Annotated in this window: 51 protein-coding genes and 2 pseudogenes (2 of these 53 only partly in view); 27 read left to right on the top strand and 26 right to left on the bottom strand. The window is 69.8% G+C overall.

The window, feature by feature from the left end; all coding sequences use genetic code 11:
• A protein-coding gene (locus KRH_RS11410; RefSeq protein WP_012399379.1) for a hypothetical protein crosses the window boundary here: on the bottom strand, positions 1-212 show its 5' portion. It extends 25 nt beyond the left edge of the window; 212 of the gene's 237 nt are visible here — the first part of the coding sequence; its start codon is at positions 210-212; its stop codon lies beyond the left edge, outside the window.
• Positions 213-371: 159 nt separating this feature from the next.
• Between KRH_RS11410 and KRH_RS11405 the strand changes: the two genes are divergently transcribed.
• The 4 genes and pseudogenes from KRH_RS11405 to KRH_RS12730 all read left to right on the top strand — a co-directional run bounded on the left by KRH_RS11405 (position 372) and on the right by KRH_RS12730 (position 3,642).
• A complete protein-coding gene (locus KRH_RS11405; protein ID WP_012399378.1) occupies positions 372-1,361 on the top strand; it encodes an NAD-dependent epimerase in 990 nt (329 codons plus the stop codon).
• Positions 1,358-1,840 carry a hypothetical protein gene (locus KRH_RS11400; protein WP_012399377.1) on the top strand — a complete coding sequence of 161 codons (483 nt, stop codon included), beginning with the start codon at positions 1,358-1,360 and terminating at the stop codon, positions 1,838-1,840. The genes KRH_RS11405 and KRH_RS11400 overlap by 4 nt, the downstream gene beginning before the upstream one ends.
• A gap of 347 nt (positions 1,841-2,187) precedes the next feature.
• Positions 2,188-3,096: pseudogene (locus tag KRH_RS12735) on the top strand (YeeE/YedE family protein); the annotation flags it as partial.
• 312 nt (positions 3,097-3,408) lie between these two features.
• Complete coding sequence (locus KRH_RS12730; RefSeq protein WP_226905974.1) at positions 3,409-3,642, top strand: sulfurtransferase TusA family protein; 234 nt, start codon at positions 3,409-3,411, stop codon at positions 3,640-3,642.
• A gap of 178 nt (positions 3,643-3,820) precedes the next feature.
• Here the strand turns inward: KRH_RS12730 and KRH_RS11390 are convergent, their stop codons facing one another.
• On the bottom strand, positions 3,821-5,386 hold the full coding sequence (locus KRH_RS11390) for an MFS transporter (RefSeq protein ID WP_012399375.1): 1,566 nt from the start codon (positions 5,384-5,386) through the stop codon (positions 3,821-3,823).
• Between the two features lie 138 nt (positions 5,387-5,524).
• On the opposite strand from KRH_RS11390, the gene KRH_RS11385 reads away from it, so the two are divergent.
• The 3 genes from KRH_RS11385 to KRH_RS11375 are packed head-to-tail and all read left to right on the top strand — an operon-like array spanning position 5,525 to position 7,580.
• Positions 5,525-6,751: an inorganic phosphate transporter gene (locus KRH_RS11385; RefSeq protein ID WP_012399374.1), complete on the top strand. Its 1,227-nt coding sequence runs from the start codon at positions 5,525-5,527 to the stop codon at positions 6,749-6,751.
• An 8-nt stretch (positions 6,752-6,759) separates the two neighbouring features.
• Positions 6,760-7,020 carry a hypothetical protein gene (locus KRH_RS11380; protein WP_226905803.1) on the top strand — a complete coding sequence of 87 codons (261 nt, stop codon included), beginning with the start codon at positions 6,760-6,762 and terminating at the stop codon, positions 7,018-7,020.
• Positions 7,017-7,580, top strand: coding sequence for a DUF3349 domain-containing protein (locus KRH_RS11375; protein ID WP_012399372.1), 564 nt, complete (start codon positions 7,017-7,019; stop codon positions 7,578-7,580). Before KRH_RS11380 ends, KRH_RS11375 begins: the two co-directional genes overlap by 4 nt.
• A 182-nt stretch (positions 7,581-7,762) precedes the next feature.
• Here the strand turns inward: KRH_RS11375 and KRH_RS11370 are convergent, their stop codons facing one another.
• Positions 7,763-11,023 carry a DEAD/DEAH box helicase gene (locus KRH_RS11370; RefSeq protein ID WP_012399371.1) on the bottom strand — a complete coding sequence of 1,087 codons (3,261 nt, stop codon included), beginning with the start codon at positions 11,021-11,023 and terminating at the stop codon, positions 7,763-7,765.
• Positions 11,024-11,089: 66 nt separating this feature from the next.
• A complete protein-coding gene (locus tag KRH_RS11365) occupies positions 11,090-13,528 on the bottom strand; it encodes a DUF262 domain-containing protein (protein ID WP_012399370.1) in 2,439 nt (812 codons plus the stop codon).
• Between the two features lie 93 nt (positions 13,529-13,621).
• On the opposite strand from KRH_RS11365, the gene KRH_RS11360 reads away from it, so the two are divergent.
• Positions 13,622-14,500 carry an alpha/beta fold hydrolase gene (locus KRH_RS11360; protein WP_012399369.1) on the top strand — a complete coding sequence of 293 codons (879 nt, stop codon included), beginning with the start codon at positions 13,622-13,624 and terminating at the stop codon, positions 14,498-14,500.
• A gap of 124 nt (positions 14,501-14,624) precedes the next feature.
• On the opposite strand, the gene fmdA is transcribed toward KRH_RS11360, so the two are convergent.
• The 6 genes from fmdA to KRH_RS11330 all read right to left on the bottom strand — a co-directional run bounded on the left by fmdA (position 14,625) and on the right by KRH_RS11330 (position 22,425).
• Positions 14,625-15,881, bottom strand: coding sequence for a formamidase (gene fmdA, locus KRH_RS11355; RefSeq protein WP_012399368.1), 1,257 nt, complete (start codon positions 15,879-15,881; stop codon positions 14,625-14,627).
• Between the two features lie 58 nt (positions 15,882-15,939).
• Positions 15,940-16,233 carry an FmdB family zinc ribbon protein gene (locus KRH_RS11350; protein ID WP_012399367.1) on the bottom strand — a complete coding sequence of 98 codons (294 nt, stop codon included), beginning with the start codon at positions 16,231-16,233 and terminating at the stop codon, positions 15,940-15,942.
• Positions 16,234-16,455: 222 nt separating this feature from the next.
• Positions 16,456-18,018: a histidine ammonia-lyase gene (hutH, locus tag KRH_RS11345; protein WP_041297449.1), complete on the bottom strand. Its 1,563-nt coding sequence runs from the start codon at positions 18,016-18,018 to the stop codon at positions 16,456-16,458.
• A gap of 83 nt (positions 18,019-18,101) precedes the next feature.
• Positions 18,102-19,421 (bottom strand): YjiH family protein, encoded by a 1,320-nt coding sequence (locus KRH_RS11340; RefSeq protein ID WP_012399365.1) that lies wholly within the window; start codon positions 19,419-19,421, stop codon positions 18,102-18,104.
• Between the two features lie 113 nt (positions 19,422-19,534).
• Positions 19,535-20,710, bottom strand: coding sequence for an imidazolonepropionase (gene hutI, locus KRH_RS11335; protein ID WP_012399364.1), 1,176 nt, complete (start codon positions 20,708-20,710; stop codon positions 19,535-19,537).
• Positions 20,707-22,425 carry a urocanate hydratase gene (locus KRH_RS11330; protein WP_012399363.1) on the bottom strand — a complete coding sequence of 573 codons (1,719 nt, stop codon included), beginning with the start codon at positions 22,423-22,425 and terminating at the stop codon, positions 20,707-20,709. Before KRH_RS11330 ends, hutI begins: the two co-directional genes overlap by 4 nt.
• A gap of 286 nt (positions 22,426-22,711) precedes the next feature.
• On the opposite strand from KRH_RS11330, the gene KRH_RS11325 reads away from it, so the two are divergent.
• A complete protein-coding gene (locus KRH_RS11325) occupies positions 22,712-22,981 on the top strand; it encodes a hypothetical protein (protein ID WP_172599350.1) in 270 nt (89 codons plus the stop codon).
• Between the two features lie 139 nt (positions 22,982-23,120).
• Here the strand turns inward: KRH_RS11325 and KRH_RS11320 are convergent, their stop codons facing one another.
• Positions 23,121-23,906 carry an IclR family transcriptional regulator gene (locus tag KRH_RS11320; RefSeq protein WP_012399361.1) on the bottom strand — a complete coding sequence of 262 codons (786 nt, stop codon included), beginning with the start codon at positions 23,904-23,906 and terminating at the stop codon, positions 23,121-23,123.
• A gap of 234 nt (positions 23,907-24,140) precedes the next feature.
• On the opposite strand from KRH_RS11320, the gene hutG reads away from it, so the two are divergent.
• Together hutG and KRH_RS11310 are read left to right on the top strand one after the other, a co-directional pair.
• Positions 24,141-25,301: a formimidoylglutamase gene (gene hutG / locus KRH_RS11315; protein ID WP_012399360.1), complete on the top strand. Its 1,161-nt coding sequence runs from the start codon at positions 24,141-24,143 to the stop codon at positions 25,299-25,301.
• On the top strand, positions 25,298-26,752 hold the full coding sequence (locus KRH_RS11310) for an amino acid permease (RefSeq protein WP_012399359.1): 1,455 nt from the start codon (positions 25,298-25,300) through the stop codon (positions 26,750-26,752). Before hutG ends, KRH_RS11310 begins: the two co-directional genes overlap by 4 nt.
• A gap of 235 nt (positions 26,753-26,987) precedes the next feature.
• Here KRH_RS11310 and KRH_RS11305 read toward each other — a convergent pair whose 3' ends face one another.
• Positions 26,988-27,734, bottom strand: a complete 747-nt coding sequence (locus KRH_RS11305; RefSeq protein ID WP_226905805.1) for a TetR/AcrR family transcriptional regulator — start codon at positions 27,732-27,734, stop codon at positions 26,988-26,990.
• 89 nt (positions 27,735-27,823) lie between these two features.
• Here KRH_RS11305 and KRH_RS11300 point away from each other — a divergent pair, with 89 nt between their 5' ends.
• Positions 27,824-29,581 carry an oleate hydratase gene (locus KRH_RS11300; protein ID WP_012399357.1) on the top strand — a complete coding sequence of 586 codons (1,758 nt, stop codon included), beginning with the start codon at positions 27,824-27,826 and terminating at the stop codon, positions 29,579-29,581.
• A 48-nt stretch (positions 29,582-29,629) separates the two neighbouring features.
• On the opposite strand, the gene KRH_RS11295 is transcribed toward KRH_RS11300, so the two are convergent.
• On the bottom strand, positions 29,630-30,061 hold the full coding sequence (locus tag KRH_RS11295) for a MarR family winged helix-turn-helix transcriptional regulator (protein WP_012399356.1): 432 nt from the start codon (positions 30,059-30,061) through the stop codon (positions 29,630-29,632).
• Positions 30,062-30,274: 213 nt separating this feature from the next.
• Here KRH_RS11295 and KRH_RS11290 point away from each other — a divergent pair, with 213 nt between their 5' ends.
• From KRH_RS11290 to KRH_RS11855, 4 genes are all read left to right on the top strand, one after another.
• Positions 30,275-31,609, top strand: a complete 1,335-nt coding sequence (locus KRH_RS11290; RefSeq protein WP_012399355.1) for an aromatic amino acid transport family protein — start codon at positions 30,275-30,277, stop codon at positions 31,607-31,609.
• 203 nt (positions 31,610-31,812) lie between these two features.
• Positions 31,813-33,138 carry a cryptochrome/photolyase family protein gene (locus KRH_RS11285; RefSeq protein ID WP_012399354.1) on the top strand — a complete coding sequence of 442 codons (1,326 nt, stop codon included), beginning with the start codon at positions 31,813-31,815 and terminating at the stop codon, positions 33,136-33,138.
• A gap of 121 nt (positions 33,139-33,259) precedes the next feature.
• Positions 33,260-33,460 carry a hypothetical protein gene (locus tag KRH_RS11860; protein WP_012399353.1) on the top strand — a complete coding sequence of 67 codons (201 nt, stop codon included), beginning with the start codon at positions 33,260-33,262 and terminating at the stop codon, positions 33,458-33,460.
• Positions 33,461-33,469: 9 nt separating this feature from the next.
• Positions 33,470-33,808 (top strand): hypothetical protein, encoded by a 339-nt coding sequence (locus KRH_RS11855; protein ID WP_012399352.1) that lies wholly within the window; start codon positions 33,470-33,472, stop codon positions 33,806-33,808.
• Positions 33,809-33,870: 62 nt separating this feature from the next.
• On the opposite strand, the gene KRH_RS11275 is transcribed toward KRH_RS11855, so the two are convergent.
• From KRH_RS11275 to KRH_RS11250, 6 genes are all read right to left on the bottom strand, one after another.
• Positions 33,871-34,104, bottom strand: a complete 234-nt coding sequence (locus tag KRH_RS11275) for a type II toxin-antitoxin system RelB family antitoxin (protein ID WP_012399351.1) — start codon at positions 34,102-34,104, stop codon at positions 33,871-33,873.
• A gap of 56 nt (positions 34,105-34,160) precedes the next feature.
• Positions 34,161-34,889 carry a GNAT family N-acetyltransferase gene (locus KRH_RS11270; protein WP_012399350.1) on the bottom strand — a complete coding sequence of 243 codons (729 nt, stop codon included), beginning with the start codon at positions 34,887-34,889 and terminating at the stop codon, positions 34,161-34,163.
• A gap of 230 nt (positions 34,890-35,119) precedes the next feature.
• The gene (locus KRH_RS11265; protein ID WP_041297448.1) at positions 35,120-35,551 is read right to left on the bottom strand and encodes a helix-turn-helix domain-containing protein; all 432 of its coding nucleotides are present in this window, start codon (positions 35,549-35,551) and stop codon (positions 35,120-35,122) included.
• An 83-nt stretch (positions 35,552-35,634) separates the two neighbouring features.
• Complete coding sequence (locus tag KRH_RS11260; RefSeq protein WP_012399348.1) at positions 35,635-37,257, bottom strand: AMP-binding protein; 1,623 nt, start codon at positions 37,255-37,257, stop codon at positions 35,635-35,637.
• Positions 37,258-37,335: 78 nt separating this feature from the next.
• Positions 37,336-38,505: an acyl-CoA dehydrogenase family protein gene (locus KRH_RS11255; RefSeq protein WP_012399347.1), complete on the bottom strand. Its 1,170-nt coding sequence runs from the start codon at positions 38,503-38,505 to the stop codon at positions 37,336-37,338.
• Positions 38,506-38,509: 4 nt separating this feature from the next.
• On the bottom strand, positions 38,510-39,121 hold the full coding sequence (locus KRH_RS11250; protein ID WP_012399346.1) for a TetR/AcrR family transcriptional regulator: 612 nt from the start codon (positions 39,119-39,121) through the stop codon (positions 38,510-38,512).
• A gap of 126 nt (positions 39,122-39,247) precedes the next feature.
• Here KRH_RS11250 and KRH_RS11245 point away from each other — a divergent pair, with 126 nt between their 5' ends.
• From KRH_RS11245 to KRH_RS11210, 8 genes and pseudogenes are all read left to right on the top strand, one after another.
• The gene (locus tag KRH_RS11245; protein ID WP_041297447.1) at positions 39,248-40,855 is read left to right on the top strand and encodes a carboxyl transferase domain-containing protein; all 1,608 of its coding nucleotides are present in this window, start codon (positions 39,248-39,250) and stop codon (positions 40,853-40,855) included.
• An 11-nt stretch (positions 40,856-40,866) separates the two neighbouring features.
• Entirely contained in the window at positions 40,867-42,936 is a 2,070-nt protein-coding gene (locus KRH_RS11240) for a biotin carboxylase N-terminal domain-containing protein (protein WP_012399344.1), read from the top strand.
• A 151-nt stretch (positions 42,937-43,087) separates the two neighbouring features.
• Positions 43,088-44,251 carry an acyl-CoA dehydrogenase family protein gene (locus KRH_RS11235; protein WP_041297776.1) on the top strand — a complete coding sequence of 388 codons (1,164 nt, stop codon included), beginning with the start codon at positions 43,088-43,090 and terminating at the stop codon, positions 44,249-44,251.
• A gap of 80 nt (positions 44,252-44,331) precedes the next feature.
• Positions 44,332-44,796, top strand: a pseudogene (locus KRH_RS11230) (MaoC family dehydratase); the annotation flags it as partial.
• 149 nt (positions 44,797-44,945) lie between these two features.
• Positions 44,946-45,836, top strand: coding sequence for an HpcH/HpaI aldolase/citrate lyase family protein (locus KRH_RS11225; protein ID WP_012399341.1), 891 nt, complete (start codon positions 44,946-44,948; stop codon positions 45,834-45,836).
• On the top strand, positions 45,836-46,642 hold the full coding sequence (locus KRH_RS11220; protein ID WP_012399340.1) for an electron transfer flavoprotein subunit beta/FixA family protein: 807 nt from the start codon (positions 45,836-45,838) through the stop codon (positions 46,640-46,642). The genes KRH_RS11225 and KRH_RS11220 overlap by 1 nt, the downstream gene beginning before the upstream one ends.
• Positions 46,643-46,775: 133 nt before the next feature.
• Positions 46,776-47,720, top strand: coding sequence for an electron transfer flavoprotein subunit alpha/FixB family protein (locus tag KRH_RS11215; protein ID WP_012399339.1), 945 nt, complete (start codon positions 46,776-46,778; stop codon positions 47,718-47,720).
• 226 nt (positions 47,721-47,946) lie between these two features.
• On the top strand, positions 47,947-48,201 hold the full coding sequence (locus KRH_RS11210) for a hypothetical protein (RefSeq protein WP_041297446.1): 255 nt from the start codon (positions 47,947-47,949) through the stop codon (positions 48,199-48,201).
• Positions 48,202-48,312: 111 nt separating this feature from the next.
• Here KRH_RS11210 and KRH_RS11205 read toward each other — a convergent pair whose 3' ends face one another.
• From KRH_RS11205 to KRH_RS11200, 4 genes are all read right to left on the bottom strand, one after another.
• Positions 48,313-48,993 carry a hypothetical protein gene (locus KRH_RS11205; protein WP_041297445.1) on the bottom strand — a complete coding sequence of 227 codons (681 nt, stop codon included), beginning with the start codon at positions 48,991-48,993 and terminating at the stop codon, positions 48,313-48,315.
• Between the two features lie 140 nt (positions 48,994-49,133).
• Entirely contained in the window at positions 49,134-49,442 is a 309-nt protein-coding gene (locus tag KRH_RS12145) for a type II toxin-antitoxin system death-on-curing family toxin (protein ID WP_419757506.1), read from the bottom strand.
• A 72-nt stretch (positions 49,443-49,514) separates the two neighbouring features.
• The gene (locus KRH_RS12805; protein WP_257745006.1) at positions 49,515-49,637 is read right to left on the bottom strand and encodes a hypothetical protein; all 123 of its coding nucleotides are present in this window, start codon (positions 49,635-49,637) and stop codon (positions 49,515-49,517) included.
• A gap of 107 nt (positions 49,638-49,744) precedes the next feature.
• The gene (locus KRH_RS11200; RefSeq protein WP_012399335.1) at positions 49,745-50,659 is read right to left on the bottom strand and encodes a sulfite exporter TauE/SafE family protein; all 915 of its coding nucleotides are present in this window, start codon (positions 50,657-50,659) and stop codon (positions 49,745-49,747) included.
• Between the two features lie 260 nt (positions 50,660-50,919).
• Here KRH_RS11200 and KRH_RS12420 point away from each other — a divergent pair, with 260 nt between their 5' ends.
• Positions 50,920-51,087, top strand: coding sequence for a hypothetical protein (locus KRH_RS12420; RefSeq protein WP_012399334.1), 168 nt, complete (start codon positions 50,920-50,922; stop codon positions 51,085-51,087).
• 124 nt (positions 51,088-51,211) lie between these two features.
• On the opposite strand, the gene KRH_RS11850 is transcribed toward KRH_RS12420, so the two are convergent.
• The 3 genes from KRH_RS11850 to KRH_RS11185 all read right to left on the bottom strand — a co-directional run bounded on the left by KRH_RS11850 (position 51,212) and on the right by KRH_RS11185 (position 55,139).
• Positions 51,212-51,448, bottom strand: coding sequence for a CDGSH iron-sulfur domain-containing protein (locus KRH_RS11850; RefSeq protein ID WP_167528090.1), 237 nt, complete (start codon positions 51,446-51,448; stop codon positions 51,212-51,214).
• Between the two features lie 185 nt (positions 51,449-51,633).
• Positions 51,634-52,695 carry an iron-containing redox enzyme family protein gene (locus tag KRH_RS11190; protein ID WP_012399332.1) on the bottom strand — a complete coding sequence of 354 codons (1,062 nt, stop codon included), beginning with the start codon at positions 52,693-52,695 and terminating at the stop codon, positions 51,634-51,636.
• A 224-nt stretch (positions 52,696-52,919) separates the two neighbouring features.
• Positions 52,920-55,139 (bottom strand): catalase, encoded by a 2,220-nt coding sequence (locus KRH_RS11185; protein WP_012399331.1) that lies wholly within the window; start codon positions 55,137-55,139, stop codon positions 52,920-52,922.
• 183 nt (positions 55,140-55,322) lie between these two features.
• On the opposite strand from KRH_RS11185, the gene KRH_RS11180 reads away from it, so the two are divergent.
• A complete protein-coding gene (locus KRH_RS11180; protein WP_012399330.1) occupies positions 55,323-55,910 on the top strand; it encodes a GNAT family N-acetyltransferase in 588 nt (195 codons plus the stop codon).
• A 66-nt stretch (positions 55,911-55,976) separates the two neighbouring features.
• Positions 55,977-56,396, top strand: the start of a protein-coding gene (locus tag KRH_RS11175; RefSeq protein ID WP_012399329.1) for a VanW family protein. Its footprint extends 501 nt past the window's final position; only the first 420 of its 921 coding nucleotides appear in the window; the start codon lies at positions 55,977-55,979; its stop codon lies beyond the right edge, outside the window.

Here is a 56,396-nt window from a genome sequence, read left to right as displayed (position 1 = left end):
TGCTCGTACTGGGCGAGAGCCAGGCCCACGCTCATGAAGGTGGGCGCCCAGTGGCCCACGAAGATGCCCCAGCGGTCCGACTGGGCCTTGGAGTCGTCGCTCTTGAGACGCGAGATTCCCCACGACACGAAGGACAAGGCGATCGAGCCCATGCCCGCAGCGTAGGCGTACTCGGAGCGGATGCCGACATCGTGCAGAGTCTTCATGATCATGGTGCGATCTCCATTCAGGCCCGGAGGGCCGACGAGGTGATGCGAGGCTTGGGATTTCTCAGCGTAGCCCGTTCCCGGAGCGGTGATAAGTGGGGTGACGACATTTTGTTCGACACCCTGCGGTGTGGTCCGCGCGGAGCCGCGTGGCAGGGTGGGGGCATGACTGGGACGAAATCACGACGCGTTCTGCTGGCCGGTTGCGGGGACGTGGGAACCGCGCTGGGCCTGCGACTGGTGGAGCGGGGGTGGGCGGCCACGGGCGTGCGCCGCCACTCGGACCGGCTGCCCGCGCCGCTCACCGGCCTCTCGCTGGACCTCACCGAGCCCGGGGACACGCTGCTTCCTGCGGTCGACGCGGTGGTGGTGACCCTCACGTCGGACGGCCACGACGTCGCCGGCTACGAGCACACCTACCTGGGCGGCCTGCGTGGGCTGCGGCGCGCGCTCGGGGAGCAGGAGCCGCTCGTGGTCCTGGTGTCCTCCACGGGCGTGCTGGGCGGTGGCGACGGCGAACGCGTCACCGAGGACACCCCGCCCGATCCGCAGCGGCCCACCGCCCACGTGCTGCTCGCGGCGGAGGAGCTGGCGGCGGAGCTGTTCCCGGACCGCGTGATCGTGCGGCCCGCGGGCATCTACGGTCCGGGGCGCACGTCCATGGTCGAGCGCGTGCGCCGCGGGGCGCCCCTGGCCCACCGGCGGGTGACCAACCGCATCCACCGGGACGACCTCGTGACGGTCCTGGCCACGCTGCTGGAGCGCGGCACCGTGGCGGGCGAGCGGGCGTTGACCACCGGTGGGGGCGGTGCTGCAGAGAGTGAGCGAACGGACGTCCCGCAGAACGGGACGGTCGCGGGGGGAGGCGGCCCGGCGGCGTCGTCGGCTGCTTCCCGGCTCCCGCGGCTGCTGCACGCCGTGGACCACGACGCCGCTCTGCTGGGTGACGTGGCCGCGCACCTCGCGCACCGGCTGGGTGTGCCCGTGCCCCCGGACGACTCCGGGCCGGGGGAGGGGCCGCTCGGGAAGGTCGTGGACGGGGAGCTGGTGCACGCCCTGGTGCCCCGCGAGGAGTGGCGGTACCCCACGTTCCGGGAGGGGTACGACGCGCTGCTGGCGGACGGGCCCGCGGACTCGTGGGTGGGGCGAGGATGAGCGAGGACGTCCACTGGTTCCTGCCGATCAACCCCGCCGCCCACGCGGAGCACATGCCCGCGGACTGGCGCACCCGGGAGGACGCCACCGAGGTGTGGCAGGCCATCGGGCGTTCGCAGCCCATCGACCGCTGGTGCCTGCGCACGGGCTTCCGCACCATGAAGGCGGGAGACGTGATCTGGGCATACCTGTCCAAACGGCAGGAGCTGTGCGCGGTGGGGAGGGTGCGGCGGACGGCGTTCGAGGTGGACGGTGTGGAGGTCGACCCCGCGGAGGTCCGAGGCGACAACGAGGGCGGCTGGTACGTCTACGTGGACTGGGACGAGTCTCGCACGGCGGAGTTGTGCCGCTGCCCGATCCCCAGAGCGGTGTTCGGGCAGGTGCCGATGTCGGTGGGGCGGGTGGGGGAGGCGCTCAAGGCGGTGTTGAGCAGGGGCCTCTCATCATGGCCGACAAAACCTCAGTTTTGCTCCGGGTGATCGGCTTGAGTCATCTCCCCCGATCAGCTGGGTGGCACAGTTGTTGGCACACGCCCCGGACCACGCGGGCGCGGTGGGCCCGCCGGTGCATCTGATCCCAAAATGCGTGTCCGCGGGGATCACGACGCCGTTGTGGTCGCCGGGAGCCTGCTCGGGGGTGGTGCGGGGGTGGACTGCATACCTCAGTCTGGAACATTGACTCGGGCAGCAAACTTGGGCCCACTGTTGCGCCGTGTGACACCTCCCTGGACCTCGGCGCCCGAGCGTAGTTCAGTAGTGGTCCTTCCCCCGTCAACCATTTCTGACACGTGCGCTCTCCCGGGCGCACAGGAACCAGGTACACACTCATGATCCTTTCCGGACTCGTCCTCGGTGCCGTGCTCGGCATCGTGATGCAGCGCGGGCGCTTCTGCGTGACGGGCATGCTGCGGGATATCTTCCTGCAGCGCTCGTGGCGCACGTTCACGGCTCTGCTCGTGGTGATCACGGTGCACGCCGTGGGGCTCGCTGCGCTCACCACCCTCGGGGTGATCTCCCCCGACTACCCCTCGTTCATGCCGTTGGCCGTGGTCGTGGGCGGGTTCATGTTCGGGGTGGGCATCATCCTGGCCGGCGGGTGCGCCTCCGGCACGTGGTACCGCTCCGGCGAGGGCCTCGTGGGCTCGTGGATCGCGCTGGCCATGTACGCGCTGTCCGCGTCCGCCATGAAGACCGGCGTGCTCAAGGACTTCAACTCCGGCATGAAGCAGTGGGACACCGGGCTCACCACCATCCCCAGTGCCCTGGGCGTCTCCCCGTGGCTGTTCGTGATCGTCCTGGCCGCGGTCACCGGTGTGATGGTGCGCCACTTCCTCAACCGCGAGAAGAACACCGTGAATCCCGCACGGCTGAACGGCCGTCCCGCATGGAAGAAGCCCCTGCACGTCTACACCGCCGGCGCGCTCGTGGGTCTGATCGGCGTCATCGCGTGGCCGCTGTCCGCCGCAACCGGCCGCAATGACGGGTTGGGCATCACCACTCCCACCGCCAACCTGCTGAACTTCCTGGTCACCGGAGCGGACGGGAAGCTGGACTGGGGCGTGATGCTCGTGCTCGGCATCCTGGTGGGCTCGTTCATCGCCGCCAAGTCCACGGGTGAGTTCCGCGTGCGCGTCCCGGACGCCACCACCACGGTGCGCTCCATCGCGGGCGGCCTGCTCATGGGTGTGGGCGCGGCCCTGGCCGGTGGCTGCACCGTGGGCAACGGCATGGTCCAGACCAGCCTGTTCACGTTCCAGGGCTGGATCGCGCTGCTGTTCATCGCCCTGGGCGTGGCCGTGGCCACGAAGATCTGGCTCAAGCCCACCGTCACGCAGCCCGCCACCGGCGAAGACGGCACCTACTCCACCGCCCAGAGCCTGGACCACACGGTGGACGCCACCGCACCGGACGACAACTCGATCGACGCCGCCCCCACCGCGGGCGCTCCCCGCACCGCGGGTGCGAACGTGTTCTCGGGCTTCGCCGCGGCACCCACCGCGCTCATGGTCAAGGACCCGGCAGGTGCACCGTCGAAGAAGCTCACGGGCCTGGGCGACGGCTACTACGCTCTGGACTCGCTCGGTGCCGTGTGCCCGTTCCCGCTGATCGAGGCCAAGGACGTCATGCAGACCCTGCAGACCGGCGACCACCTGGTGATCGACTTCGACTGCACCCAGGCCACCGAGGCCATCCCGCAGTGGGCAGCCACGGACGGCCACGAGGTCACCGACTTCGTGGAGAAGGGCGACGCCAGCTGGCAGATCACCCTGAAGAAGGGCTGACCCGGCAGGCATCCCGGTTCACGACGCCGCCGCGCCACCTCTGCGCCCCACGCTCCCGCCTGCCGGGGGCCGGGGCTGGGAGGGCGCGGCGGCGTCGTCGTACCACCGGGAGAGTGCGGAGCGCGGCCCCCCGGGGGGGGTGAGCGCTCCGGCGTCGTCGTGGTGTGCGCGCCGTGACTCAGGCGCGGGAGTCCTGCCGGGCGCGGTGGCGCATGTCCCGCAGGGCCACGGCCAGGGCGACGAGCACCACGAGCACCACAACGCCCAGTCCCGCCGCGATGCCCACGGACCAGCCCTGGTCGGCGATCACTCCGTACGCCACCGCGGTGATCATGGCGATGCCCACGGCGGTGCCCACGCGCTGGCCGGTCTGCATCACACCACCGGCGCTGCCCGCGTACTCGAGCGGCACCTCCGCGAGCGTGAGTGTCTGGTTGGGGCTCACCACGGCGCCCTGGCCGAAACCCACGAAGCCCAGGGTGAGCACGAGCCACCACTCGCTGATGTGCCATGAGTCGTGCAGCAGGATCACCGCCATGCTCAGCAGCAGGCCCACGACCACGCTGAGCATGCCGAGCACCACGATCTTGCGGCCCATCCGGTTCACGCGGCTGCCGGCAAGGTTGGAGGCCACCGCGCTCGCGAGGGCGTTGAGCAGGCCCACGCAACCGGCGGCCAGCGCGGTGTGGCCGAGCCCCTTCTGCATGTAGAGGGTGACAAGCACCCACACGCTCGTGATGCCCAGGAAGTACAGCGAGATCAGCAGGGTGCCGTTGAGGAAACTGCTGACCCTGAAGATGTTCAGGTCCACCATGGGCTGGTGCCCAGAGGCCTTGAAGTGCTTCTCCCACGCGATCCACAGGGCCAGGAACATGGCGGCGACCGCGAGCAGGGCCCACACCCACGGGCTCGTGCCGGGGGAGCCGGCCTCGATGAACGGAAGCAGGGTGGCGAGCAGCGCGATGCCCAGGAGCACCGCACCCGTGGGGTCCATCTCCCGCAGGGCGTGGCGGATGGTGGTGCCCTCGGGCCCGCGCAGCAGCGGGCGGGGGAACCACAGGAACGCGAGCACAAGCGCGACGACGCCCACGGGGACGTTCACCACGAACAGCCACCGCCACCCCTCGGACGCGCCGCCCGTCTGGATCAGCAGACCTCCCAGGACCGGGCCGATGGCCACGGAGACACCCACGGCGCTGCCCAGCATGCCGAACGCCTTCCCGCGCTCCGCTCCCTTGAAGTACTGCTGGATCATGGCCACGCCCTGAGGGTTGAGCAGCCCGGAGCCCACCCCCTGCACGAAGCGCGCCACGATCAGCATGGTGGGATCCGGGGCCAGGCCCGCGGCGATCGAGGACAGCGTGAAGATGGCCACCCCGAGCATCCACAGGAACCCGCGCCCGAACACGTCCCCGGCGCGGCCACCCGCCACCAGCACCACCCCGAAGGTCAGCGCGTAGCCGGAGAGGATCCACTGCAGCTGGGACTCGGAGGCGCCCAGCCCCTCCTGGATGGAGGGCAGCCCCACGTTGATGATGCTCACAGCCACCAGGGACATGAAGATGGCCACGAGCAGCACCGCCAGGATCCGCCACCGCCGCGGATCCGTGCCGTGGGCGTAGCCCCGGTGGGTCTGGGGATCCGGACGCGGGCTGAGGATGGGCAGCTCGCCGGTTCCCGTGGCCGGGGAGCGCTCGTGCCAGGTCTCGCCGGAGCCCGGTCCGTGGTGGGAGTCAGAGGTCATGGGGAGAGTATGCTCTCGGGTTCAGACGCGCCCAACGCTCCTGTTCGTGTGCATGAACTGGTTGCCCGTCGCATGCTCCTCGGGGCCGTCCTGGGGGCGAGTTTGGTGTGCGGCGCCCGGGGCCGTCATCCTGGGACCATGACAGCTGAACTGGTGATCCTGGGCCTGGTGGTCGTGACCGCTCTGGCCTTCGACTTCACCAACGGATTCCACGACACCGGCAACGCGATGGCCACCTCCATCGCCACCGGGGCGCTCACGCCCCGCACCGCGGTGGCCCTGTCCGCGGTGCTGAACCTGGTGGGCGCGTTCCTGTCGGTGGAAGTGGCCACCACGGTCACCAAGGACGTGCTGCTCATCCAGACCAAGGACGGCGGACTCGTCTCCGGGCTGGACCCCACCATTGCCCTGACCCTCATCTTCTCCGGGCTGATCGGGGGCATCCTCTGGAACCTTGCCACGTGGCTGTTCGGGTTGCCCTCCAGCTCCTCCCACGCGCTGTTCGGCGGGCTGATTGGGGCCGGGCTCGCCTCCCTGGGCGTGGCCGGCGTGAACTGGGCCGGTGTGGTCCAGAAGATCCTCGTCCCGGCCGCGCTGGCGCCGTTCATCGCCGGGTGCGTGGCCGCCGTGGGCACCGCCCTGGTCTACCTCATCGGCCGCGCGGCGTCCCAGGCGCACCGGGACCGGGGGTTCCGCTGGGGACAGGTGGGAACGGCGTCGCTGGTGTCCCTGGCCCACGGCACCGGTGACGCGCAGAAGACCATGGGCGTGATTGCCCTGGCGCTGATCGCCCACGGCAGCCTCAGCGTCCAGGGAATCGAGAGCAGCGGGCTGCCGGTGTGGATCATCGTGAGCTGCGCGGTGGCCATCGCCCTGGGCACGTACCTGGGCGGCTGGCGCGTGATCCGCACGCTCGGCAAGGGCCTTGTGGAGATCGAACCGCCGCAGGGCATGGCGGCCGAGGCGTCCTCGGCGGCCATCATCCTGACCTCCAGCCACTTCGGCATGGCGCTGTCCACCACGCACGTGGCCACCGGTTCCATCCTGGGTTCGGGCGTGGGCAAGCCCGGCGCGCGCGTGCGGTGGGGTGTGGCCGGGCGCATGGTCGTGGGGTGGCTGCTCACCCTGCCCGCCGCGGCCGTGGTGGGCGCGGTGTGCTTCATCATCGCTCGGGCCGTGGGCGGGCTGTCCGGCGCCGTGGTGATCTTCCTGCTGCTGGTGGTGGCCTCCGCCGTGATCTTCGCGCGGTCCCGGCACCAGAAGGTGGACCGCCACAACGTGAACGCTGACTGGGACGAGGACACGCACTCCGTGGTCCCCGCCGACTCCGACCGCGCCGACGCCCCGGAGGTGGCCCGCTCATGATTGTCGAGATGGCCCGATCTGTCCTCGCCGTGCTGCTCGCCGGGCTGTGCTTCGGGGCGGGACTGCCCGCGCTGTTCACGGTGGGCATCACCCTGTGGAGCCGGGCCACCCCCGAGCCCGGCCCGGACGGCGTTGCCCGCCGCAAACCCTTGGCGCTCGCCGGGGCGGTACTCTGCTTTGCGATCGTGCTCGCTGCCGTGGTGATCGGGGTCCTGTGGATCACCCGCAAGAGCTTGGACCACTACCTAGGGATCTCGGTGTTCGGATGATGACCTTCGATGCGGCACTCGACCACATTCGCGCCGCCTACCCCCACGGTGTTCCCCCGGAGCAGCACGTGGCGCTCGCGGAGCTGCTGGCCCGCACGGTGGGCCCTCACCGCACCGAGCGGCTGCTCGAGACCCTGGACATCCCGGCGGGAGACCTCCTGGGGCCCGCCGCGGCCTCCGCGGAACAGCTGGGCGACGTCGCCGCGGAGCTCGCGCGCGCCGGGTGGCCTCTCGCGGGTGCGAGCCAGGACGAACCACCCCGGCAGCCGGGCTACGTGGCCCGGGTGATGAACTGGTTGCGCGCCGACTACCCCAACGGGGTGCCCGCCCAGGACTACCTGCCCGTGCTCGCGGTGCTGCGCCCGCAGCTCAACGACGAGGACATGGCCGCGATCGCAGACCAGCTCGCCCACGACGCCCGCGAGCAGGGGGTGGCGCCCTCCGAGGCGGACGCCCGCGCCGCCATCCAGCGCGCCACGGAGGACGAGCCCAAGCCCGAGGAGCTCGCACGCATCCGCGCGATGCTCGAGGCCCACGGCTGGCCGTTCGAGGGGGAGTAGGGGCGGCTCCGCGGGTGGGGACCGAGCCGAACTGCGGAGGGCGGGTTCTACCCTGCGGCGGTGCCCCGCAACAGGCGCCTGACGCGTCAGGGGAAGTTCTGCCACCGACAGCGCGCCTTTCGGTGGCAGAAGCTCTCCTCGGACGCGGTGGCCTTGGCCCTCCTCCGGGACCGTTCAGATGCTCACTTCAGGGCATCGGACAGGTCCGAGAAGTATCGGTGACCGGACCACTCCGAACGGTCACCAATGACGTACAGCCGGCGCCTGGCGCGGCTGGCCGCGACGTTCACCAGATTCACGGTTGACGCCGCCCAGGCCTTGGCCCCCGGGCTTGCGGGATCTCCTCCCAGAACCAGGATGACGACATCCGCCTCTCGGCCCTGAGCCGTGTGGATCGTGCCCGCCTGCAGACCGGGATACTTCTTGCGGTCCACGAGCTGCCGCAGATGGTTCGACACATCACGGAACGGGGATATGGCAATCACTCGTGACGGGTCCACGCCCTTCTCGTCCAGATACTCAAGCGCCTTCTCCAGCCGCTTGACCTGCCCCATCTGCAGGTGTGTTCCGGGGGTGGTCGCGGGCTCATCCGCCCAGTAGCTCCACGCGACTGCCGGCCCCGTCCCCGTGTCCTCGAAGGGGTCGACGGCTGCGTCCTTGGCGCGGGGCTTTGGAACCCCGTTCACCATGATCCCGTTGTAGGCAATGCGGTTGCACAGGGAGAACATGGGGTCGTCGCAGCGCCGGTGCACCTTGAGCGGGGCGCTGACCCACACGTCCTGCTCGCCCTGCGGAAGAACGGTGCCGTAGGGAGAGATTCGGTCGGCAAGGGTCTGAACGGAGGCGCGGGGCGGTATCCACGTCGCAGAGACGCCGTACGCCGCAGCGATGTCTCGCCGCGATTTCGGGGGAATCGTGACCACCGGCTGCAGCTGCAGGGGATCGCCGACCGCGAGAACGCGCTGTGCGCGCCAGATGGCTCCCACCGCGAACTGGGGACATGCCTGTCCTGCCTCGTCGATGAGGAGCCACCCGAATGCTTCGGGGCCTACGTCACCGAACATTCGCCCCAGCGACGCAAAGGTTGATGACACCAGCGGCACCACCAGGAAGAACAGCTGCCATGCGGTGCGCAGTTTCTCCCGCTCCAGTTTCCGCGGGTGGTCTCCCGCCACCACTTCGCAAGCTGCTCTCAGTCCCTGTCTCATGGTGGTGGCAGTGGCGGCCATGAAGTCCTGGTGCAGCTGCAGGGCAGCGAGGAAGAGATCGGAATGCGCCTTGCTGAGATCGTGGTCGAGCCACGGGGCGTGCAACTCCCGGTCCTCGACGGACGCGTGGGCATCCGGGTGGTGCTTGCCGTATCTCGTGCGGTCCTGGGCGCACTGGGCCTCGAGGGAACGCCTGCGCGACGTCTTCATTGCCAGATCCCGTTCAGCTGTCTCCGCCTCCTGCCGGACACTGGCCAGATGGCGCTGGACGCGGTCGATTTCGGCCACGTGGGACGCGGACCGTTGCCGGGCGGTCTCCAGTGCCGTGCTCAGCGGGCTCAGGTGCGTTCGCCACTCACGTGGCGCGGCGCCCAGGGTGAAGATGGTTTCCAGGATGCCTGGCTTCTCGCCCATGTGCTGCTGGTAGGCGGCGGCCGCGGTGTCCAGCTCGTTCTGCAGGTCACCGGCTCTCAGGACCTGCGCGCGATGGATCTCGCGCGCCCGGCCTTCTTCCGCCCGGAGAGTGCGCAGGTGTTCTTCCCGGCGGGCGATCTTACGCACCAGTAACTGGACTTCTTCCCGTCGTCCTTCAGCGGCCTGGCGCTGCCCCATCAGGTTCTCCACGCGCTCCAGCGCACGCTGGAACACTGCTTGGGCTTCTCCCCAGGTGCGCTTCGGCCGGGTGCCCTCGGCCCAGTGCTTGAGAATGGTGTCGAGACCCTCCCTCTCCACCCGGGGCGAGGTCCTCCCGCCGCTGTGGGACGGAGCGCCGTCGGACCCGGTGGATCGGTCCCGCGACGCTTTTTCGTCGAACCAGAGAGCGCTCTGGAAAGCCATGCGGTTGGACTTCTTGCCCAGTCTGGCTGCCACCAGTCCCCAGCCTGGAGTGTCCGCCTCGTCGGCTGCTGATTTTCCGGCGGCCGCCCGCAGAGTCGCCGTCGCAATGTCCTTGAAGTAGTCGGCAGACTTCTCCCACGGCGAAGAAATCGCATCCGCAGAAGGGATTTCGACCGCCACGTTCTCCACAGCGGCGTTGTTCGCCGATGCCACGACCATCTCGAACCCCGTGAGCTCGGGAATGAGCTGCGGCACCGATCTGCTGTACCCGGACGCCGACGTCCAGCGGTGCATTGATCCGGTGAAGGCACGGGACGGATCGTTGAGAGCTGCGAGTCGGCGGGCTCGTTCCACCACGTTGCCCGCCAGCACATCCCGTAGCATCGTGGTCTTGCCGGTGCCCGGCGGGCCGTTGACGCCCATGACGCCGAGGTTCTGGCGCAGGTCGTTGAGGGCGCGGTTCACCGCGAACTGCTGGCTCAGGGCAAGCGGGTGCTCGGGGTTCGAAGGCCAGCGGCCCAAGGGCAGCTGGTCCACACGGGTCCGGGCATCGACTGCCTCGGGGTGCTGGATGACGTCCACTCGTCCAGCGGACGTCTCCTTCCCGTCCTCGGTCAGGTACTCAAGTAGGGCGGTTCCGCTGCGTCCCGCTGCCGCTGCCTGCCGTACGGTGCCCAGATCCTGCAGGTAGAAGCTGTTGAGGAAGTCCATGTCGCTGACGCTGACGCTGTCGTGCGGGCGTACGGCGACCACTCGACTTTCGATGACGATCTGGTGGGTGGCGAGATCCTCGCGGCCCTGGACGCCGGCGCCGGCGTGTGCGGCCCGCAGAATGTCGTTCAGATACGCCTCGCCCAGCCGGGGAACCTCGTGCGAGTTCTCCTGCTCCAGACGACGGCCCCCCAGCTCGTCGAGGGCTTCCACGAAGGATTCCTGCGCCGCCTCAAAACCGGACATCCACGACGGATCCCGCGGGCCCGGGTGGAGGAGGCGGCCCACCGCCCAGAGACAGGACGAGAGCGTGGCGGTGTCCCCGATCAGCTTTCCGTCGTGGCCCACCAGAACCCCCGCGCAGGCGCTCCGACCGCCGGGGCGCTCGTCGTAGGCGTCCGGATCGTCCGCGAACACCCAGTGCATGACCTCGTAGGTGTCCTCCACCTTGTAAACACCGAGATAGACCGTATGCCGCCACTCCCGCGGGGTATTTCCCATAGGTCGAGGCTCGGGCAGTGAATCCCACGGGAGGGGCGCATCGGATGTCCAGGCCACGACCTGCCGGTCCTCGGGCCGTGTTGACCGGGGCGTCAGTTTGGGGAGCGGCTGCGGACTGAACAGCTCCAGCATCCACCAGTAGTCCAGAATGCGCTGCTGCGCGGGACTCATCTGAGACATCGCCATTTCCCCATCCTGCCTCAGCCGGTGGCCACTTCTGGGGCGCGCCTCGGAAGGAGACGGTCCGAGATCTCAGGTGCTGGGACTCGTTTCCCGCAGGCGCCCCACCCACAGGGACAGGGTGCCCCCCACGGCTGCCTCGGCCAGGGCATCCGGATCCACGTGCTCCGTCTCGTCCACCTTGGAGGAGATGAGGGCAATGGTTTCCTCCGCAGTCGCGGCGGCGCGTCGTTCCGGATCGGCGCAGAACTTCCGCACGCTGGTCCCCAGGGTCTTGAGTGGCTGCTCGTCCCGAAACGGGTGGAAGGACTGCATGAACTCCTCCACCGTTTCCTGCACCAGGGGGTCGTCCGTGGCCATGCCCTCGAGCTCAACGAGGCGGGGCAGGAACTTCACGATTTCCAGGTAGGGGAAGTTCTCGCCCTCGGCAGTTTCTGCGGTTTCCTGTCCCCGCTCCGCGGTCTCGTCCGAACGCAGGGTGATGATCAGCTCTTCGGGGTCCAGCTCCAGGTGGGAAAAAACCCTGCGCATCAGGGAGACCTTTGTCCAGGTGCTCGACGATGCGTTCCAGCCGATGCTGTCGTCCAGGCGGTACACGCCGTTCTCGTCCGGGTCGTAGGCCGCGCCTACGCGGAACCAGTCGGAGGTCCGGGCCCACTGGAGGAACTCGTCCCGGTGCTCAACCAGAAGGATCGTGAATACCCGGGTCGTCAGGTCCCGCCAGTTGGCCACCGTGGCGTGGTGCTCGTTCCACGTGAAGGACACAGCAGCCCTGCCCGTGAAGTTGGTGTCCGTTCCCAGTGCTTCCGTGGGCAGCTGCGGTCGGGCCGGTTCGAAGTCGCTCTCGGGATAGATCCAGTAGGTGAGCGCATCTGCGCAGAGACGGCGGGTCCGTGCCGCCAGCTGGTCCTCGCCCCAGTGTTCGGCGCTGCGCATCTCCAGGTTCAACCGGAACGGGGACTCCATGAATCCGTGCTTCATGGTGCGTTTCGTGGAGTACGAAGAGTTCGAGTAGGAGGAGTTGTACCCGGTCACGGTCAGGTTGCCGAGCCGGTTCAACCACTGCTCGTGGATGCGCTGGGCCTCATCACCCAGTTCGTCGTGCCATGCCTGCGTGAGCGTCTGCGGCATGACGTGCTCAATGGTGAGAGACCCGTCCTCAATGCCGTTGGCGATGTCTCTGGTGTCGTTGGAATCCAGGTTCTCCAAGCACTCGAACAGGTACTTCCGACGCTCGCCCTTGAAGTTGTACAGGTTCTTCACCTCAAGACTGCTGATGAACTCAGCGTCATCGGGGAAGGCTCCGGAGCCGGAGCGCTTCCGCAGCGAGTACCCCAGGACTTCGGCGAAGGAACGGTTTTCGGGGCGGATGCGCTTCACGTCCCTGTAGACCGTGGCAAACACCTTGTTCAGCGCATTCGTCGGAACTTCTGCAATGTAGCGACGGAAAATATACGACTCCACGGTGCGGATGCACTCGGCAAGATCGAGGTCCGTGATCTCGCCGGTCTCCCGCGACTCGAAGAGGGGCATGAGCAGGGGGAGCACGACATCGGTCTTCAAGAGGTTGAGCCGGCGAAGACGCAGGTCGATCTTTGAGCTTCCGGTGGTGGCGGTGCGGATCTGGCGGTAGTAGGTGGAGTACTTCCGGACCCCGTCCAGCAGCTCAGCGCCTCGAAGCCCCGTCTCGGTGATGTACTTCTTGAAGGACTCGTAAACCTGGTCCTGGCGGGGGATGCGCGAGGTGCGAGTCACCAGGTACCAGCGCAGGAATGCCCCGGTGTCATAGCCGACGTTGACCTCAATACGGTTCCAGTAGTCGGTGTAGACGCGTTCCTGCTCGTGGACGTCCAGGCCCATCAGAACCAGGTTCCGCACCTTGTCCGCTTCGCTCAGAGCCAGCCCCGTGGAGTTGAGCGATTCGAAGATGCGCTGTGCATCGTCGTGCTGCTCCAGGTCCAGATGCATGACCTCGAGGCGCTCTACCGCGGCCCACAGGTCGTCCCCATCGATGGGCAGTCGGGGGATCTGATCCTTGAAGAAACGGTAGTTGGCGGTCACCGAGGACGTGTCGATGTGATCCGAGTCAGACCTGAACAGCAAGGCGTAGGCGTCCGCATCATGCTTGACGGGCTTGAGCTTGAACCGGGGTGTGTCCTGCTGCTCGTTGAGCAGCAGGAAGCTGGTGCGAATCCTGTGGGCGAGTCCTGGATCGCGCGACTCGAGGGTGCCCTCGTCCAGGAGGTCCGCAAGGGCCAGCATGAGCAGACTGACCGTGGTGAGTCGTTGCTGACCGTCGATCACCACCCACCGCCATGAACCCTCCGGCTGGCCCACCACGGCCCCGAAGAAATGCTTGGGCCGGCCTTGCTGGATGACGTTGACGAGGTCTTCCAGCAGCTGCTGGCACTGTTTCAGCCCCCAGTCGTAGTTGCGCTGGTACACGGGGATCACCAGCTGCCGCTCCTGCATCCCGTACACCTTGAGAACTTCAGTCACCTGTCCGCGCATGGGGCAAGTTTACGAGTCGCGGGAGCAGGCGCTTGGGGCGCCTCCCAGGGGCCTGAAGCGCCCGGCGGTCCCCGGGGCGCGCACAATGGCCCCATGTTCGAGAACTTCGAGACCCACCGCATCCCGGTCCCCGGGGCGACCATCCACGTGCGGACCGGCGGGCGGGGCGAGCCGCTCCTGCTGCTGCACGGCTTCCCGCAGACCCACGCCATGTGGCACCGCCTGGGTCCGGCCCTCGCGCGGGACCACCGCATGGTCGTCGCGGACCTGCGCGGCTACGGAGAATCCACCGCAGACAGTGAGGACTTCAGCTTCCGGGCCATGGCCGCGGACATGGTGGCCGTGATGCGCCACCTGGGCCACGAGTCCTTCCACGTGGTGGCCCACGACCGCGGCGCCCGCACCGCCCACCGCATGACTCTGGACGCCCCGGACGCCGTGCGCTCCGTGGCGCTGCTGGACATCCTCCCCACCCCCACCGTGTGGGAGCTCATGGACGACTGGCTGGCCATCCGGTACTACCACTGGCTGTTCCTGGCCCAGCCAGCACCCATGCCGCAGGGGCTCATCAGCGCCGGGCCCCTCACGTTCCTGCACGCGGCCCTCGGGGGACTCAGTGGCACTCCCGGTTCCCTGGACACGTTCGACCCCGAGGCGCTCGCTGCCTACGAGGCCGCCGCCCAGAACCCGTCGGTGGTGGCCGCGTGGTGCGCGGACTACGCCGCGGCCGCCGGGGTGGACCGGGAGCACGATGACGCCGACCGCGGCACCTCCCGCAACCTCCCCGCCCTGCTGCTCTGGGGCGACGACGGCGTGGTGGGTGCCCAGACGGATCCGCTGGAGGCGTGGCGGCCGTGGCTGCCGCGGATCACCGGTCGGGCGGTTCCCACCGGGCACTTCATGGTGGAAGAGCGCCCGGACGAGGTGCTGGCGGAGATCCAGGAGCACCTGGCGGCCGCTGCACAAAACTGAGGGGGTCTCCCATTAGACATACGAGTGCACTTCCACCGGCGGGAAACTTAGGTTCCCGAGGCGGAACTGCACTCACCTGCGAGAGGCAACCCAGCGGCGTCGTCCGCGCGGGGCCGTGGCGGAATCAGCCTGGGTTCATCGCACGCGGGGCGCCCATGCCCGGGTCCACCTGCATGGGGCCGCTGGCGGAGGGACGGATGTCCACGTCGAAGATCTCCGTGGGCAGGTACACCGTGGCGCACGAGTTGGGGATGTCCACCACCCCGGAGAAGCGGCCCTCGATGGGCGCGGCGCCCAGCAGCAGGTACGCCTGCTCCTTGGACCAGCCGAACTTGGCGAGGTAGTCGATCGCGTGCAGGATCGCGCGCTGGTAGGACAGGTGCGAGTCCAGGTAACGCTGCTCGCCGTCGAGCGTCACGGACGTGCCCGAGAACGCCAGCCACTCCGAGTACACGGGACCGTTGCGCCCGGGCATGAAGATGGCGTTCTCGCTTACGCCGTAGGTGTCCATGCCGCCCTTGATCACGTCCACGTGGATGTCGATGAAACCGCCCATCTCGATGCCGCCGCAGAACGTGATCTCACCGTCCCCCTGGGAGAAGTGCAGGTCCCCCATGGAGAGGTTCGCCCCGGACACGTACACCGGGTAGAACACGCGCGAGCCCTTGGTGAAGTTCTTGATGTCCTGGTTGCCGCCGTTCTCGCGCGGGGGAGCCGTGCGGGCGCCCTCGCCGGCCACGCGGTCGAAGTCTGCGCCGGTCAGCGAACCCAGGATCGCGGCGTCGGGTTCGGGTGGCAGAGCCAGCGGGGGCACGCGCTGCGGATCGGTGGCGATCAGATCGCCCTCGCGCTTGTTCCACGTTTTCAGCAGCTCGGAGGACGGCGCGGTGCCCATGAGACCGGGGTGGACCATGCCCGTGAACTTCACGCCGGGGATGTGCCGGGACGTGCACTCGCCGCCGCGGAAGTCCCACACGGCCTTGTAGGCGTCCGGGAACTGGTCCACCAGGAAGCTGCCGCCGTTCTTCTGCGCGAAGATCCCCGTGTAGCCCCAGCCCTGACCGGCCAGCGGGCCCTCCTCCTGCGGGATGGGACCCACGTCCAGGATGTCCACGATCAGCAGGTCGCCGGGCTCCGCGCCCTCGATCCGGAACGGCCCGGACAGTGCGTGCACCCGGTTCAGCGGGGCGTCCCGGATGTCGTCCGCGGAGTCGTCGTTCTTGATGGCGCCGTCGAACCACTCGCGGCAGTCGATGCGGTAGCTCTCGCCGCGCTTGAGCGTGGCGACGGGCGGGATCTCCGGGTGCCAGCGGTTGTGACCGGTCAGCTTCTGCTCGGTGAAGGGCTTGGTGGAGTCCAGCGGGAAAATCACTTCTGGCATGGTCCGTGACCTTTCTGGAGAGCCCCGCGGGCGGTTCCCGCGCGGCAGTGCGGGGAAGCTACGGCCGCGGCAGCTTCGCGTGCCGGGGGTCCCGGGTCACGGCAGGGGCCGCTCCGGGGGCGCCGGGCTGGCGGGGCAGGGATCGGACGACGTCGGGCGCGTCAGCCGTGCGGGCGGCGTCGTCGATCGCGCGTGCCCGGGGAGAGTTCGCGCGGGACAGGCCCACCGCGGAGAACACGCGCCGTGCGTCCGCGCCGCACGCGGGGCAGACCTGGGAGCGCGGCACCTGCGCCATGGCGTGGTGGGCGTCGAACGGCCCGCAGGCCTCGCACCGGAACTCGTAGACGGGCATGGACGCTCCCTTCAGGCGTGTGAGCCACGATACAACCCGGTCTGCGGAGGGGACAGGCCCGACCGCTCGGGGTGGGTGGCGCGACGCGCAGGGAGAGGTTCTGCCCCCGGAAATGCACTTTCCGGGGGCAGAACCTCTCCTCACACGCCCCGCCCCTCGCGAACTGGCCGTGCTCGGAGGAGGCACGCGGGCGACGTCGTGCCCCGCCTCCGCGCGCGCCGGTCAGTTCAGCGGGCCCACCGCGGACTCGACCGTGCGCACCAGGCGCCCCGAGGCCACGTACTCCTCGGCCGCCTCGATCTCCGGTGCCATGAAGCGGTCCTCGCCGGGCGCGCCCACGCGGCCGTCCAGGTCCGCAATGACCGCCGACGCCGCCGCGCCCGGTTCCAGGGGCGCGCGCAGGGCAATCGCGCGCGTGGAGGTCAGCAGCTCGATGGCGAGCACGCGGCGCAGGTTCAGCACGGCCTGGCGCAGCTTGCGGGCGGCGTGCCAGCCCATGGACACGTGGTCCTCCTGCATCGCGGAGCTGGGGATCGAGTCCACGGACGCCGGCGCGGCCAGGCGCTTCATGTCCGAGACCAGCCCGGCCTGGGTGTACTGCGCGATCATCAGCCCGGAGTCCGTGCCCGGGTCCTCCGCGAGGAACGGGGGCAGGCCGTGGGAACGGGCAGGGTCGAGCATGCGGTCGGTGCGCCGCTCGGACATCGACGCGAGGTCCGCGATGGGGATGGCCAGGAAGTCCAGCACGTAGGCCACAGGGGCGCCGTGGAAGTTGCCGTTGGAGCTCACGGTGCCGTCGTCCAGGACCACGGGGTTGTCCACGGCGGCGGCGAGCTCCTGCTGCGCGACGGTCAGCGCGTAGCGGGCGGTGTCCCGGCTGCCGCCCGCCACCTGGGGGGCGCAGCGCAGGGAGTAGGCGTCCTGCACGCGGTCGTCGCCCACGCGGTGGGAGGCCACGATGCCGGAGCCCTCCAGCACCTTGAGCATGTTCGCGGCGGCATACTTCTGGCCCGGGTGGGGGCGCAGCGGCTCGTGCAGCTCGGGGACGAACACGCGGTCCGTGCCCAGCAGACCCTCCACGGAGAACGCGGCGGTGATGTCTGCGGCGGTGAGCAGGTTCTGCAGGTCCGCCAGCGCCATGATGAGCTGGCCCAGCATGCCGTCCGTGCCGTTGATCAGCGCCAGGCCCTCCTTCTCGGCGAGGGTCACGGGCTCGATCCCGGCCTCGGCGAGCAGCTCGGGCACGGGACGCTCGGTGCCGTCGGGTCCGACGGCGCGGCCCTCGCCCATGAGCACGAGCGCGCAGTGGGCGAGCGGGGCCAGGTCACCCGAGCAGCCCAGCGAGCCGAACTCGTGCACCACCGGGGTGATGCCCGCGTTGAGCACGGCGAGCATGGTCTCCAGGGTCTCCACGCGGATGCCCGTGTGCCCGGAGGCCAGGGTCTTGGCGCGCAGGAACATCAGCGCCCGCACCACCTCCCGCTCCACGGTGGGCCCGGTGCCCGCGGCGTGGGAGCGCACCAGGGACTTCTGCAGCCGCGTGCGCTTCTCCAGCGGGATGTGCTTGTTGGCCAGCGCCCCGAAGCCCGTGGAGATCCCGTACGCGGGCACGTCCGACGCCGCCAGCTCGTCGATGTGGCGGCGCACCTTGGCCACGCGCTCGCGGGCCTCGTCGGTCAGCTCCACGCGGGCGTCGTGGCGGGCGACGGCGATGACGTCACCCACCGTCACGCCGGAGGATCCCAGCTGCACGGTGGTGGGGAGGTCGGTGTCGAAGAGGGTCATGGGGAAGGGTCCTTCCGGTCGGGAGTGGTTCGGGAGAAGTGGGTCAGGGCGGTGCAGTGCACGTGCGCCGGGGGTGCTACGCGCTAGGTGAGCAGCCGCACCAGCGGGGTGGCGATGAGGATGGTGAGCGCCACGCGCTCGAACCAGATGACCACCAGCGAGCGGATGGAGACCGGGATCTCGGTGGCCAGGATGGACGGCACGAGAGCGGAGAAGAAGATGATCGCGGAGACGCAGACAATCGCGATCACCAGGCGCAGGACGAGCGAGTCCTGCCCGGCCACCAGGGTGGCGGGGAGGAACATCTCCGCGATGCCCGTGGCCGACGCCTTGCCCGCCAGCAGCGGCTCCGGCAGGCCCACGACCCACGCGAACGGCACGAAGAGGTACCCCAGCCAGTCGAAGATCGGGGTGTAGCGGGCCAGCACCAGTCCGATCAGACCGATCGAGAGGATCGACGGGAGGATGGACATGGCCATGCGCAGGCCGTCCCGGAGGTTGTCCCACACGTTGCGGCCCAGGCTGGGGGCGGCGTGCAGGGCCCCGCGCGCCTCGGCCCACGCGTGGTGGAAGCGACGGCCGGTGACCAGCTTCTCCGGCTGGTGCTCCACGCCGGGGTAGGGGTCGTCCGGGATGCGGCTCAGCGGCGGGATCCGCACGGTGATGGCGGTGACCAGGAAGGTGACCACCAGGGCCAGCCAGAAGTAGAGCAGCCAGTGGTCCATGAGGTCCAGGGCCTTGGCCACGATCACCATGAAGCTCGCGGACACCGTGGAGAAGCCCGTGGCAATGACGGCGGCTTCCCGCGCCGTGTAGCGGCCCTCCCGGTAGACGCGGTCGGTGAGCAGCAGCGCCAGGGAGTAGCTGCCCACGAAGGACGCCACGGCGTCGATGGCCGAGCGGCCCGGGGTGCGCCACACCGGGCGCATGACCGGCTGCAGGAACACCCCGATGAACTCCATGAGCCCGTACCCGATGAGCAGTGCCAGGAACACGGCGCCGATGGGCACGATCAGCCCCACCGGGATCACCAGGGAGTTGAAGAGGAACGGGCCCATGTCCTTGGCCATGAGCCAGTCCGGGCCCACGCTGAACACCAGGGCGCAGCCGACCACCAGACCCAGGATGTTCAGGAAGGCGAACACCATCTTCACCGGGGATGCCCGCCAGGAACCCGTGACGAACGGGAACACCGTGCCCGCCAGAATCACTGCCAGCGCGTAGTACGGCACGGCGGCACCCACGTTCTCCCGGAGCCACGTGACGATGTGGTCCAACGGGATGGTGCTCTTGCCGCCGATGGTGACGGGCACGAAGAACATGAAGATGCCGATGGCGCTGTAGAGCACGAAGCGCAGCACATCGGCGCGGTTGGTGCGCGCGGGTTCCTGGAGCGTGCTCATTTCACATCCTCGTGACGGGTGAATCGTGGGTGGTGGTCGTGTGCCGCGGAGTGCGGCAGTGCCGGGCGGGGTTCGATCCGGGAGGCCCCGCGGCACACCGCAGGGCCTCCCGCTCAGATCTCCCGGCGGCCCGCCCGCCACACGCCCCACGTGAGGGGCATGCCGGGGCGGTAGGCCAGGTGCACGGCCTGCGGGGCGTCCAGCACGTGCAGGTCCGCGCGCGTTCCCACGGCGAGGTGGCCCACGGCGGGCCGGCCCGGGGTGGAGACGTCACGACGCAGCGCCTTCGCACCGCCGAGCGTGGCCGCACGGATGGCCTCGTCCACCGTGAGCTTCATCTGCAGCACCGCGGTGGCCACGCAGAAGTTCATGGACGTGGTGTAGCTGGTGCCGGGGTTGCAGTTGGACGCGATCGCCGCGGTGGCTCCCGCGTCCAGCAGCTCACGGGCCGGGGCCAGCGGGGCACGGGTGGACAGGTCGCACGCCGGCAGCACGGTGGCCACGGTGTCCGAGCCGGCCAGCGCCGCCACGTCCTCGTCCGAGAGGAAGTTGCAGTGGTCCACGGATGCCGCCCCCAGCTCCACGGCGAGGGACACACCCTCACCGGGACCGATCTGGTTGCCGTGCACCCGCAGCCCGAGCCCCGCGTCCCGGCAGGCCTCGAGCACGCGGCGGGACTGCTCCGGGTTGAACGCCCCGCGCTCGCAGAACACGTCCGCCCACTGCACGTACGGGGTCACGGCCTCGAGCATGGGCCCGCACACCGTCTCCACGTACTCGTCCGCGTCCACGCCCTCGGGCACCAGGTGGGCGCCCAGGAACGTGACCTCGTCCGCGGCGCCCGCAGCGATCTTCGCCGCGCGCAGCTCCTGCTCGACGTCCAGGCCGTAGCCCGTCTTCGTCTCCAGGTAGGTGGTGCCACCGGCCACGGCATCCCGCACGCGCCCGGCCACGAGCCCGCGCAGGGTCTCGTCACTGGCTTCCCGGGTGGCGTTCGTGGTCACGCCGATGCCACCCGCCGCGTATGCCTCACCGGCCATACGCGCGGCGAATTCCTCACCACGGTCCCCGGCGAACACCAGGTGCGTGTGCGAGTCCACCCAGCCGGGCAGCGCCGCGCGCCCCTCCACGTCCACGGCGCGGTCCGCAGCGGGGGCCTCGGAGGCGCGGCCCATCCACGCGATCAGCCCGTTCTCGACGACGACGGCCGCGTCCCTGAGCACGGAGTCCGCACCCCGGGCGGGGTCCACGGTGTGCAGCTCGCCGATGCCGGTGATGAGCTCGCTCACTGGTCCGCCTGGCGGGTGGCCGCGAGGTCGTTGTGCATGGGGATGTTGACGCCGCGCTCGTCCGCGACCTCGACGGCGCGCTCGTAGCCGGCGTCCGCGTGGCGGATCACGCCCATGCCGGGATCGTTGGTGAGCAGGCGCTCGAGCTTCTCGGCCGCGAGATCCGTGCCGTCCGCCACGGAGACCTGGCCTGCGTGGATCGACCGGCCGATGCCCACGCCGCCGCCGTGGTGGATGGACACCCAGGTGGCGCCCGAGGACGCGGCGGTCAGCGCGTTGAGCAGGGGCCAGTCCGCGATGGCGTCCGAGCCGTCCTTCATGGACTCGGTCTCGCGGTAGGGCGAGGCCACCGAACCGGAGTCCAGGTGGTCGCGGCCGATCACGATGGGCGCAGAGACCTTGCCCTCGGCCACGAGCTGGTTGAACAGCAGCCCGGCCCTGTGGCGCTCGCCGTAGCCCAGCCAGCAGATGCGCGCGGGCAGGCCCTCGAACTCCACGTGCTCCTGCGCGGCGTCGATCCACTCGTGCAGGTGCGTGTTGTCCGGGAAGAGCTCCTTGATCGCGTTGTCCGTGACCTCGATGTCCTTGGGGTCGCCGGAGAGTGCCACCCAGCGGAACGGGCCGAGGCCCTCGCAGAACAGCGGGCGGATGTATGCCGGGACGAAGCCCGGGAACTCGAACGCGCGGGTGTAGCCGGCGTGGCGGGCTTCGTCGCGGATGGAGTTGCCGTAGTCGAAGACCTCGGCGCCCTCGTCCTGGAACTCGACCATCGCCTGCACCTGCGCGGCCATGGCCTCGCGGGCCTTCTTGGTGAAGCCGATCGGATCCGCCTTGGCCTCGGCGTCCCACTGCTCCACGGTGAACTCGGTGGGCAGGTAGGACAGGGGATCGTGCGCGGAGGTCTGGTCGGTCACGACGTCCACGGAGATCTCGCCCGCGCGGTGGCGGCGCAGCAGCTCCGGGAACACGTCCGCGGCGTTGCCCACGTACCCCACGGACAGCGCGCGGCGCTTGTTCTTGGCGGCCATGACCTTGGCGAGGGCGGTGTCCAGGTCCGTCTCCACCTCGTCCAGGTAGCGCTTGGACTGGCGGCGCTTCAGGCGCGTCTCGTCCACGTCCACGACGAGGCACGCGCCGCCGTTCAGCGTCACGGCGAGCGGCTGGGCGCCGCCCATGCCGCCGCAGCCGCCGGTGATGGTCAGGGTGCCGGCCAGGGTGGGCTCGGGGATGCGGCCCTCCTCGTGCATCTTGCGGGCGACGGCGTAGAACGTCTCGTAGGTGCCCTGCAGGATGCCCTGCGTGGCTATGTAGATCCAGGACCCGGCGGTCATCTGGCCGTACATCATGAGGCCCTCGTCCTCGAGCTTGCGGAACTCGGGCCAGGTGGCCCAGTCGCCCACCAGGTTGGAGTTGGCGATCAGCACGCGCGGGGCCCACTGGTGGGTGCGGAACACGCCCACCGGCTTGCCGGACTGGACCAGCAGGGTCTCGTCGTCCTCCAGCTCCTTGAGGGTCTTCACGATGGCGTCGAACGCCTCCCAGCTGCGAGCCGCGCGGCCGGTGCCGCCGTAGACCACCAGGTCGTCAGGACGCTCGGCGACCTCGGGGTCCAGGTTGTTCATGAGCATGCGCAGGGGCGCTTCGGTCTGCCAGCTCTTGGCGCTGATCTCGGTGCCGCGCGGTGCGCGGACGGGGCGGGCGTTGGGCAGTGTCATGAATGGTCCTCCTGGTGCGGGTCGGTCCGGGGCGGATAAGGCTGCGGACGGGGAATGAGTCCATGGGACCACGGACGGTGACGGGGGTCACGGGTTCCGGAGGGGGTTGTGTCTGGGATGCCAGACAGAGGCGCGGGGCAAAACCCTTGTAGCTCTACTGCAATGCAAGATGACTTGTAAGTGTGGATGAGCCGATCATCGCGCCATCAGCGTTGAAGCACGGAATCGCGGAGGCTGACATTCTCCACGCCATGCCTGCCCGTCGGAAATATCTGAGGTGCTGACCATGCCCCGAACTGTGGAGGAGATCCTCGCGCACGCCGATGAGCTGGCCGCGCGCTTCGAGCAGTACGAGCAGTGGCCTGAGGACGAGCTGGACGTGGATGCAATCACGGCTCTGCGCGAGGCCGTTGCGGAACAGTCTGTTGCGGAACGTCATGTCATCGACGCCGTGCGCACGGCTCGCCACGCGGGCATGTCATGGGCTGCAATCGACACTTTCGTCGGAACGACCGGTGAGGCCGCTCGGCAGCGGTACACCCGGCTCGTGGCGTAATGGTGGGGTCCGCGTCAACGACGTCGCGTCTTCCTGCAGGTGTAGGAGGGCCTGACGTTGTTGACAGGGGTCGGGGCCGACTGAAACAGCAGGGGCCCCTCGGTGACGGATCTAAGCCCGGCGCGGGACGCCTTGACTTTCAGGCCCCAACCCCCGGCACCGCCCCGTGCAAGCGCCGAGTCAGCGCCTCCGCCGTCCGCCGCACGTGCCCCACCAGCTCTGCCCGCCGCTCGTCGTCGATCTTGTGCCCTAGGAACGTGAGCGCCACCCCCGCCACCGGCAGTCCCCGATGGTCGTGGGCCGCGACCGCCACGGACGCGAAGTTCGGCGTCACGTCACCCTCCTCCACGGCCCAGCCGCGCTCCCGGGTCCGCGAAAGCTCGGCGCGCAGCTGCCCTGGCGTCGTGATCGCCGTGCTCTCCCACCGGGACGCGAACGACGCCCGGTCCGGGTACAGCGCCCGCACCTGTGCGGCGGGCAGGCCCGCGAGCATCGACCGCCCGCTCGCCGTGAGGTGCGCCGGGATGCGCACACCCACGTTCGTCACCAGCGACGGCTTGTACGGCGCCCGCTCCTCCACCACGTAGACCACGTCCCGCCCGTGCATCACCGCCAGGTGCGCGTTCTCGCCCACCGCGTCCACGAGTGCGCGCAGCAGCGGCTCACCCAGCCGCGCCATCGGATCCTGCCGCGTGTACGCCGAGGACAGCTCGAACGCCGCGATCCCCAGCCCGTACAGCCGCTCCTCGGGCAGGTGCACCACGAACCCCTGCTCCGTCATCACCGCCAGCAGGTGGTACACGCTGGACCGCGGCAGCTCCAGCGCCGTCGCAATCGACGACGCCGCCACCGGCCCCTTCCGAGAGGCCAGGAACCGCAGGATCCGCAGCGTGCTCTGGGCGGCAGGCACCTTGGGTCCCGGCATGGCATCTCCTCCGTTGAGCAGCGGTGGGCGACGACGCCGCGCGGCCACCGCGCGTGCCCCCGGTCCGGTGTGTCGTACGATCTGCGTGTCTGGAATACCAGACGATATCTGGTGTGCGCCCTCGTCGCCGTGCCCCGTGGTGGGATTGGCTGGGGGCAGCGTAATTCAGATCACACTCGCGGGCTCCCGGCACCGTGCCACGCTGGGGGCAGGCACCGCAGGAAAGGGCGTTCCATGAATCCCACCCGGATCATTCCACCGGACGACTCCGTCTGGAGCGGACGAACGGACGGGGGCACCCCCGAGCACCTGCGCTGGCACCAGAAGGTGCGCCCAGAATCAGGCGACCAGGGCAGCGCCACCGAGGCCGCCGCCGTCGAGCTCATCGGCTTCTCCTGCGACGAGGGCGTGCGCCGCAACAAGGGCCGCGTGGGCGCCTCCGAGGGTCCGGACGCCCTGCGCGGTGCACTCGCCCCTCTGGCGATGCATGCCAACTTCGGCATCCACGACGCCGGCACCGTGGTGGTCCCGGACCGCGACCTGGAGGACGGCCAAGACACCCTGGGGCAGCACGTCGCACGCCTCCTGGACACCGGCAACCCCGTGATCGTCCTGGGTGGCGGCCACGACACCGCGTGGGGCAGCTACCTGGGCCGCACCCGCAGTGAGCGCCTGCGGGACAAGCGCGTGGGCGTGCTGAACCTGGACGCCCACTTCGACCTGCGCCAGGCGGACGAGCCCTCCTCCGGCACCCCGTTCCTGCAGATGGCCCGCGCGGACCAGGAGGCGGGCCGCACGTTCGACTACACCGTGCTGGGCATCAGCGAGCCCAACAACACCGGCGTCCTGTTCCGCACCGCGGACGAGCTGGGCGTGGATTACCTCACGGACGAGCAGTGCCAGCCGAGCCACCTCGACGCCGTCCTGGAGGTCGTGGACCGTCTCGTCAAGCGTGTGGACGCCATCCACCTGAGCATCGACCTGGACGTCCTGCCCGCCGCCGTGGCGCCCGGCGTGAGCGCCCCGGCCGGATACGGTGTTCCCCTGGAGACCATCCAGGCCGTGTGCCACCGCGTGGCCCGCAGCGGCAAACTGGTGCTCGTGGACGTGGTGGAGCTGCTGCCGCGGATGGACGTGGACGGTCGCACCGCCCGCGCCGCCGCGCGCCTCATCACCACCCTGGCCCACGACGCCCTGAGCACGACGACACCGCGCCCGGCCTCCGCGGGCACGTCCCCGCACGCGGGAGGCGCCGCCGCGACGTCGTCCTCCCCGCGCGCCGGGGGCGCCGCCGCGACGTCGTCCCCCGGGGCGGCGACCACCGCATCAACCGCCCGCCCCGCACCGACCCCACCCACCGGCCTCGCCGGGAACACCACGGGAGATCACCGATGAGCAGTTCCACCCCGCAGCAACCCGCTCCACAGGGGTCCCCGCAGGAGAACCACACCCTGTCCCGCGGTCTGAGCATGCGCCACATCCAGTTCATCGCGCTGGGCTCGGCGATCGGCACCGGGCTGTTCTACGGCTCGGCCACCGCCATCCAGGCGGCCGGGCCGTCCGTGATCCTCGCGTACCTGATCGCCGGAGCGGTGGTCTACATGGTCATGCGCGCCCTCGGCGAGATGGCCGTGCGCCACCCCGTCCCCGGTTCGTTCGGCCAGTACGCCGCGCGCTACCTGGGCCCGTTCGCGGGCTTCGTTACGGGCTGGACGTTCGTGTTCGAGATGATCGTGGTGGCCATTGCGGACGTCACCGCGTTCGGCGTGTACATGGGCTTCTGGTTCCCGGACACGCCCCGCTGGATCTGGGTGGCCGCGGTGATCCTGTTCATCGCCGCCATCAACACGCGCAACGTGAAGATCTTCGGTGAGCTCGAGTTCTGGCTGACCATCATCAAGGTGGGTGCCATCCTGGCGATGATCGTGGGCGGCATCGTGCTCATGGTGATCGGCGTCTCCTACGCCCCCGGCGAGCCCGTGGGCGTGCAGAACCTGGTGGACCACGGCGGCTTCCTGCCCAACGGCGTGGGTGGCCTGCTGGCCGCACTGTCCGTGGTGGTCTTCGCGTTCGGCGGCATCGAGACCATCGGCATCACCGCCGGTGAAGCCGGTGATCCGGCCCGCTCCATCCCCAAGGCCGTCAACGCCGTGCCCGCCCGCATCCTGCTGTTCTACGTGGGCACCATGGTGGTGCTGATGTCCCTGGTGCCGTGGACCGAGATCACCGGCGAGGCCAGCCCGTTCGTGCAGATCTTCTCCGCCCTGGGTATTCCCGCTGCGGCATCCATCCTCAACGTGGTGGTCATCGTCGCCGCCATCTCCGCGATCAACGCCGACACCTTCGGCGCGGGCCGCATGCTCTTCGGCCTCGCGGAGCAGGGCCAGGCGCCCCGGGCCTTCACCAAGGTCTCCCGCAACGGCGTCCCGTGGCTCACCGTGGTGGTCATGGGCATCGCCCTGGGCATCGGCGCGGTCCTCAACGCTGTGATCCCCGAGGACGTGTTCCTCATCATCGCCTCGATTGCCACGTTCGCCACCGTGTGGGTGTGGCTCATGATCCTGCTCTCGCACATCGCCATGAGGCGGGAGATCGAGCGCAAGAACCGCCCCGAGTCCGAGTTCAAGGTCCCGTTCTGGCCCGTGGCCTCGTGGGCCGCGACCGTCGGCATCCTGTTCGTGATCGTGCTGCTCGGCTGGTTCCCGGACACCCGCGTGGCGCTGATCGTGGGCGTCGTGTGGCTCGTGCTCCTGGGCGTGGGCTACGCGCTGTTCGTCCGGGGCAGCGGCCGCCACCGCCCGCCGCTGGACGACCACACCGCGCTGATCACCCTGCCCCGCAGCTGATCCCCGCCTGCTGAGAGCCCCGGCCCGTTCGCGAGCCGGGGCTTTCCCATGCCCGGACGACGACGCCGCACGGCCGGGTCCGCGCGCTCCGTCACGCGCCGCGCAGGTCACGGGTTCGTCCCCGCTGACGCCGGGCGGCCCTGCCCATGGCGCGCTGGAGGCGCTCCGTGATTCCCGGATGGGCCGCCCGGGGTTGTCAAGAGGCGGGGGCGCAGCGGCGTGGTGCCTCGGCGGGCTACCGGGCGGTCGCCGGGGACGCGGGGACAGCGGCGTCGTGCGCGGGAGGAAGTGCACTGTCCACGCCCGCGGCCACGAGGGCGACGATCTCCCGCATTCGCTCGAGCACCAGGCGCAGCTCGGCGCGGCCCTGGCGGGCGCGGTTGAGCTCCGCGAGCCCGCTGGTCACGATCATCCGTGCGCCCACGTCCAGAGGTGTAGTGCCGGCGTGCGCGGCGGAACGGCAGCCCGCGAGCATCCGCGCGATGTGGTTCTCGAGCTTCTCCACCAGCACCAGCACCTCGCGGCGGTGAGGGAGGTCCTCGCCGAAGAGAATCTCGCGTGCGATCCACACGGTGGTCTCCGGCCAGTGCACGGCCATGTCGAAGACCGGGGCGAGTGAGTCCATGATGGCGTCCACCACCGCAGCGGGGGAGCGGTGGCCGGGGTCGGGGGTGGCGTCCAGGATGTCGTTGACGTGGTCCGCCCAGATGTTCTCGGTGACCATCATCAGCAGCTCCGCCTTGGTGGCGGCGTACTGGAACACGGTGCCCGCGGCCACGTCCGCGCGGGAGGCGACCTCGCTCATGGACATCTGCGCGTAGCCCTTCTCGCTCATGAGCGAGCGGGCGGCGGCCAGGATGCGGGCGCGCTTCTTCGCCTTGGCGATCTCGCGGCGCCCGGGGCCGCGCGGGCTCACGCGGGAGGCCACGTGCTCCAGGGGGCGTGTTCTGCCGCGGGGCGTCAGGTTCTGAATTTTCTCCACCAGATAATTGTATTGCACTCAAAATTGAGTAGGCTCAATTATGAACGCAGGGAGCGCCAAGGTGACGCCCCCGCGGAAGGAGGAACGACATGCAGTTCACAGCAGGCAACTACGAGGCCTTCATGCGGCCCCGCCCGGCGGAGCACGCGCAGGACACCCGCGCGTGGATCGTGGGATCCGGTCTCGCCGGACTCGCGGCGGCGGTGTTCCTGGTCCGGGACGCCGGCGTGCCCGGCGAGAACGTGACTGTGGTGGAGAAGGGCCGGCTGCCCGGCGGTGCCCTGGATGGGCTGGACGTGCCCGAGAAGGGGTTCGTGATCCGCGGCGGGCGTGAGCTCGAGAACCACATGGAGTGCCTGTGGGACATGATGCGCTCCGTGCCGTCCCTGGAGATCGAGGGCGCGTCCGTGCTGGACGAGTTCGCGTGGCTCAACCGGGACGACCCCAACTACTCCCTGCGCCGCGCCACCGTGAAGCAGGGCCAGGACGCGGGCCACGAAGGCAAGTTCGACCTCCCGCAGCGCGCCCAGAAGGACCTCCTGCACATCTTCCTGGCCACGCGCGAGGAGATGGAGGGCAAGAAGATCCAGGACGTGATGAGCAAGGAGTTCCTGGCCTCCCCGTTCTGGATGTACTGGCGCACCATGTTCGCGTTCGAGGAGTGGCACTCCGCGCTGGAGTTCAAGCTCTACCTTCACCGCTTCGTGCACCACATCGGCGGGCTGCCGGACTTCTCTGCGCTGAAGTTCTCCAAGTACAACCAGTACGAGTCCTTCGTGCTGCCCCTGATTTCCTACCTCACCGAGCGCGGCGTCACCTTCCAGTACGACACCGACGTCCGCGACATCGACTTCTCCCACCGCAACGGCGAGATCCGCGCCACCGCGATCCACTGGGTGCGCGAGGGCGCCACCGAGACCCAGGAGCTCGGTGAGCACGACCTCGTGTTCACCACCATCGGCTCCCTCGTGGACAACTCGAACGACGGCGACCACGCCACCCCCGCGGAGCTCGACCGCGGCCCCGCCTCGGCCTGGGACCTGTGGAAGCGGATCGCCGCCAAGGACCCCTCCTTCGGGCGCCCCGAGGTGTTCTGCTCCTCGATCGACGAGACCAAGTGGGAGTCCGCCACCGTCACCACCCTGGACGAGCGGATTCCCGAGTACATCCGCAAGATCGCGCAGCGGGACCCGTTCAGCGGCCGCGTGGTCACGGGCGGGATCGTCACGGCGGAGGACTCCTCGTGGCTGCTCAGCTGGACCGTGAACCGCCAGCCGCACTTCAAGAAGCAGCCGAAGGACCAGATCGTGGTGTGGGTCTACTCGCTGTTCGTGGACACCCCCGGCGACTTCGTGAAGAAGACCATGGCCGAGTGCACGGGCGAGGAGATCACCCAGGAGTGGCTCTACCACATGGGCGTTCCCGTGGAGGAGATCCCGGAGCTCGCTGCCACCGGCGCCAAGACGGTGCCCGTGATGATGCCGTACGTGACCAGCTTCTTCATGCCCCGCCACGCGGGCGACCGCCCCCAGGTGGTGCCCGAGGGCGCCCGCAACTTCGCGTTCATCGGCCAGTTCGCCGAGACCGGCCGCGACTGCATCTTCACCACCGAGTACTCGGTGCGCACCGGCATGGAGGCCGTGTACCAGCTCATGGGGGTGGAGCGCGGCGTTCCCGAGACGTGGGGCAGCACCTATGACGTGCGGGTGCTGCTGGAGGGCCTCACCCGGCTGCGGGACGGCGAGAAGGTCCGGATCCCCGGGCCGGAACCGCTGCGCAAGCGGCTGCGTCGTCGGCTGGAGGACGGCGAGGTGGGCGAGCTGCTCGAGGAGTACGGCGTGCTGTGATCCTCAGCGCCTGCTGAGCGGACCCTGCACGGGTGCACCCGGAAGCCGTCACAGCACGTGGCACAGCTTCTGGGCCAGCCTGTGCAGGGTCTTCCTGTCCCTGGGGGACATGTCCAGCTCGTCCAGCAGCTCGCGCTGCATCCCCGCGGCCGGTTCCTGCAGGGCACGCCCGGCGTCCGTGAGGGAGATGACCACGGAGCGTTCGTCCTGCTCGCTGCGGCGGCGGGTCACGAAGCCCGCCGCCTCCACGCGGCGCAGCAGTGGGGAGAGGGTGCCGCTGTCCAGGGCGAGGGTCTCGCCCAGCTGGCGGACCGAGCGGTGGTCCTGCTCCCATAGCACAAGCATCACCAGGTACTGCGGGTAGGTCAGCCCGATGGCCTTGAGAGGTTCACGGTACGCGCTGGTCACCTTGCGCGAGGCGGTGTACAGCGCGAAGCACAGCTGCGTGTCCAGGCGGAACTCGGGATCCATGCCCACCATGGTACGGGAGGCGCATTTCCGGGATGACGTGCGGTGACGCTCGGGGCGCGCGGACTGAAGGCGTGCCCACCACGCGGGGCGGGGGTCAGGGGGCGCGCCCGTCACGGCCGGGGTTGTTGAACAACGGGGGCGAGTCGCGTATAACTATGGCCCGGCTCACAGGGTGTCCGCATCCTTCCGCTCTTCCCTTTCCCCAACAGCACGGAGACCCCGGTGCCGGAACACGACCACGACCGCACGTCCACGCCCGCCGGGGGATCCTCGGTCGCCACCGCCACCGCCACCGCCGCGCGGCCCCACTCGGGGAGCCCCGCCCCGGGCCACGCCAACCGCCGGTTCGAGACCAACTGGGCGATCTCCCTCTTCGGCACCGCCGTGGGCGCGGGGGTGCTGTTCCTGCCCATCAACGCGGGCCTGGGCGGTCTGTGGCCGCTGCTGATCGTCACGGTGCTGATCGGGCCCATGACGTACCTCTCCCACCGGGCGCTGTCCCGCTTCGTGTGCGCGTCCCCCGTGCCGGACGAGGACATCACCGGCGTGGCCCGCAAGGCCTTCGGCGAGGGCCTGGGCCGGCTGATCACCATCGTCTACTTCCTGGCGATCTACCCGATCGTGCTGATCTACGGCGTGGGCATCACCAACACCGTGGACAGCCTGCTGGTCAACCAGTTCCACCTGGCCTCTCCGCCGCGCTGGCTGCTCTCGGGCGTGCTGGTGGCGCTGCTGATGCTCGTGATGTTCACGGGGCAGCGGATCATGCTGATCGTCACCCAGTGGCTCGTGTACCCGCTGATCCTCATCCTGCTGGGCGTGACCCTGTTCCTGATCCCCACGTGGGACTTCAGTGCGTTCCGGGGCGTGCCCTCCGCCGGGGACTTCCTGATGTCCGTGTGGATGATCATCCCGGTGCTCGTGTTCGCGTTCAACCACTCACCCGCCATCTCGCAGTTCTCCGTGGCCATGAAGCACGGGTACGGGGACCGCGCGAGCGAGCGCGCCTCCGTGGTGCTCAAGCGCTCCACCCTGCTGCTGGTCATCTTCACCATGGGCTTCGTGTGGTCCTGCGTGCTGTCCCTGGGTCCCACCGGGCTGCGGGGCGCCAAGGACCAGAACCTGCCCGTGCTGTCCTACCTGGCCAACGAGAACGGCAGCCCGTTCATCGCCTACCTGGGCCCGGCGGTGGCACTCGCCGCGATCGCCTCCTCGTTCTTCGGCCACTACATGGGCGCGGCGGAGGGTGCCGTGGGCATTGTGCGCTCCACCGTGGACCCCAAAGGCACGAAGATCAGCGACAGGGCCCTCAAGACCGCTGTGGCCGTGTTCATCTTCGTGACCACGTGGCTCGTGGCCATCCTGAACCCCAGCATCCTCTCGCTCATCGAGTCCCTCGCGGGGCCGGTGATCGCCGTGATCCTCTATCTCATGCCCATGTACGCGATCCGCAAGCTGCCGGCGCTGGAGCCCTACCGGGGCAGGATCTCCAACGTGTTCGTCACCGTGGCCGGTCTCGTGGCGGTCAGCGGCATCATCTACGGCCTGATCTCCTGACGCCCCACGTCACGGCCGGAGGACGACGCCGCTGGGCCGGGTCCGCGCCCGGCCGCCGGTGCCGTGGTGCAGACCGCTGCGGGCCCCCCTCCCGGGTCCGGTGCGGTCCCGCTGTGTAGATTGGCCGTGACCGAGGCCGCGACCCCCGCTGCTGCGCAGCGGGGGTCGTTGCACACCACCGACCGAACGGGTGAGGAGCCCAGATGACCACCGTGGTGCTGTTCCGCGACGACCTCCGGGTCACCGACCACCCCGCCCTGCACGAGGCCGTCTCCCACGGGGAGCCCGTGGTGTGCCTCTACGTCCTGGACGAGGAGTCCGAGGGGGTCCGCCCGCTCGGCGGTGCGGCCAAGTGGTGGCTGCACCACTCCCTGACCTCGCTCGCCTCGGATCTGTCGGAGCTGGGGGTGCCCCTCACGCTGCGGCGCGGTCCGGCAGGGAAGGTGGTGCCCCACGTCGTGCGCGAGACCGGCGCGGACCGGCTGCTGTGGAACCGCCGCTACGGCGGGCCGGAGCGCGCGGTGGATGCCGGGCTCAAGGAGTGGGCCGGGGAGAACGGTGTGGAGGCCCACTCGTATGCCGGATCGCTCATGTTCGAGCCGTGGACCGTCTCCACCCAGAACGGGGATCCGTACCGGGTGTTCACGCCGTTCTGGCGGGCGTGCACCAGCGGGCCGCCGCCCCGGGAACCGTACCCGGCGCCGTCGTCGATCGACCACGCGGACCCGGCACCGGCCTCCGAGGACCTGGTCGACTGGGAGCTGCTGCCCACGCACCCGGACTGGTCCGGGGGCCTGGCGCGCACGTGGACCGTGGGGGAGCGGGCGGCGCACGAACGGCTGGACGAGTTCCTGGACGAGCGGTTGCCCCGCTACACCCAGGACCGGGACGTGCCCGCCAGGCCCGCCACGTCCGGGCTGTCCCCGCACCTGCGCTGGGGCGAGATCAGCCCGTACACCGTGTGGCACACCGCCCTGGAGCGTGCGGAGAACCCCGGGAAGTTCCTCACCGAAGTGGGGTGGCGCGAGTTCTCCTGGTACAACCTCTACGTCCACCCGGACATGGCCACCGAGAACATCAACCCGAAGTTCGACGCCTTCCCGTGGCCGCCGCTGGACGAGGACGTGCTCGCGGCGTGGCAGATGGGGCGCACCGGGATCCCCCTGGTGGACGCCGGGATGCACGAGCTGTGGGAGACCGGCGCCATGCAGAACCGGGTGCGCATGGTCGTGGCGTCCCTGCTGGCCAAGAACCTGCTGATCGACTGGCGCCTGGGCGAACAGTGGTTCTGGGACACCCTGGTGGACGCGGACCCCGCGAGCAACCCGCACAACTGGCAGTGGGTGGCCGGCTGCGGCACGGACGCCGCGCCCTACTTCCGGATCTTCAACGCGGAGACGCAGCAGAAGAAGTTCGACCCCGACTTCGTCTACGTGGACCGCTGGAACGGGCGGCAGGAGGGCGTGGAGCCCATCGTGGACCTCAAGGAGTCCCGGGCGCACGCGCTGGAGCTGTTCAAGAGCCTGTGAGGGGCGGCCGCGGGGCCGAGCATGTGGCGGGAACGAGCCCCGACGAGGGCCGCCCGCGCGCCGGCCCCGGGTGGCCCCGCGCCGAGCGGCGTCGTGGGCCAGAGCAGACCGCGCGGCGTCGTTGACCGGGACGGACCCGGCGTCGAACATCGCGGCGGCGGCGCACGAGCAGGGCGTGGGCCGGATCGTGTGCCTGTCCATCGCCGGCGCCGAGGACCCGCGCGTGAACTCCGGGTACGGCTACTACAAGGGCAAGGCCGTGCAGCAGAGCATCTACCAGCAGTCCCCGGTCCCGTCCGTCACGGTGCGCTCCACCCAGTAATTCGACTTCGTGCCCGCGACCGTGGGCATGGTCAGCCGGGGCCTGGTGGCGCTCGCACCCACCATGCTCATGGCGCCCGCCCTGCGTGAGGAGGTCGCGGACGTCGTGGCCGACGCCGCCACCGCACCGCGCGAGGCCCGTCACGAGATCCTCGCCGTCCGCGGCCCGGAGATGGACACCATCGCGAACTTCGCCCGCCGCATCCTCGCCGCGGGTGGGGACCTGGGCGGCCAGCGCCCGCCCACGATCAAGGAGGCGCCCTACCTGGGGCGCGGCATCGCCAATGGAGGGCTGATCCCGCGGGACGCGTTCGTCACGGCCACACGGTTCGAGGACTGGCTGGGCTGATCGCCGGTGCCAGGTCGGGGTGGTCGATCTTCCTCAGGGCTCGCAACGACGTTCCGGGGAACTCAAGCGCCCAGGTCAAGAATGTCCTCCACCTCGGCCAGCGAGTGGGTGCGTTCACGGCCGGCGCGCACATTCTGTGCGCCTTCCAGGATCTCGTAGTCGCGGACCAGCTGGTCGATGTGTGTTTCCACGGCCTCGCGCAGGTAGTAGGACTTCGAGCGCCCGGTGCGGGCCGCCGAGCGCTCCAGCTTGGCCCCGATTTCGTGGGACAGATTCACGGAGGCGGTCACGGTCATGGCGTCACCCCCCTTTCAGGGGTGGATTGACTACAGGTAGTCAGTTTCACCCGCCGTCAGGATGGGGCGGCATGGGGCGGCATGGGGTGGTGCGCACCATCGCACGGGCGCTCGACCCCGAAAAACCGGCGCAGGGCCTCCGTGCCCTCGCAGGTCACCGGTGTCTCCGGGCGCACGTACGTCCCCGGGGTGACGACGACGCGCTGCTCCTCCACGCCCATGGAGCCGTCGCGGGTGTTCTGGGCAATGCGGGCCCTGCCGTTGTCCATGTAGCCGGTCTTGCGGCTCACTGCGGCGGAGGCGTGGTTGCCCACCACGTACTCCGAGTGGCACGCGAGGGCGTCCAACTCGTCGAACGCGAACCCCACGGCCATCTGGCGCATGAGAGTGCCCATGCCCTGCCCGTGGTGCGCGCGCCCGAGCCACGAGCCCGAACTGACCGAGCGTGCCACGGGGAAATCCCGTGCCGTGAGGTCCTGCACCCCCACCAGCCCGCCCCGGGACCGGACGGCCAGCGCCAGGTTCCAGTGCTGCGGTGCGAACGTGGAGCGCTGAGTCCACCACCAGGACAGCGATGTGGTCGGGAAGCCGTCGGGTGTCCCCGGCGCGAACGGTTCCTCGTGCCAGGCGCGTAGAAACGGCATGGGCAGACCCGCCACGGAGATCCCGCCCTGGACGAGTTCCACCAGCTCCGGGAAGTCCTCGTCCCGCAGCACGCGCAGCTCCAGGTCCCCGCACGTGATGCGCAGTCCGAACGGAGGAAAGATCTCCTCGAGTGTCAGCATGTCCACTCCTCTCACGGCATACGGGCGATCTGGGAGAGCGTCCGTCGCACTCTCCTCGCGAACTGGGGGCAACCGGCACGAGAGAATGCCTCGCCCAGCTGCACATGGTTTGCCCTGGCACCCCAGTAGCTCAGCTGTTTGCGCACCATGGGAATCAGACAGGCGGGGTGCGAAAGGTGTTCCCGGCGAAGGACGCGGACACCGCCCATGGGGCCGCGCACCGCGAGCCGCTAATCTGCGAAAAATTCGAAGTCGTTCTCAGCATCCACCTCCCGCAGCTCCTGACATGCGGCACGCCGTGCCATTTCGCGCTGCTGGCGCAGCTGAAGCACGTCAGCACGCCGGAACCGCGCATGGGATCCGACCTTGAACGATTCGATCTGCCCCTCCCGGGCCCACCGCAGGAGTGTGGGGCGGGAGACGCCCAGGAGATTGGCGGCCACGGTGCTCGTCAGCTCCTCGGGCGTCTGGGCGATGTCCACCGAGCCGTGTTCCGCGATGGCGGACAGGGCGCGGAGAAGTGTTCTCTGCACCTCCGCCGGGAGAGCCACGTCGTTGCCTGCAGCATCGCGAAGAACCAGGCTTGCGCCGTGCTGTGCCGGGGCCTGCGCCTCCCGCACGGTCTGTGCTGAGATGTTGATCCGTTCAACCGTGGTCGTCATGGCGTGCTCCTGGAGCGCAGTAGTCACTGTTCGTTCAGCGACAACGTAACGCATTTCCACTTATAAATGAACAACCGGTGGTCTCACCCCTCCAGGTCCAGCAGTTTCAACGCCTCCTCGCGCATCTCCACCTTGCGGACCTTGCCGGTCACGGTCATGGGGAACTCCTCCACCACGTGCACGTAGCGGGGGATCTTGTGGCGGGAGATCTTCCCGTCCGCGAACTCCAGGATGGCCTCGGCGGTGAGGGCGGGAGCGCCGTCGCGCAGCCGCAGCCACACCATGAGCTCCTCGCCGTACTTCTCGCTGGGCACGCCGATCACCTGGGCATCGACGACGTCCGGGTGGGTGTAGAGGAACTCCTCCACCTCGCGCGGGTAGATGTTCTCCCCGCCGCGGATCACCATGTCCTTGATGCGCCCGGTGATCTGCGCGTAGCCGTCCTCGTCCATCACGGCGATGTCCCCGGTGTGCAGCCAGCCCTCGGGGTCGATGGCCTCGCGGGTCTTCTCCTCCTGGCCCCAGTAGCCCTTCATCACCGAGTAGCCGCGGGTGCAGAACTCGCCGGCCTGCCCGCGGGGCACGGTCTCGCCCGTGGAGGGGTCCACGATCTTGACCTCCACGTGCGGGTGCACCCGCCCCACGGTGCCCACGCGGCGGTCCAGGGAGTCGTCCGAGCGGGTCTGGAAGCTCACGGGGGAGGTCTCGGTCATGCCGTAGCAGATGGCCACCTCGCTCATGTGCATCTCGGAGATGACCTTGCGCATGACCTCCATGGGGCACGGGGACCCCGCCATCACCCCGGTGCGCAGGGTGGAGAGGTCGTAGTCCCCGAAGTCCGGCAGCTCTAGCTCCGCGATGAACATGGTGGGCACCCCGTACAGGCTGGTCGCCCTCTCCTGGGCGACGGCGCGCAGCGCGGCCCGCGGGTCGAAACCCGGCCCGGACAGGATGATCGCGCAGCCGTGGGACGTGGCCGCGAGGTTCCCGATCACCATGCCGAAGCAGTGGTACAGCGGGGGGACCACCACGATCCGGTCCTCGGCGGTGTAGTGCAGCAGCTCCCCGATGAAGTACCCGTTGTTGAGGATGTTCCGGTGGCTGAGGGTGGCTCCCTTGGGGCGCCCCGTGGTGCCGGACGTGTACTGGATGTTCACGGCGTCGTCGGCGTGCAGGCCCGTGGCGACCGAGGCGAGCCGGGCGTCGTCGGGCTCCACGAACAGGGCGTCCCACTCGGGGCTGCCCATGAGCACCACGTTCTGCAGCTCCGGGGCGTGGGGGCGGGCGGCCTCCAGCATCCCCGCGTAGTCGCTGTTCTTGAACGCGGGACTGCTGACCACCGTGGAGATCCCGGCCTGCGCGAGCGCGAAGTCCACCTCGTGCTGGCGGTAGGACGGGTTGATGTTCACCAGGATCGCGCCGAGCTCCGCGGACGCGTACTGCATGAGCACCCACTCCCACGAGTTGGGCCCCCAGATTCCGACCCGGTCCCCCGTGCGTACGCCCAGCCGGTCCAGGCCCGTGGCAAGGGACCGGACGTCGTGCAGGAACTCGCGGTAGGTCCACCGTTTTCCAGCAGCCACGTCCACGAGGGCCTCGTGGTCAGGGAACCGCTCGGCGGTCTCGTGCAGGTTCTCGCCGATGGTCTGTTCCAGCAGGGGCTGATCGGTGGGCCCGGCGGCGTACGACGGCGTGGGATCGGTCATCGGGTGTCTCCTTGGTCGGGTGCCGGGAGGGTCAGCAGGGACCGGGGCCGGCGGGTGTCTCGAGGTGGGGTGGTGGGCTCAGTTCGCGGCCGCGATGTGGTGGCCCACGGTGGCCTTGAGGATCTCGTCCGTGCCGCCGAAGATCGTGAGCAGCCGCACGGCCGTGTACGCCTGCGCCACGGAGGACTCCAGGATGTATCCGAACCCGCCGTGCAGCTGCAGGCATCGGTCCACCAGGTCCTTGACCGTGCCGGTGGCCTGCAGCTTGATCTTCGAGGCCGCGATGAGATCCAGCTGGCCCCGGTTGAACAGCTCCACGCAGTGCGCCACGTACGCCTGGGACGCCTCCAGCTGCGCGCTCAGCTCGGCAAGCTCGAACTGCGTGTTCTGGAAGTCCAGCACGCGCTCGCCGAACACGTTGCGGGTGGAGACGAACTCCACGGTCTCGCCCAGCACGCCCTCGGCAACGGCCATCGCGGCCACGGCCACGCCCAGCCGGCCCTGTGGCAGCTGCTCCGTGATCTGGTCCAGCCCCCTGCCCTCCTCGCCCACGAGGTTGGCGGCGGGCACCCGGACGTCGTCGAAGAACAGCTCCGCGGTGTCCGAGGCCTGCAGGCCCATCTTGTCCAGCTGCTTGCCCGTGGTGTAGCCCGCGTGGTCCTTCTTCTCCACCAGGAACAGGCTGAAGCTGTCCCGGTTCCCGCGCGGGGAGGTGCCGCCGTCCGTGCGGGCCAGGACCAGGGCGGCGTCGCCGGAGATGCCGTTGCCGATGAACGTCTTCTGGCCGTTGAGCACGTACTCCTCGCCGTCGCGCACGGCCCTGGTGCGCACCCCGCGCAGGTCGGAGCCCGCGCCCGGTTCGGTGAACGCGACGCTCGTGACCATCTCCCCGCCCAGGATCGCGGGCAGCCAGCGCTGCTTCTGCTCGTCCGTGCCGTACGCGAGCAGATGCGGCAGCACCCAGTCGTCCTGCAGGTGGAACGCAAGCCCCAGGGCCAGGTGGCCCGCGCGCACGAACTCCTCGTCCATCACGGCGCGGAAGCGGTAGTCGGTGAGCCCCATGCCCTCGTAGCGCTCTGGCACGGCCAGGCCCAGCAGCCCGGCCTCCGCCGCCCGGTTCCACACGCCGCGGTCCATCATGTGCTCGGCGTGCCACTGGGCGTAGTGCGGGGCCACCTCGCGCTCGTTGAACTCGCGGGCCACGGAGCGGAACTCGTCGTGCTCCTCGTCGTAGAAACCGTGGATCATGGGGTCACCTTTCGCTGGGGACGGGCTCGGCGGGGAGGCCCAGCGCGAGCCGGGACATCTCCTTGAGGACCGCGCTGACCTGGGCGTCCGGGCTCTCGGTCCGGGCGCGCGAGTACGCGGTGGAGTTGATCAGGCCGATCACGGCGAACGCGCGCGTGGTCTGGTCCTGCAGGGGGCGCTCGGGGTCCAGAGTGTGCAGCACCTCGCGCCACTGCGCCAGGTACTGCCGCTGGATGTTCCGCACGGCGCGCCGGGTGTGCTGCTCCAGGGACCCGAAATCGCGTTCGTGCACGCGGATCAGCGCGGAGTCCGCGAGGGCGAAGTCCACGTGGAAGGAGATCAGCTCCGCCAGGGCACGGGGGCTGTCCCCGTGGCGCTCGCGGATCGCACGGCCGCCCGTGAGCAGGCGCTGGGAGATCTCCACGAGCAGCTCGCTGAGGATGTCCTGCTTGCTCTTGAAGTGCCGGTACACGCCGGGTCCGGAGATCCCAGCCTGCTCCCCGACGCTCTGCAGGGACACGGCCTGGTAGCCGTGGCGCGCGAACAGTTCGGCGGCGGCGTCGAGAATCCGACGACGACGCTCGGTCTTGGCTTGCTCGCGGGGCGTCACCGACACGCGACCTCCTTGCAGGGCGCCGGGCCCGCCGGACAGCGGCGCGGGCGGGCGTGGACAACCGTGATGCAGGTCACTATAGTCCATCTTGGTTATCGAGTATTAACTGAAGTTTCCCGAAGGGACGACATGGCATTCCTCACGAGCGAGCTGGACCGCAGCTCCGCCGCGTTCCGCACGAACAGCGAGACCAACGCGCGGCTGCGGGACGAGCTGCGTGAGCGCACGGCCAGGGCCGCCCTGGGTGGCCCCGAGAAGAGCCGTGAGCGCCACCGCTCCCGCGGCAAGCTGCTGCCGCGCGAGCGCGTGGCCCGGCTGCTGGACGAGGGCTCGCCGTTCCTGGAGATCGGCGCCCTGGCCGCGGAGGACATGTACGACGGCGCGTGCCCGGCCGCGGGGGTCATCGCCGGGATCGGGATGGTCCGGGGCCGCCTGGCGGTGGTGGTGTGCAACGACGCCACCGTGAAGGGCGGCGCCTACTACCCCATGACGGTCAAGAAGCACCTGCGGGCGCAGGAGATCGCCGCCGAGAACCGGCTGCCGTGCGTGTACCTGGTGGACTCCGGCGGGGCGTTCCTGCCGATGCAGGACGAGGTGTTCCCGGACCGGGACCACTTCGGGCGGATCTTCTACAACCAGGCGAACCTCTCCGCCCGCGGGATCCCGCAGATCTCCGCCGTGCTGGGCTCGTGCACCGCGGGTGGCGCGTACGTGCCCGCGATGAGCGACGAGACCGTGATCGTGCGACACCAGGGCACCATCTTCCTGGGGGGCCCGCCGCTCGTGAAGGCGGCCATCGGGGAGGAAGTGACCCCGGAGGAGCTGGGCGGTGGAGAGCTGCACACCCTCACCTCCGGGGTGACCGACCACCTCGCGGAGAACGACGAGCACGCCCTGGAGATCATCCGGGACATCGTGGCCACCCTCCCCGAGCAGAAGACCGTGGCGTGGGACGTGATCGCCGCCCGGGAGCCGGACCTGAGCGTGGCGGACCTGGACGGGATCGTCCCCGCGGACGTCAACGGCTCCTACGACGTGCGGGAGGTCATCGGGCGGATCGTGGACGGCAGCGAGTTCCACGAGTTCAAGAAGGACTACGGCACCACGCTGGTCACGGGCTTCGCCCACATCGACGGCCACCCCGTGGGGATCGTGGCGAACAACGGCATCCTGTTCTCCGAGGCAGCGCTCAAGGGCGCGCACTTCATCGAGCTGTGCGACCAGCGCGGCGTGCCCCTGGTGTTCCTGCAGAACATCACAGGTTTCATGGTGGGCCGGGACGCGGAGGCCGGTGGCATTGCCAAGAACGGCGCCAAGATGGTCACCGCGGTGGCCTCCACCCGGGTGCCGAAGTTCACCGTGGTGGTGGGCGGCTCCTTCGGCGCCGGCAACTACTCCATGTGCGGGCGCGCGTACTCCCCGCGGTTCCTGTTCATGTGGCCCAACGCCCGGATCTCCGTGATGGGCGGTCCGCAGGCGGCGTCGGTGCTGTCCACGGTCAAGAAGGACCAGCTGGCGGCGCGTGGCGAGCAGATGGACCCGCAGGAGCAGGAGCGCTTCGAGGCCCCCATCCGTGAGCAGTTCGAGTCCCAGGGAAACCCGTACTACTCCACGGCCCGGCTGTGGGACGACGGCGTGATCGAGCCCGCGGACACCCGCCGCGTGCTGGCCATGGCGCTGGCCGCGGCGTCCCTGCAACCCCTTCCCGACCCGGGCTTCGGCCTCTTCCGGATGTAGGAGCCCTCTCCATGTTCTCCACCGTGCTCGTCGCCAACCGAGGCGAGATCGCCGTGCGCGTGATGCGCACCCTGCGCGCCATGGGCATCCGCTCCGTGGCCGTCTACTCGGACGCCGATGCCGGCGCCCGCCACGTGAAGGAGGCGGACGTGGCCGTGCGGATCGGTCCCGCGGCCGCCGCCGAGAGCTACCTGGACATCGACGCCGTCGTGGCCGCCGCACGGGAGACCGGCGCGGAGGCCGTCCATCCCGGCTACGGCTTCCTCGCCGAGAACGTGGACTTCGCCCGCGCGTGCGCCGCGGCGGGGATCGCGTTCATCGGCCCGCGGGAGTGTGCGCTGGAGATCATGGGGGACAAGATCGCCTCCAAGCTGCAGGTGGCCGAGCACGGGGTCCCCCTGGTGCAGGGGGTCTCCGAGCCCGGTCTCACGGACGAGCAGCTCGTGGCGGCCGCCGCGGACATGCCGTTCCCCGTGCTCATCAAGCCGTCCGCCGGTGGTGGCGGCAAGGGCATGCACGTGGTCGAGCGCTACGAGGACCTCGCCGAGGCGCTGCCCGCCGCGCGCCGCGTGGCGAAGCAGAGCTTCGGGGACGACACCCTGCTGATCGAGCAGCTCGTGGCCACCCCGCGCCACATCGAGGTGCAGGTCCTCGCGGACACCCACGGCCACGTGATCCACCTGGGGGAGCGCGAGTGCTCGCTGCAGCGCCGCCACCAGAAGGTGATTGAGGAGGCCCCGTCCGCCCTGCTGGATGCCGCCACCCGTGCACGCATCGGGGAGGCCGCCGTGGCCGCCGCGAAGGCCGTGGACTACGTGGGTGCCGGGACCGTGGAGTTCCTGGTCTCGGACCGCGAGCCTGACACCTTCTACTTCATGGAGATGAACACCCGCCTGCAGGTGGAGCACCCCGTGACCGAGATGGTCACGGGCGTTGACCTGGTGGAGTGGCAGGTGCGGATCGCGGACGGCGAGCACCTCACGCTCACCCAGGAGGACGTCCACCTGGACGGCCACGCCGTGGAGGCGCGCGTCTACGCGGAGAATCCCGCGCGCGGCTTCCTGCCCACCGAGGGCACCGTGGTGGCCCTGCGGGACGCCTCCGGACCGGGCGTCCGCGTGGACTCCGGGATCATGGCGGGCCAGCGCGTGGGCCTGGACTACGACCCCATGCTCGCCAAGGTCATCGCGCACGGCCCGGATCGCCGCACTGCACTGCAGCGGCTGCGCGCCGCGCTCGAGGACACCGTGATCCTGGGCGTGGGCACCAACGTGGAGTACCTGCACATGCTGCTCACGGACGAGGACGTGGTGGCCGGGCGCATGGACACCGGCCTCATCGAGCGCAAGCTCCCGCAGCTGCAGTTCGCCCAGCCGGACGCCTACCTGGAGGCGCTCGCCGCCCACGTGGTCCTGGGCTCCCGGGACGACGACGCCGCCCGCGCGGGTTCCCTGCCGGACGCCCCCGATGCCGGGGCCGGCACGGACCCCGTGGCCGACCCCGGAGCCGACGGGCACCATGGCGCCGAGCGCCGCACCGCCTCCGACACCGCCGCGCACCGGGACCGGCTGGCCGCACGCCGGATCGGCGGCACCGCGTGGCGCGCGGACGGCTTCTCCGCCACCGCGGCCCTGCCCGGACCGGCGTCGTTCGAGGAAGACCCCTCGCGCGCCGTCGTGACCGCCGTGGGTGCCGGGAACCCGGACACCGCGGAAGGCCGCACGGTGCACGTGAGCGAGGGGGCGGCGTCGTTCGAGATCCCCGTGCGGACCCGCACCGGGGCGCTGCAGGCGCAGCTGGCACAGATCGAGCGGGAGACCACCGCGGGCGGACCGGAGCTGCGCTCGCCCATGCCGGGCACCGTGGTGGCCGTGCTCGCGGAGAGCGGCGAGCACGTGGCGGAGGGCCGCACAGTGGTCTCCGTGGAGGCCATGAAAATGGAGCACCCGATCACCGCCACCCTGCCCGGGACCGTCACCGTGCTGGTGGGTGTGGGGGACCGCGTGAAGGTGGACCAGGTGGTCGCCACGATCGAGACGGACGACACCGGGGACGCGGACGGCGAGGCCCCCGCCGCCTAGCCGGCCCCGCGCGACATCGCGCAGAGCCCGCGACACCCAGCAGAGCCCCGGACGCCCCGGCACCCGGGCCCACGACGACACCGACGACCCCACCGGACGAGCACCGCTCGACCGACCACACGGAGGAACCGACATGAGCGATAACACCGAGCTGAACACGTTCGAACTGTCCGAGGAGTACCAGGCGCTCTCGGACGCCGTGCGCGAGTTCGCGGACGAGGAGATCGCCCCGGTCTCCGCCAAGCACGACGAGGAGCACTCGTTCCCGTACGAGATCCAGTCCCAGATGGCGGAGATGGGTCTGTTCGGGCTTCCCTTCCCGGAGGAGTACGGGGGACAGGGCGGGGACTACTTCGCGCTGTGCCTGGCCCTGGAGCAGATCGCCCGCGTGGACCAGTCCGTGGCCATCACCCTGGAGGCCGGCGTCTCGCTGGGCGCCATGCCCGTGTACCTGTTCGGCACCGAGGAGCAGAAGCAGCAGTGGCTGCCCCAGCTGGCCAGCGGCCAGGCGCTCGCGGGCTTCGGGCTCACCGAGCCGGAGGCCGGCTCCGACGCCGGCGGCACCCGCACCCGCGCGGCGCTCACGGACGGCAACTGGGTGATCAACGGCAGCAAGGAGTTCATCACCAACTCCGGCACGGACATCACCAAGCTCGTCACCGTCACCGCGGTCACGGGCACCACCACCACGGCGGACGGGCGGGAGAAGAAGGAGATCTCCACCATCCTGGTGCCCACGGACACCCCCGGTTTCACCGCGCAGAAGGCGTACAACAAGGTGGGCTGGAACGCCTCGGACACCCACCCGCTGACGTTCGAGGACGTCACCGTCCCGGAGGCCAACCTGCTGGGCGAGCGGGGCCGCGGCTACGCGAACTTCCTGCGGATCCTGGACGAGGGCCGCATCGCAATTGCCGCCCTCGCCACGGGTGCCGCGCAGGGCTGTTTGGAGGAGGCCATCCGCTACGCCACCGAGCGTGAGCAGTTCGGCCGCTCGATCGGCAAGAACCAGGCCGTGGCGTTCAAGATCGCCCGGATGCGCGCCCGCGTGCACCAGGCCCGCCTGGCCTACTACGACGCCGCGTCCCGCATGCTCAAGGGCAAGCCGTTCAAGACGGAGGCCGCGATCGCCAAGCTGGTGGCCGGTGAGGCCGCGATGGACAACGCCCGGGACGCCACCCAGGTGTTCGGCGGCTACGGGTTCATCAACGAGTTCCGCGTGGCCCGCCACTACCGCGACTCCAAGATCCTGGAGGTCGGGGAGGGCACCACGGAGGTCCAGCTCATGCTGATCGCCCGCGAACTGGGGCTGTGACCGGGGCTCCCGGCACCACGTCACCCGAGCACGACCGAACGCGCCGCCCCTTTGCGGGGCGCACCGGCAAGGAGGACCGCATGGCCAAGGTCATCGAGCAGCGCGGGCTGTACTTCGACGAGTTCGAGGTGGGCGCCGTGTACAAGCACGCCCCCGGGCGCACCGTCACGGAGGCGGACAACGTCCTGTTCACCACGCTCACCATGAATACGCAGTCCCTGCACCTGGACGCCGCGTGGAGCGAGCGCCAGGAGTTTGGGGAGCGGCTGGTGAACTCCATGATGACGCTGTCGATCATCGTGGGCGCGTCCGTCGCGCAGCTCACGCAGGGCACGATCGTGGCGAACCTGGGCTTCGAGGAGGTCGCGTTCCCGCACCCCATGCACCACGGGGACACCCTTTACAGCGAGTCCGAGATCCTGGACGCGCGCCCGTCCAAATCCCGGCCGGGCCAGGGCATCATCAGGGTCCGCCACGTGGGCCGCAACCAGGACGGCACCGTGGTGGCCACGTGCGTGCGCTCGGTGCTCATGCAGGGCGCCCCCGCGGGCACCGGTCACGACGACGACGCCGCGCCGGCTCCCCGGGACGGGTCACCCGAGTCCGCGGAGACCTCCGGGGCCGGACTTCCCGGCCGGGAGGCACCGACGAACGCCGCGGCCCCGGTCGCGGACCCGACAGGGAAGGAGCAGTCATGACGACCCCCACGTTCACGATGGGCCCGGCCATCCTCTTCTGCCCGGCGGACCGCCCCGAGCGTTTCGCCAAGGCGGCCGAGCGGGCGGACGCGGTGATCCTCGACCTCGAGGACGCCGTGGCCCCGGAGGCCAAGCCCGCGGCGCGGGATCACGTGCGCGCTGCGGACCTGGACCCTGCCACCACGGTGGTGCGCGTCAACGACGCCGCCTCGCCGTTCTTCGAGGACGACCTCGCCGCGGTGCGCGGCACCCCGTTCCGAACCGTGATGCTCGCCAAGGCGGAGTCCGCCGAGCAGGTCCGCCGGGTCATGGACGCCCTGCCGGACGTGCAGGTCATCGCGCTGTGCGAGACGGCCGCCGGGATCGTGGCGGCGTCCGAGATCGCGGAGCAGAGCGGCGTCGTCGCCCTGATGTGGGGCGCGGAGGACCTGGTGGCGTCCCTGGGCGGGCGCTCCAGCCGCCGCCCGGGCGGCTCCTACCGGGACGTGGCCGTGGCCGCGCGCGCCGCGGTGCTGCTGGCCGCGGGCGCCCACGGGAAGGCCGCGATCGACGCCGTGCACGTGGACATCGCGGACACCGAGGGCCTTGCCGCGGAGGCGGAGGACGCCGCGGGCAGCGGGTTCGCGGCCACCGCGTGCATCCATCCCGGCCAGGTGGCCGTGATTCGCGAGGCGTACCTGCCCACCGCCGAGGACGTGGACTACGCGCGCCGTCTGCTGGCCGCCGCGGAGGGCGCGCCCGGCGTGTTCCGCTTCGAGGGCCACATGATCGACGGGCCGCTGCTGCGCCACGCGGAGCGCACCGTGGCCCAGGCACGCCGCGCCGACACACTCGGCACCGATGAACTTGGCACCGAGACGCCCCGCACCGAGACGAGGGAGAACTGATGAGCACGAACATCGTGGTTCCGGTCAAGCACGTTCCGGACGCCCAGAAGCAGCGCACGTTCCAGGAGGACCTCACCGTGGACCGCGGGGAGTCGATCCTCTCCGAGCTGGACGAGTACCCCCTGGAGGCGGCCATCGCCCTGCGCGAGGCGGCTCCGGAGGCGGAGGTCACCATCATCGCCGTGACCGTGGGCCCCGAGGACGCCGCCGGTGCCGTGAAGAAGGCCCTGCAGATGGGCGCGGACGCCGCGTTCCACGTGGCCGACGACGCCCTGGCCGGCTCCGACGCGCTCGGCACCTCCGCGGCGCTCGCCGCCGCGATCCAGCACGTGGGTGAGGAGCACGGCGGGGTGGACCTGGTGCTCACGGGCCTTGCGTCCACGGACGGGGAGACCTCCGTGATGCCCGCGATGCTCGCCGAGCGGCTGGACTTCGCGCTCGTGACCCGCGCGGACAGCGTCGCCTGGGGCGAGGGGAACACCGGGCTGGCCCTGACCCGCCCCGGAGCGGATGCCACCCAGACCGTGGCGGTGCACTTCCCCGCGGTCGTCTCGGTCACCGACCAGGCGAACGAGCCGCGCTACCCCAACTTCAAGGCGATCATGGCCGCGAAGAAGAAGCCCTCGGCCGTGCTGAGCCTCGCGGAGATCGGCGTGGAGGCCTCCACCGTGGGGCGCGACGCGGCGGCCGCCTCCGTGCAGTCCGCCACCGCCCGGCCCCCGCGCGAGGCGGGAACCGTGGTGCAGGACGAGGGCGAGGCCGGGATCCAGCTCGCGGACTTCCTCGCGCAGCGCCGCCTGCTCTGACGGCTGCGCGGCCCGGGGCGCCTCACGGCGGCCCGGGGCCTCGGTCCCAGGCGGTGCGACCACCGCACCGGGTCGCTGCGGGCCCGTCCCGCGCCGCACCCACGATCTTCCACTGCGTTCGAGAGGAAACACCATGCACGTCCTCGTAGACCTCGGCCACACCCGTCAGCTGCGCTCCCCGGACCACGAGCTGCTCACGCTCGCGCGCACCCTCGCCGGGGGAGATCCTGTCACCGTGCTCAGTCACGAGCCCCAGCCCGAGGGCCTGGCCGACGAGCTCGCCGGCTACGGCGTGGCCGCTCTGCTCGTCCCGGAGCAGGAGGCCGCGGACCTGTCCCTGACGGACACAGCACTTCTCGACGCCGCCCTGGCGGACTCCGGCGCCACGCTCGTGCTGGGCGCCAACGACGCGGACACCACCGAGTGGTTCGCCCGCCTGGCCGTGCGCCACTCGGCGGCGATCATCACCGATGCGGTGGGCGTGGCGCAGGACCGCACCGTGACCAAGTCCGTGCTGGCCGGGGGCTACACCACCACGGCGGAGCCCACCACCGAGCTCGCGTTCGTCACGCTCGCCCCCAACTCGGTGCAGACCGAGGAGGTGAGCGGGGGCCAGGCGCCTCAGGTGAAGCCGCTGGCGGTGACGGTGTCCGGCCCGGCGGCCACGGTCACGGGAACGGAGGCCGCGCCGGCGTCGTCGCGCCCCAAGCTCACCGAGGCCAAGACCGTGGTGGTCGGCGGCCGCGGTGTGGGCGAGGACTTCTCCCTGATTGAGCAGCTCGCGGACGAGCTCGGTGCGGCAGTGGGCGCGTCCCGCGCGGCCGTGGACGCGGGCTGGGTGGAGCACGCCGCGCAGGTGGGCCAGACCGGTGTGACGGTGTCCCCGCAGCTGTACCTGTGCGCGGGTGTCTCCGGCGCCATCCAGCACCGGGCGGGCATGCAGACCTCCCAGACGATCGTGGCGATCAACAAGGACGAGAACGCCCAAATCTTCGAGATCGCGGACTACGGCGTGGTGGGAGACCTCCACAAGGTCATCCCGCAGCTGCTCGAGACGGTGCGGGCGCGGAAGGGGTAGGTGGGCGAGCGCGTGGCCCAGCTGCGGAACAGCGATCTGGATGACCTCCGGCACCTCGCACTGGAGGCAGGGCAGGACATGACCGGCTGGGACACCTGCCGAGGTGCTGTGTCCGGAGACTTCGTGCACACCCTCCGGGAGGCCCTGGAGGGGTCGTGCCCCTCATGCCACGTGGGCACTGGCCCGTTGGCGGGGCCATCGGCACGAGCAAGTGGATGCGACACGAGTGACCCTGACGGTCCTGGACTGCGCTCAGCAGACCCTGGACCTTGACGGCGCCATGGCCAGCATTGCTGAGCTGGGAATGCCGGATTTCATGTGTTCCTCCACCCGGCAGTTCGGCTGGGGCGCGCCGCTGTATCCGGATTGGGGCGTTCTCAGCGTAGGGGCGGATGACCTTGTCCGGCACTTCGCACCCCGGGGCTTCGAGGCCTATTCCGTCCCGCCTGATGCTGTCCTCCCCGACCACCTGGAGGACTAGGTGTTGGAAGGCTGGAGGTTCGCGGCACGCGCGGGGCGGAAATGAGAGCAGCCCAAGGGTTCTGACCGACTGTCACGGTGACGATCGGACGGCACCTGTGCCCCGATCACCTCAGCAGGGTCCTTCACGGAACGGCCCGAAATTCTCGATGCTCACGATCTCCCCGAGCCGGAGTTTCAGCAGGTACGGCGGACTCCAAGGGTTTTCTTCGATCTGACGGTCGTACACCGTTTGTGCCGCCTTCTCGTCCGCCAACACAGCCCTGGGAGAGGGGCCGATGTTGCCTTTTTCGTCCTGAACGTTGTCGGTTCCGCCGACGATGGCGTACACCCAGTCGCCGTTCGCAGGAGGGTCGACGGCGTCGAGAAGCGGCATCTCGATGCAGCTGATCCTGTTGTCTGTTCCCTCGGCCTTGCGCTTGGCAATGAAGTCGATCGCTTCCTGTTCGGTCGAGACCGCGCCCAGAAGAGTTTCCTGTGAACTGGCTCTGTCCTGCTCGAAGATGAGGCGGACGAGGGGGCAGTGCGCCAGTCTCCGGCCGCCCGGTGGATCATGCGGAGAGTGCCGATCCCCCTCCAGCGACGAGGGGTCCTGTGGCAAAGAAGCTGCTTCACCCTCTGCGGTCTCGGCAGCGGCATTCTCTCGGCGTTTTAGACGCCAACCCAGCAAGAACCAGGCCACACCCACCCCGAGATACACCCATCCGAAGACCGGTGAACCGCCGGTGAGAAAGCGGGCAAGCCCCAGCAGGGCGAACAGAACGCCCATGATGAAGTGGCCTCTGCTGCCCATCGTGTCTCCTCAGCTGCGCTCGTCGACGTCGTGCACCGTGAGCACGAGACTTTCACAGGGTAGGGCCCATGGTCGACACCGTGACCCACGCCGGCCGGCCTCGAGGGACTGTGAGGCGAGAACACAGCCCGAGCCTTGGATCAGGGCGTCCCGGTGGGCAGAGCGTCGAGATGCGCCGCGATCCACGCTGAGACGAACTCGTGGTGCACGGAACCCTGGGCTGTGATCTCCCCGAAATTCGCCACTTCTTCGTCATTGCCGAACACAAGCCGATATCCATTCGCGAGCAGAAAGACACTGACTGCACCGATTGTGGTTCGCTTGTTCCCGTCCACAAAGGGATGGTTCCTGGAAAGCCCTGCCAGGAGTGCCGCTGCCTTGGCGGCCAAGCTTGGATGCAGCTCAACTCCCATGTAACTCGTCCACGGCGCTGGCAAGGAGACCTTCATCCCGGACCGGGGCCGGGAGCACCGCATTGTGGATCCTGACCACGTCGTCACGGGTCAGCTGAACCCAGGGCGTCAACGGTCAGCAAGCAGCTCGTTCACGCCGGCGAGTTGTTTCTGCGAAACGGCGATGAGCGCATCCAGATCATCAAGACTCAGGTGGGTGAGGGCGGACCCTTCGGGGGCCTGTTCGGCCATGTCGCTCTCCTTCCGTCGGGGTCGATTCTACGGCGCTCGCCGCTCATCGACAGGGCGCGCCGACAGCGTGCCGGCCAGGTCCCGGAACCGAGAGGACGACGCCGCCCTCACACCTTCTCCGGCACCCGCACCTCCGTGCGCGTGGGTGCCGCGCGGCGGTCCGCGACCTCCCGGCGGATCACCCACACGAGCGCTCCGGCCCACAGCACGGCGAGACCCGCGAGGACCAGGGTCGGAGCGGCGTCGGGAAGGCTGTTCTGGACGGCGTTCACCCGCAGAAGGGTGCGCGCGTTGGTCACGATGATGAGCCCGCCCGCGCCGATCGCGAGAATGCGCGGGGCGAGCAGGCGCACGAGCCATGCCGCGAGCGGTGCGGCCGCCACACCGCCGATGAGCAGGGCCACCACCATCCCGTAGTCGATGTTCTGGCTGCCGAGCGCCAGCAGGAATCCCGCGGAGGCGCCCAGGCTGACCACGAACTCGGACGTGTCGATCGAGCCGATCACCTTGCGGGGCGCGATCTTGCCCGAGGCCAGGAGGGTGGGGGTGCCCACGGGCCCCCACCCGCCGCCGCCGATCGCGTCCATGAACCCGGCCACCGCGGCCAGGGGCACCAGGAACGCAGCGGGCACGCGGCCGGTGAACGAGGGCCGCCGCCCGCCGATGCTGAGGAACCGCCACACCACGTAGACCCCGAGCAGCAGGAGGATGGTGGACATGACCGGCGCGGCGGCGTCGCCGGAGACGGTCAGCAGATGCGCGCCGAAGAACGCCGCGATCCCGCCGGGCACGGCCATGAAGCCCACCACGCGCCAGTCGATGTTGCCGAAGCGCCAGTGCGAGAACCCCGACGCGAGCGTGGTGCCCACCTCCGCGAGGTGCACCGTCGCGGACACGGACGCCGGGGTCAGCCCGGCGGCCAGCAGCAGGGTGGAGGACGTCACGCCGTAGGCCATGCCCAGGGAACCGTCCACGAGCTGCGCTCCGAAGCCCACGAGGGCCAGCACGATGAGTGTGCGCACGATTCCTCCTGCACGGCGGGCGGCGGTGCCGGCGGGGTGCCGGCGGGTTACCGCGTGAATCGCCTCAGCGTAAAAACCACCCGAACCCGAGCCCAAGGTGTGTGTCTCCGTGCGTCGTCCCATGTCACAGCGTGACGTGTGCTTGACACGGGGCCCGGGAATGTGGCCTCCGACACCTCCTTGTCAGCGGACAGCACGCTGACGAAAATGGGGATGTCGGTGATCCCGCCGATCAGCAGTCCACATGAGAGGGCAGGACCATGGCAGAGAAGAACCCCGCCAATGCCGGCGAAGAGTCCATCAAGATGAACCCGCAGGACGAGGCTGCGGCCATGGCCCGTGACACCCAGGTGGACGCGGAGCCCGCCGACGAGGGCGTCGGCGCCATGACCGACAACAAGGGCGAGACCCCAGCCACCGAGAACTGAGGTCCGAGCGCGGACAAGGGCGCCCCGCAGGCACGTGCCTGCGGGGCGCCGTTCTGCGTCCGGAGAGAGGCGGGGAAGCGCGGCTGCCGTGCGGGCCGTTCTGCACCGCCCCGCGTCCTGGGCCTCAGTCCTCCTGGTCCGCGTCCTCCCGCGGGCTGCCGATGTTGTAGCGCGGCGGGCGCGTGCGGAAGTTCGCGAGTTTGTGGGAGCCGTCGCAGAACGGGGCGATCGAGGACATGTTGCACCGGCACAGGGCGACGACGCGGCGCGGGGGCTTCTGCGGCTCGGCCCCCGGTTCCGGGGCGATCAGCACGTCACCGCGCACCAGCAGCGGCCCGTTGGGGCACGGGGTGATGACCACGGGGTCCTCGACGGCCCCGGCAGGAGAGGGACGGTCCCCGTCCGTCCGAGCATCACCGTGAATCTCAGCTCGGGCCTCTGCCGCGCGACCCGTTGAAACGGGGGCCGCCCCCTGTCCGTCGGGCGCCGCCTCGGCAGATGCCGCGTCCTCGCGCGGCACGTCCGGACCCGGGGACTGCCACGAGATCACAGAGCCGCCCGAGCGGCGTCGTCCGCACGCAGCGAGGAGCGCTCGCTGCTCCAGCACGCCAGCATGTGGTCCCCCATGAGCCCGTCCACGTACAGACACGCGGCCGCGCCGAACAGCACGTCCTCCAGCAGCTCCGGCTCGTCCTGGGCCAGCGCCCCGGCGAGGTCCCGCGCGGCGATCTGCTCGTGGACCGCGTCGGCCTCCACGTGCTCGTCGAAGTAGTGGGTCACGTCCGTGCCGTGGCCGAGCTTGCGGAACGCGCGGCCGTAGTACTTGTTGGGGATCGAGGAGGTCATCTCGAACGCCGCGAGGTGTCCGGCGATCGCCCCGCGCAGCCGGCGGTGCAACCCGAAGAGACTCATCACGTTCATGGACGCGAGTGTGGGCGCGGGCACCAGGTCCAGGTAGCGGTCCAGGGCGTCGTCCAGCCCGACGCCGCGCATGCTCTGGGCGAAGATCGTGGCGTGCACGCGCTCGGGGCGCCCGCCGCCGTACTCGTCCGACTGGATCTCCACCAGTGCGGCTTTCGCCCGCCCGCGCAGCCGTGCAATGCCCCACGAGTGCGGGTCCGCCTCGCGCAGCGTGTAGATGGAGCGGTGGATCAGGAACTCCCGCAGGATCTCCTCGCTGGGGTGCCGCGCGAGCCACGTGGCCAGGGTGGGCTTCTCCTCGCCGCCGGTCAGCGCGAACATCGTGTCCACGAGCTCGGCGCCGTCCTGCGGCATGGGGTCCGGCATGGGTACCTGCTCCCGCAGCTCGCGCTCGAAGCGCTCCTCGAGCACCGCGCGGATGCGCAGCAGCTCGGGGTCCCACTCGCGATCCCCGGTCACGAACTCGGCCGGGCCGTAGTGCAGCAGGTACAGCAGGAACAGGGACAGCTGGACGTCCTCATCGGCGAGCACCCCCTGCGTGGTCTCCACCGCGTTCTCGACGGCGCTCGCCAGCTCCCGGTACGCGGCTTCGGGGGTGTCCTCCGGTCCGGTCAGGACGCTCAGGAGGGCGGCGCTCACCGGTCCCCGAGCGACCGGGGCGGCAGTGCGGACGGGGGTTGTGGTCATGGTGGTGGTCTCCCGTGAACAAGTCGTTGAGTGGTCCGTCCACGGGTCGGGTGGCCCGCTGGCGGACGTGCCGCCGGCGATGCGCACCGGGTTGGGCGGCATCGTCGGCACGGTGTGCACGGCGTCCTACCGCACACGCGATGGCTGGGGGAGCAGGCGGTTGCCCGCGGGCCGTGACCGGGTCACGATCCGCGGGCAACCACGTGAACTGCTGCGGTTGTTCCCTATGCCAACATACCGGTGGTCGGGAAGCGTTCCCAGACCCGGTGGCTGCCGAGCAGCTCGGTCACAGTGCTCAGGGCGTCCTCGGCGGAGTCCGCCGCGACCACGCCGGGTGTCTGCGCAATCTGCAGGGTCTGCAGCGCCGTGGCGCCGGGTCCGACCGCAACGATCGCCTTGGCGTGGCGCCACATCTCGTTGACCAGCAGGCTCACGCGCGGATCCACGTCACCCGGGCTGGGAGCGCCCGCCTTCGCGTCCATGCCCGCGGCCACCTGGTGGGCCGGCGCGCCCGCGGTGGCGACCACCACGGCGTCGAACTCGATGGAACGTGCCGTGAGCAGCGTGCGGTGGGCGACGACGCCCGGGGCCACCTCGCCACCCTGCGGTGCGATCACCAGCGGGACCATGTCCGCGGCGTTGATCCGGGAGACGAGCGTGGTGAGCTGCTCAGTGTCCGTGTCCGGACCCACGAGGATGCCCACCTGGCGGCCGTCCACGGGCCACGTGCTACCCACCTGGGACAGTGCCGGCGAGGGCTGAACGTCCTGGGCCGGGGGCACGGTGGGCTCCTGGTCCGGCAGACCCAGCCCCTGTGCCACCGCGTGTCCCAGGGCGGGATCGATGGCGAAGAGGTGCCGCAGCTGGCGCGTGCGGATGGTCTCGTCCCAGCACTTGCCGAGCTCGAACGCGTAGGCCTGCGCAGTGTGCTCACGCTCCACCTCGCTCAGGCTGAGCCAGAACATGCGCACCTGGGAGAAGTGGTCGTCGAAGGACTGCGGCCGGGCACGTTCCTTCACGGACTCCGCCACGGGGGCCGGGTAGTCGACGAAGGCGTGTTCGCTCTCGGGCGTCTCGAACGGATTGCCGCCGTCCAGCGAGTTGGGGCGGTAGGGAGCCACTCCCGAGTGCACGGCGCTCTGGTGGTAGCCGTCCCGCAGCATGTCGTTGACCGCGGCGTGCGGACGGTTGATGGGCAGCTGGTTCCAGTTCGGCCCGCCCAGACGGGTGATCTGGGTGTCCAGGTAGGAGAAGAGCCGGCCCTGCAGCAGGGGGTCGTTGGTCACGTCGATGCCCGGGACCAGGTTGTTGGGGTTGAACGCCACCTGCTCCGTCTCCGCGAAGTAGTTGGAGGGGTTCCTGTCCAGGGTCATGAGACCCACGGGCTGCACGGGAACCAGCTCTTCCGGCACGATCTTCGTGGGATCGAGCAGGTCGATGCCCTGGAAGCTCTGCTCCTCGTTGTCCTCGAAGACCTGCACGCCCAGCTCCCACTGCGGGAACGCCCCGGCCTCGATGGCGTCCGCCAGGTCACGGCGGTGGAAGTCCGGATCTGCGCCGTTGATCAGCTGGGCCTCTTCCCACGCCACCGAGTGCACACCCAGGCGCGGCTTCCAGTGGAACTTCACCAGCACGGTGCTCCCGTCCGCTGCCACCAGGCGGAAGGTGTGGACGCCGAAGCCCTCCATGGTGCGGAAGGAGCGCGGGATGCCGCGGTCGGACATGTTCCAGATGGTGTGGTGCTGTGCTTCGGTGTGCAGGGACACGAAGTCCCAGAAGGTGTCGTGCGCGGATTGCGCCTGGGGGATCTCGCGGTCCGGGTGGGGTTTCCCGGCGTGGATGACGTCCGGGAACTTGATGGCGTCCTGGATGAAGAACACGGGGATGTTGTTGCCCACCAGGTCCCAGGTGCCCTCGTCCGTGTAGAACTTGGTGGCGAAGCCGCGGGTGTCACGGGCCAGATCGCCCGAGCCGCGGGAGCCCAGCACGGTGGAGAAGCGCACGAACACCGGGGTTTCCTTGTCCTTAGCGAACAGGCCCGCGCGGCTGAGCTTGGTGGCCGAGCCGTAGCCGCGGAACGTGCCGTGGGCACCCGCGCCGCGGGCGTGCACCACGCGTTCCGGGATGCGCTCGTGGTCGAAGTGGGAGATCTTCTCCCGGAAGTGGTGGTCCTGCAGCAGCACGGGACCGCGGGCCCCGGCCTTGAGGGACTGGTCGGAGTTCGTCAGGCGCGCGCCGTGCGCGGTGGTGAGGTACTCACCCTGCTGTGCCATCGCGGACATCGGGGCATCGGTGGGTGCACCCGTGGGCGTGACCCGCTCGGGGGCACCTTGATCGGGCTTGGGCGGAAGCGGCTGACGGGGAGCCGTGGGCTCCTCGATGGTCGGCTCACCGGTCCCGGGAACTCCCGGGGCCTGGGGGGCGTTGTTCTCGCGTGCGGACATAACGATCCTCCTACGAAGCTGACGCACGCCGCGGTCACGAGTGCGACGTGGTCCTCCCATCCTGTCAGCACCCTTGGGAGTGGGCATACACCTGTAGGGAGGCAGTCGCCGTCATGCGCGGTTGTGAACCCGTCACGGGCTGCGCGCGCGGGCCGCGCGGCGTCGTCGTGAGACAGTGATCCCATGACGTGGACACCGGTGACACTGCGTGGGCGGCTGGTCCGCCTGGAACCCCTCAGCCGCGAGCACCTGGACGGGCTGATCGGGGCCACCGAGGACGGGCGCATGTGGGAGCGCTGGTCCACGAGCGTCGCGGACCCGGACGGGATGGCGGCTGCCGTGGAGCAGCGGCTCACGTGGCAGGACGAGGGATCCATGCTGCCCTTCGTGACCGTGCGGCAGGCGGACGGCGCCGTGCTGGGGATGACCACGTTCTACGACCCGCAGTGGGACGTGCCGCGCGTGAGTGTGGGGCACACGTGGAACCGGGCGTCCACCCACGGGACGGGGACGAACGCCGAGTCCAAGCTGCTGCTCATGACCCACGCGTTCGAGGATCTCGGGTGCCGCTGCGTGCGCTACGAGACGAGCTGGGCCAATCAGCAGTCGCGGGCGGCGATCGAGCGGCTCGGCGCGCGCCTGGACGGCGTGCTGCGCGCGGACCGGTTGGAGCGCAACGGGGTGCTGCGGGACACCGTGGTGTACTCGGTGCTCGAACACGAGTGGCCCTCCGTGAAGGCGGGACTCGAGGCACGGGTCGCACGGCGCTGAGGGTGGCCCATGAAAAGACGTTAGTTTGCTATTGCGAATAGCTGCGGGCGTTCCTACGCTGGGTCCATGGGACGCAAACTTTTCTCGGAGATCTCCCCACTGACCTACCGCATTGCGGTGCAGCGCCAGAGATGGCAGCGCCGCGCGAAGGACCTCGGCAGACGCGGGGCCTTCGCCGCCGCGCGTTCGTCCGAGGACCTGCCCGTGAAGGTCTACCGCCACAACTCACTCATCCGGCGCACGCTCGGCAACACCGAGCTGGACCTCCAGGAGGGCAAGGCCCGCTCGCTGGCACTGTCCGCGCCGCTCGTGGACGGGATCGTGATCCGCCCGGGGCAGACGTTCTCCTTCTGGCGGCTCGTGGGCAATCCCACGCGTTCCCGCGGATACCTGCCGGGCGTGGTGATCAACGGCGACCACGCGGACGTGGGGATCGGTGGAGGCATGTGCCAGTTCACCAACCTGCTGCACTGGATGGCGCTGCAC

The sequence above is a fragment of the Kocuria rhizophila DC2201 genome, from assembly GCF_000010285.1.
Lineage (GTDB): Bacteria > Actinomycetota > Actinomycetes > Actinomycetales > Micrococcaceae > Kocuria > Kocuria rhizophila_A.
This window is presented reverse-complemented; position numbering and strand designations above follow the sequence as displayed.

Excerpts from the sequence above, each read along its gene's own strand:
- KRH_RS11320 (WP_012399361.1), bottom strand. The coding sequence starts at position 23,906 with ATGCCGGGACCCAAGGTGCCTGCCGCCCAGAGCACGCTGCGGATCCTG.
- KRH_RS12805 (WP_257745006.1), bottom strand. The coding sequence starts at position 49,637 with ATGGCCGAACAGGCCCCCGAAGGGTCCGCCCTCACCCACCTGAGTCTT.
- KRH_RS11240 (WP_012399344.1), top strand. The coding sequence starts at position 40,867 with ATGTTCTCCACCGTGCTCGTCGCCAACCGAGGCGAGATCGCCGTGCGC.
- KRH_RS11300 (WP_012399357.1), top strand. The coding sequence starts at position 27,824 with ATGCAGTTCACAGCAGGCAACTACGAGGCCTTCATGCGGCCCCGCCCG.
- KRH_RS11255 (WP_012399347.1), bottom strand. The coding sequence starts at position 38,505 with ATGATCCACGGTTTCTACGACGAGGAGCACGACGAGTTCCGCTCCGTG.
- KRH_RS11310 (WP_012399359.1), top strand. The coding sequence starts at position 25,298 with ATGAGCAGTTCCACCCCGCAGCAACCCGCTCCACAGGGGTCCCCGCAG.
- KRH_RS11275 (WP_012399351.1), bottom strand. The coding sequence starts at position 34,104 with ATGACCGTGACCGCCTCCGTGAATCTGTCCCACGAAATCGGGGCCAAG.
- KRH_RS11340 (WP_012399365.1), bottom strand. The coding sequence starts at position 19,421 with ATGAGCACGCTCCAGGAACCCGCGCGCACCAACCGCGCCGATGTGCTG.
- fmdA (WP_012399368.1), bottom strand. The coding sequence starts at position 15,881 with ATGCCAGAAGTGATTTTCCCGCTGGACTCCACCAAGCCCTTCACCGAG.
- KRH_RS11285 (WP_012399354.1), top strand. The coding sequence starts at position 31,813 with ATGACCACCGTGGTGCTGTTCCGCGACGACCTCCGGGTCACCGACCAC.
- KRH_RS11215 (WP_012399339.1), top strand. The coding sequence starts at position 46,776 with ATGCACGTCCTCGTAGACCTCGGCCACACCCGTCAGCTGCGCTCCCCG.
- KRH_RS11400 (WP_012399377.1), top strand. The coding sequence starts at position 1,358 with ATGAGCGAGGACGTCCACTGGTTCCTGCCGATCAACCCCGCCGCCCAC.
- KRH_RS11260 (WP_012399348.1), bottom strand. The coding sequence starts at position 37,257 with ATGACCGATCCCACGCCGTCGTACGCCGCCGGGCCCACCGATCAGCCC.
- KRH_RS11325 (WP_172599350.1), top strand. The coding sequence starts at position 22,712 with ATGCCCCGAACTGTGGAGGAGATCCTCGCGCACGCCGATGAGCTGGCC.
- KRH_RS11295 (WP_012399356.1), bottom strand. The coding sequence starts at position 30,061 with ATGGTGGGCATGGATCCCGAGTTCCGCCTGGACACGCAGCTGTGCTTC.
- KRH_RS11390 (WP_012399375.1), bottom strand. The coding sequence starts at position 5,386 with ATGACCTCTGACTCCCACCACGGACCGGGCTCCGGCGAGACCTGGCAC.
- KRH_RS11220 (WP_012399340.1), top strand. The coding sequence starts at position 45,836 with ATGAGCACGAACATCGTGGTTCCGGTCAAGCACGTTCCGGACGCCCAG.
- hutG (WP_012399360.1), top strand. The coding sequence starts at position 24,141 with ATGAATCCCACCCGGATCATTCCACCGGACGACTCCGTCTGGAGCGGA.
- KRH_RS11375 (WP_012399372.1), top strand. The coding sequence starts at position 7,017 with ATGATGACCTTCGATGCGGCACTCGACCACATTCGCGCCGCCTACCCC.
- KRH_RS11225 (WP_012399341.1), top strand. The coding sequence starts at position 44,946 with ATGACGACCCCCACGTTCACGATGGGCCCGGCCATCCTCTTCTGCCCG.
- KRH_RS12420 (WP_012399334.1), top strand. The coding sequence starts at position 50,920 with ATGGCAGAGAAGAACCCCGCCAATGCCGGCGAAGAGTCCATCAAGATG.
- KRH_RS11330 (WP_012399363.1), bottom strand. The coding sequence starts at position 22,425 with ATGACACTGCCCAACGCCCGCCCCGTCCGCGCACCGCGCGGCACCGAG.
- KRH_RS11185 (WP_012399331.1), bottom strand. The coding sequence starts at position 55,139 with ATGTCCGCACGCGAGAACAACGCCCCCCAGGCCCCGGGAGTTCCCGGG.
- KRH_RS11270 (WP_012399350.1), bottom strand. The coding sequence starts at position 34,889 with ATGCTGACACTCGAGGAGATCTTTCCTCCGTTCGGACTGCGCATCACG.
- hutH (WP_041297449.1), bottom strand. The coding sequence starts at position 18,018 with ATGACCCTCTTCGACACCGACCTCCCCACCACCGTGCAGCTGGGATCC.
- KRH_RS11405 (WP_012399378.1), top strand. The coding sequence starts at position 372 with ATGACTGGGACGAAATCACGACGCGTTCTGCTGGCCGGTTGCGGGGAC.
- KRH_RS11350 (WP_012399367.1), bottom strand. The coding sequence starts at position 16,233 with ATGCCCGTCTACGAGTTCCGGTGCGAGGCCTGCGGGCCGTTCGACGCC.
- KRH_RS11190 (WP_012399332.1), bottom strand. The coding sequence starts at position 52,695 with ATGACCACAACCCCCGTCCGCACTGCCGCCCCGGTCGCTCGGGGACCG.
- KRH_RS12145 (WP_419757506.1), bottom strand. The coding sequence starts at position 49,442 with ATGAAGGTCTCCTTGCCAGCGCCGTGGACGAGTTACATGGGAGTTGAG.
- KRH_RS11365 (WP_012399370.1), bottom strand. The coding sequence starts at position 13,528 with ATGCGCGGACAGGTGACTGAAGTTCTCAAGGTGTACGGGATGCAGGAG.
- KRH_RS11370 (WP_012399371.1), bottom strand. The coding sequence starts at position 11,023 with ATGGCGATGTCTCAGATGAGTCCCGCGCAGCAGCGCATTCTGGACTAC.
- KRH_RS11245 (WP_041297447.1), top strand. The coding sequence starts at position 39,248 with ATGGCATTCCTCACGAGCGAGCTGGACCGCAGCTCCGCCGCGTTCCGC.
- KRH_RS11265 (WP_041297448.1), bottom strand. The coding sequence starts at position 35,551 with ATGACGACCACGGTTGAACGGATCAACATCTCAGCACAGACCGTGCGG.
- KRH_RS11360 (WP_012399369.1), top strand. The coding sequence starts at position 13,622 with ATGTTCGAGAACTTCGAGACCCACCGCATCCCGGTCCCCGGGGCGACC.
- KRH_RS11385 (WP_012399374.1), top strand. The coding sequence starts at position 5,525 with ATGACAGCTGAACTGGTGATCCTGGGCCTGGTGGTCGTGACCGCTCTG.
- KRH_RS11180 (WP_012399330.1), top strand. The coding sequence starts at position 55,323 with ATGACGTGGACACCGGTGACACTGCGTGGGCGGCTGGTCCGCCTGGAA.
- KRH_RS11380 (WP_226905803.1), top strand. The coding sequence starts at position 6,760 with ATGGCCCGATCTGTCCTCGCCGTGCTGCTCGCCGGGCTGTGCTTCGGG.
- KRH_RS11205 (WP_041297445.1), bottom strand. The coding sequence starts at position 48,993 with ATGGGCAGCAGAGGCCACTTCATCATGGGCGTTCTGTTCGCCCTGCTG.